The organism is Streptococcus pseudopneumoniae, from assembly GCF_001074975.1.
GTDB lineage: Bacteria > Bacillota > Bacilli > Lactobacillales > Streptococcaceae > Streptococcus > Streptococcus pseudopneumoniae_D.
The window spans coordinates 1-49,907 of record NZ_JUUO01000034.1; the positions used below are offsets into that span (position 1 = coordinate 1).

Sequence of the window (49,907 nt, forward strand, 5' to 3'; positions counted from 1 at the left end):
TAAAATCAGTACTATATGCCATAGCTTTATTATAACACGTATTTTATAAACTAAGCGACTATATCTGGTATTCAGGAATTCCTGCTACAGATAGTATAGAGCTCAAAAAGCAGTTACATAACTGCAACTGCTTTCTATTCTTGCATAGTGTAACCAACACCACGCACTGTTTTGATGTAGCTTTTTTGACCTTTTACATCAAGCTTGCTACGTAGATAACGGATATAGACATCCACGATATTGGTTTCTGTCGCACTTTCATACTTCCAGACACTTTCCAACAACTGCTCACGAGTCAGAACTTTCTTGCTTCCCATAAGAGTGGCCAAAAGATCATACTCACGGCGCGTCAGAGCAATCATCTCCTCGCCACGATAAACGGTATGATGTTCTACATCCATACGCAGATTGCGGTAAGACGTTGGAACCTTCATCTGACTACAGTGTTGATCGATAAAGTCCCGACCTCGGAAAATCGCTGAAATACGAGCTACCAGATTCTCAATAAGCACTGGCTTATAGATGTAAGAAACGGCAAAGCGTTGGATTGTCTCAATCTGATCTTGCAATTCTTCACGATGGTCCAAGACCATGATCACTGAGGCTGACTTAGTCCGACTCAGCTTGTCTGCAAAATCCTGGGCTGTCATATCCCCCAGATGAGCATTCAATAAAATCAAGTCATAGTCTGTCTGAAGAGCCATGGAGAGGGCTTTTCCCCCCTCCTCAACCTGATCAACTCGGTATTGCTCTTTTTGGAGTTCCAAACTTAAAAAATGAGCTAGATTTCGTTCTTTCTCAAGTAATAAAATCCGTTTCCCCATGGCAGACCTACTTATTTTTCGTCATACCAAGAGTAGTGGAAGGTTCCTTCTTTGTCTTTACGTTGGTAAGTGTGGGCACCAAAGTAGTCACGTTGCGCTTGGATCAAGTTAGCTGGAAGGTCAGCTGAACGGTAGCTATCAAAGTAAGTAATAGCTGCTGAGAAAGTTGGCACTGGCACACCAGCTTGAACGGCAAGAGCTACGATATCACGCACTGCTTGTTGGTACTTAGCAGTAACATCCAAGAAGTACTCATCCAAAAGAAGGTTGGCAAGGTCTGCATCACGGTTGTAGGCATCTGTAATCTTTTGCAAGAAACGAGAACGGATGATACAGCCATCGCGCCAGATAGAAGCGATGTCTGCAAATGGCAAGTTCCAGTTGTTTTCTTTAGAAGCTACACGCAATTGAGCAAAACCTTGTGCGTATGAAATGATTTTTGAGAAGTAAAGGGCTTGACGGATTTTTTCAATCAATTCAGCCTTGTCTCCTTCAAATTTGAAGGCAGCTGGTTTTGGAAGAACCTTGCTAGCATGCACACGTTCTTCTTTGTAAGTTGAAATGTAACGTGTAAATACTGACTCAGTAATCAGTGACAATGGTACACCAAGGTCAAGAGATGATTGGCTAGTCCATTTACCAGTTCCCTTATTACCTGCAGCATCAAGGATGTAGTCTACGATTGGTCCATCTTGACCTTCATCGTCTTTACGGCTCAAGATATCAGCTGTGATTTCGATCAAGTAGCTGTCCAATTCACCCTTGTTCCACTCAGTAAAGATTTCAGCCATATCTTCTGCAGAAAGGCCTAGCAAGTGTTGCATAAGATCATAGCTTTCTGCGATCAATTGCATATCACCATACTCAATACCGTTGTGAACCATTTTCACATAGTGACCAGCTCCATCAGGACCGATGTAAGTCACACATGGTTTGCCATCTTCTGGTGCTTTAGCTGAGATTTCTTCAAGAACATCCGCAACCAATTCGTAAGCTTCTTTTTGTCCACCAGGCATGATAGAAGGACCTTCAAGGGCACCTTTTTCACCACCAGAAACCCCAGTACCGATAAAGTTAATACCTGAGTTTGCCAATTCTTCATTACGACGGATGGTATCTTTGTAGAAAGTGTTTCCTCCGTCAATCAAGATATCACCCTTGTCAAGGTGTGGAAGAAGGGCTTGAATAGTAGCATCTGTACCAGGTCCAGCTTGAACCATCAGCATGATACGACGAGGTTTTTCGATTGAGTTTACAAAACTTTCAACGTCATAGCTTGGTACAAAGTTCTTTTCAGGATGGCAAGCAATCACATCTTCAGTTTTTTCTTTACTACGGTTGTAAATAGCAACTGTGTAACCACGAGATTCAATATTAAGGGCAAGGTTACGACCCATTACGGCCATACCTACGACACCAAAGTTAGCTTTTGTCATTTGACACTCCTCTTGTTTAATTTGTTTTATTTTATCATTTTTACTTTTGAAAAGAAAGAATTTTGTAACGACTACTTAGTAGTCCAAGTCATCCGCATGTCCAGAACCATTTCCAACAAAGTATCCTGTCTTACAGTTAAGGGTAAAGAGATAGGTTCCATCTGGCTTGTAGAGATTGTAATAACCATTACCATTAACGATATTGACACGTTCGAGGATGTATTGGTTACCAGTGATATAACCACGTGAACGTGAAGTCGCTAAAATTTGTTCCAAAACACCAGCCGCGAAATCCCAGGCAGAGTTATTGCTATCATCTACAGCTGATTGATTGAACGGTACACGACTTGAAGCTCTCTGGAGGTTAACTCCAGAACTTGATAAACCGCCATGGCTATCATCTCGCGTAGAAACTGAATTGTTTGATGAGGCGCTTGAAGACGGACTAGTGTTACTTGTAGTACTCTCTGTAGAAGAGTTTGTACTTGCTTGACTAGAGCTACTAGTTTGACCTGAGCTTGAGCTAGACGTACTAGTTTGCTGGCTCTTACCAAGGCTGATAGCCTTATCTAGCACTTTATCAATCTCCGTATTCCCAGTTTTGATATCCGTAAATTTAGCGTCCGATTTGGCTTTGGCATTGGTATCCAAAACACCATCAACAATAGCTGGTTTTTCAAATTGTGCATTGACATCTTGGATTGCCTTGATTTGCGTTGCTAGGCTATCATACTTAGATTTGGCAAGCGTATGTTCACGACTACCTTCCAGCTTATCAAGCAAGGTCTTGAGTTGACTCAGTTTATCAAACTGGCTATTCTTCAAAGCCGTTTTATTGCTGTCTGTGTAGAAGGCGTCATAAAGTGTATTAAAATCATCCACATCTGATTGATTGGCTGTAGCTGATTGAGCAGTTTGAATTTCCTGTGTTGAGCGAGTAACTTGACGGTAAACATAATAACCAGTTCCAAGGATAAGAACCGCTAGCGCTGCTAGGATCCCGTAAATCAACCATTTCTTCTTACTTTCTCCATCTTCACTATCCGTTACTCTAGAAAATGTTGGAACTTCTTCCTCTCCAAACAATTGTACTTCTTCAGTCTCAAATTCTTCGACAGGGGGAACTTCTGAATCGCGTGTGAATTCTAAATCATCGAACTGATTCAAGTCATCTTCCTGTACTGAGGACTCAACTTCTGTCTCCTCCCGAATCTCTTGGATAAGATCATCCAAACTCTGCGTTTCGACTAATTCCTCCTTTTTGTATTGGCGAGTCGCAAACTTATCCGCCTCAATTTCATCTTTGTGTTGCTTGACATACTTATCTAAAATGGAGTCCTCAGGCAAGACCCCTGCTTCTACTTCTTCATTTTTACGAATAGCTTGACCAACTGTTAACTCTTTTGCTTCATCAAAATCAAATCGCGGTTCTTGTCCTTCATTTTTATGACGATCCCGTCTTTTCTTAGTCATGAATTTACCTTCCTACTTTACTTCTTGGCGTTTGACACGCTGCCCAAAATATTGATACAAATCAACTTTTAAGGTTCCATTGTACAACTTACGTTTCTTGTCCGCCTGGCTACCGTACTTGGTCTCAAAGGCTTCATCACTAGTTAGAATAAATTTGCTCCACGTTTTCAGCGGTGCAAATACTTGCCCCATCTCAGCATAAAGCTTGGTAACCCCTGCATCATCTGATAAACGTTCTCCATAAGGCGGATTGGAGATAATCACACCATTGATTTTATCGGAACGCAAATCCTGCACGCGCATCTGCTTAAAAGTAATGTCTCCTGCAACACCAGCTGCCTGAGCATTGGCCTTAGCAATTTCCACCATACGTGCATCGATATCACAGCCCATAATATCCAGTTCAAGCTCACGGTCTACTTTTTTAGCCGCTTCTGTACGCACTTCCTGAATCAAGCGATCGCTGACCCAATTCCATTCCTCAAAAGCAAAGAAGCGACGAAGACCTGGAGCCATCTTTCGAGCAATCATGACCGCCTCGATACAGAAAGTCCCCGAACCACATGTCGGATCAATCAAAGGCTTGTCTGGATACCAGTTAGAAAGTTGTAAAATAGCTGCCGCCATATTTTCCTTGATAGGAGCGCCACCTTTTTCGGTACGATAACCACGTTTAAAGAGGCTAGATCCTGTCGTATCAATCATGACAGTTGCCACATCTTTGAGAATAGAGACCTCAATCTTAAACTCTGGGCCATTCTCCATCAGAGGAACACCTTCTGGGCGGGCGTAGTGTTTCTGCAATTTCTTGACAACAGCTTTCTTAGAAATAGCCTGTACACTGGGCTCATTGTGAAGTTTAGATTTAACACATTTTGCTTTTGAAATCGGGAACCGAGCTCCAAGTGGTAAATAATTTTCCCAATCTAAAGCGAAAACTCCCTGAAACAGCTCTTCAAAAGTCTTAGCTGGGAACGTTCCTACGATAATCTTGATACGATCTGCTGCCCGAAGCCACAGGTTGGTTTCGATAATAGCTCTCACGTCTCCTTGAAAACGAACACGTCCATTTTCAACCTGACAATCGTAGCCCAGCTCTCGCACTTCTCGTCCTACAACAGCTTCAAGCCCTGCTGCCACAGTTGCAATTAAATTAAATTCTTTTTTCATGTTACAGTCTTGCAAGACCTTTCTATATGTCCACTTTAAAAAATGAGGTTGAGAAAATTTCTCAGCCCCAACCTATATGCAATTTTCTATAAGCCATGTTTTGTTCCAGAAGTGACTAGGACCACTTCCTTCGATAATCATCTGTCTACCACTAACAGCTCTAGCTGATAGCAGTCAGAATACTACGTTCGTTTCCGCGTACTCCATGCCCCGACCAAAATTTGGGTTGCTAGCTTGAGGGGTTTACCGCGTTCCACTCTCTCTGTTTCCAGAAAGACTCCGTCACTGTGGCACTTTCAAGCCTACTCTGGCCTATCCAAGGACTTAGCCATTTCAACTGCCGTAACGATTTCTCGTCCCTAGGCTTATGGTTTCGCCTAGCACAAACACTACAGGCATCACAGCCTGTGCTAGCATGGACTTTCCTCATGAGAAGCAATTCTCCTCACGCGATTATCCAAAAATTGCATGTAACAAGACCTGAATTACAAATCAGTATTGTCTAAAATTTGTTTACCGAATACTTCTTTTTCAAGACGATTCAAGCGTTTCAAAATATCAAAATTCGTCATAGAAGATGAAGCAGCCACATCAATTGGATCTGGGTGACTAGGACTTGGAGCCGAACTCACTTGCGGTTTACGAGTTAATTCTTCCTTCAAATCCGCAATCTCCTGACGAAGTGACTTAACCAAGGCAGCATAGGTTTCATAGTCCTTGATGACATCGTCTAAAAACTCATCAACTTCTACCTTGCTATACCCACGAACTTCACGTCCAAACTCTTGTTCAAAAATATCTTTTGCTGAAAAAATAATACTTGTCATGTCTCTCTCCATTCTCGCTTGCTAGTATTATTATATAAAAAAAGGCAAACAAAAATCAAGGTCAAAGCTTCAATTTTCGGAAAAATTTTCAGCAAGTTCATTTAATTGATCAAATGTTAATCTCTTTATAAAATAGTCCTCTTGATTTTTCATCTTTTGGTAAAAATAAGCTAGTTTCGTTTCATTTTCTTCATCATAAAAAAGATAGGAACTAGTCGTGTTTTCCAGCAAAAACTGCTGGTAATCTCTTAACTGCCCCTTGTGCTCATAGCGAGGATAAGCATATTTGACAAAGTCTACCTGCTTAAAACGACTCAGTTTCATCTGATTGCCTTCATTCCAATTTTCCCCATGGGTTTCAAAAGCAAAAATGGTGGCCAACTGGAAACCGTACTCGGTTTTCATCTCCTGAGCAACCTCTAAAACCCAATATTCAAAACCCAAACTTCCTGTAAACACAAGCCAAGACACCCCATCTGCTGCCATAGCCTCTAAATCTTTACGTATTGCTTTTTTTATCAATTTAAGACGAGGATCCTTATCAGAAAACAAACCCAAATCAAAAGCAGAATAGCCCAAAACCAAAGCTGTAGCCATTTTTAACCCTTTCTGTGCAAATTTATGGTATAATAGAGTGATGTTATTGTACCAATAAGGAGAATTATGGTCAACTATCCACATAAACTTTCATCACAAAAAAGACAACCATCTCTTTCTCAACCCAAAAATTTCGCAAATCGAGGAATGTCTTTTGAAAAGATGATCAATGCTACCAACGACTACTATTTGTCTCAGGGCTTGGCTGTTATACACAAGAAACCAACCCCTATTCAAATCGTACGAGTGGACTATCCACAACGAAGTCGTGCCAAGATTGTTGAAGCCTATTTTCGACAAGCTTCAACGACGGACTATTCTGGCGTTTATAATGGATATTACATCGACTTTGAAGCCAAGGAAACAAAACAAAAACGTGCGATTCCGATGAAAAATTTTCATCCACATCAGATTCAGCATATGGAACAAGTCCTTGCCCAACAAGGAATCTGCTTTGTCCTTCTTCACTTTTCTTCTCAGCAAGAAACCTACTTATTGCCGGCATTCGATTTGATTCGCTTCTATCATCAAGATAAGGGACAAAAATCAATGCCACTTGGATATATTCGAGAATATGGATATGAAATCAAGGCTGGTGCCTTCCCTCAAATTCCTTATCTCAATGTTATCAAAGAACATTTATTAGGTGGTAAAACAAGATGAACAAACCAACTATCCTGCGAATAGCTAAGTATGTGAGTATCTGCTTCTTAACTTTATTTATCACAGCAGTTATGCTGGGAGGAGGCATATTTCTCTATTACGTCAGCAAAGCCCCAGCCCTATCTGAGAGCAAATTAGTCGCAACCACGTCTAGTAAGATTTTCGATAGTAAAAACGAACTGATTGCCGATCTGGGCTCTGAACGCCGAGTAAACGCTCAGGCCAACGAAATTCCTACTGATTTGGTCAAGGCTATCGTATCGATTGAAGACCATCGTTTTTTCGATCATCGCGGTGTCGATACCATCCGAATTATAGGGGCCTTTTTACGTAACTTACAAAACAACTCCCTCCAGGGAGGATCTACCCTTACCCAACAATTAATTAAGTTGACCTATTTCTCAACTTCCACTTCTGATCAGACCATTTCACGTAAAGCCCAGGAAGCTTGGTTGGCTGTTCAATTAGAGCAAAAAGCAACCAAGCAAGAAATCCTGACCTACTACATCAACAAAGTCTACATGTCTAACGGTAACTATGGAATGCAAACCGCAGCCGAAAATTACTATGGAAAAGACTTGAAGGATTTAAGCTTGCCACAGTTAGCACTCCTAGCCGGAATGCCTCAAGCACCAAACCAATATGATCCATATTCCCATCCAGAAGCTGCTCTAGAGCGTCGTAACTTGGTACTTTCAGAAATGAAGGGACAGAAGTATATCAGTGCAGAACAGTATGAAAAAGCAATTAATACTCCTATCACTGATGGTCTCCAGAGCTTGAAATCAGCCAATAGTTATCCAGCCTATATGGACAACTACCTCAAAGAAGTAATCGACCAAGTCGAACAAGAAACTGGCTATAACCTTCTAACTACTGGGATGGATGTCTACACAAATGTAGACCAAGAGGCTCAAAAACGTCTGTGGGATATCTACAACTCCGATCAATACGTCTCTTACCCTGACGATGATTTGCAAGTCGCATCTACGGTCGTGGATGTAACAAATGGTAAAGTCATTGCTCAGTTAGGTGCCCGTCACCAATCAAGTAATGTATCTTTCGGAATCAACCAAGCCGTTGAAACCAATCGTGACTGGGGTTCTAGTATGAAACCAATCACTGACTATGCTCCCGCTTTAGAATATGGAGTCTATGACTCTACTGCGTCTATTGTACATGATGTTCCTTATAACTATCCTGGCACTGATACTCCACTCTACAACTGGGATCATGGCTACTTTGGAAACATTACAATCCAGTATGCTCTTCAACAATCACGAAATGTCACAGCCGTTGAGACTTTGAATAAGGTCGGTCTAGATAGAGCTAAAACCTTCCTTAATGGTCTTGGTATCGACTATCCAAGCATGTATTATGCAAACGCCATTTCAAGTAACACAACTGAATCCAACAAACAGTACGGTGCAAGTAGTGAAAAAATGGCAGTTGCCTACGCAGCCTTTGCTAATGGTGGTATTTACCATAAACCAATGTATATCAATAAAATAGTCTTCAGTGATGGTAGTGAAAAAGAATTTTCTGATGCCGGTACACGAGCTATGAAAGAGACTACAGCCTATATGATGACCGAAATGATGAAAACAGTCTTAGTTTATGGTATCGGACGTGGTGCCTACCTACCATGGCTTCCACAAGCTGGTAAGACTGGTACTTCTAACTATACTGATGAAGAAATCGAAAAATATGTCAAAAACACTGGTTACGTAGCTCCAGATGAATCGTTTGTAGGATATACTCCTAAGTATTCTATGGCTGTATGGACTGGATACTCAAACCGTTTTACTCCAATAGTTGGAGATGGTTTCCTAGTTGCTGCCAAGGTTTATCGCTCAATGATATCGTATTTATCAGAAGATGAGCAACCTGAAGATTGGACGATGCCAGATGGCCTGTTCCGAAATGGCGAATTTATCTTCAAAAATAGTACAAAAAATACTTGGAATAATCAAACTACACAACAAAGTTCACAACAAACGCAAATAGTAGAGAATTCCTCTACAACAGCTGAAAGTACAACTACACAGGCAAGTTCGACGGTTGGACAACAACCCAATAATGCTCCAGCAACTGATCCTAACCAAGGACAAGCTGGTCAAGCTGGTCAACCGACACAACCAGTACAACCAACGCCACAAAATCCACAAGTTCAACAACCACAACAGTGAGATGAAAGAAAATCCTGAGAATAAAAACTCAGGATTTTTTCTACAAAAAAATTAGCTTCATAATCTTTGAAAGTGAAGAGAGGTTTCAACTCATTTTCAATAAACCAAAAGAAGTTAGCTTACAACTAACTTCTTTTTATCTTATTTCACATGTTTTGCGAGTTCTTCTTGCGCTTTTTTATTGGATTCTGCTTTTTCTTTCATCCATTTTTCTTGAGCTTTTTGGTATTCATCTGCAGTAACTGCCTTGTCTTGAATTTCAAGGTATTTATACAAGACTGGGTCACTTGTACCTTTATTTCCTGACAATGCAAATGGTATTGTAAATGGTACCATCTTAGACAAGATTGGACGACCAGTTTTAGAAGTTGTTGGGATGATCAAAGCACTGTCGGTCAACCAAGCTTGGGCAGCAGCATATTTTTCATAGCGTTTAGCAACGTCTATAGCCTCATCACCAGCCTCAGTAACCAATTTTTCGTAGTCATATAGACCTACTTTTTTAGCAGCTACATTATCTTCCCCTGAGTCAAATCCTAAATATGTTTTAGTACTTTCTCCTACAGAAGGTTTGATAATATCGAGATAAGTTGATGGATCGGCAAAGTCTGGACCCCAACCGACATTATCTGATAAATCCCAGTCTTCGCCAGCAGCATTTTCGGCAAATAGAGTTACATTAAGCAATTCATCTTTTTGCAATTGTTGGATATCAATAATGACATTATCAGTTCCTAAAGTTGCTTCCAAGGATTGTTTCATAGATTGGACGCGCTGAACTTTTGTAGTTGCTGTTTGGTCAACAGGCATATCTAGGTGAATTGGGAATTGTACTCCCTCAGCTTGTAGAGCTGATTTAGCTTTAGCAAATTCTGCCTTGGCTTTTTCTGGATTGTAAAGACCATCTTGTGAATCGGCCAGATTCACATCCTTCCATTCATCCCCATAGGTTACTAATTTTTCTTTGACTATATCGCCAAAGTTTTTCCCATCTGCTTGAACAAATGTTGGTGGCACAAAGAGATTACGCAAGATTTTGCTTGCTCCAGTTTCTCCATTCAACTGAGAGGCATAGGCTGTACGGTCAAATCCAAAGGCAATAGCCTGACGGAAATCCTTGTTTAAGAGAGCCTTTTTAGTTGAAGTCTTTTGTTCTTCGCTAGTCTTAGATGTGTGTTTATAAGATTGACGGTCAATATTTGTCCCTACTAGATAAGTCGTAGAGTCTTGTTGCGTATAGACGATATTGTCTTTCATACTCTTCTCAAGCTCTGCGAAACTTGCACTTGTTGGATAAAGACGAGCTGCTGTAAGGCTACCATCTTTAAAGTTTTCTGCTGGTTTGCTGGTATCTTGTCCATCCCAGAATGACAATTTGACCTTGTCAATATGCACATTGTCCTTATCCCAGTAGTTCGGATTTTTCGCAAATTCAACAGAGGATTTGGTTACAATGGATTTCAACAAATAAGGACCATTATACAAGAGACTACTTGGATCCGTAGCTTTGGCAAAATCATCCCCTTTTGAATTCAAAAACTCTTCATTGACTGGCGCAAGCACACCCATGGTTGTTTTGGAATTCCAAAAAGTTTCAGGTTTGTTCAAGGTGTATTGGATTGTTTGGTCGTCAAGGGCTTTAATCCCGACTTGAGCGAAGTCTGTGATTTCACCTTTGGCATAGGCATCCAGACCTTTGATTGAATCCTGTACCAAGTAAAGGGCTTCTGCTTTCTTATCTGTTGCATATTTAAGTCCTGTTACAAAGTCCTGAGCCTTAACAGGAGCGTACTCTTCTCCCTCAGATGTATACCACTTGGCATCTTTACGAATTTTATAGGTATAAGTCAAGCCATCCTTAGAGACTGACCAGTCTTCTGCCAATGAAGGAACAAGGTTCCCGTATTTATCATTTTCAAGCAATCCATCAATCACATTACTAGTAATCTCAGAAGTTGCTGCCTTACCAGTTGTCAAATAGTTGAGATTATCTGGATGTGTCTCGTAGGTAAATGCAAAGGTCTTGTCACCTTGAGCGCCTGAACCCCCAGAACAAGCAGCTAAAACACCAGCTGCTAATAAGGTTACTCCCGCAAGAGCCAATACTTTTCTTGTTTTCATAGTATTCTCCTTTGTTTTTTTATTCATTATAGACTCTTTTTCAAGTCCTGTCAATAGAATTTTCAGAATTTTTGAAAATTATTTTTTAAACAAAAACTTTGCAAAAATATGAATAATATCAAAAAATCCCTCAACTACATTACATAGTCAAGGAATTTTTTATACTATTTCTAAATAATAACTGGGAGTCAGTTTTACTTGTTTAATCTAACTCATTTCTCACACACTGCAAGGCTGCTCCAATTACTTGGTGCATATCGTAATAACGATAGTGTCCTAAACGACCACCAAAGATAACATTCCCTTGCTCATCGGCCAATTTTTTATACGATTTATACAAATGATTATTACGATCATTATTTACTGGATAATAAGGCTCATCACCTTTTTCCCATGTTTTAGAATGTTCTTTAGTAATGATAGTCTTTGATTGATTTCCAAACTCAAAATGTTTATGTTCAATAATACGTGTATATGGAGTTTCTGCATCCGTATAGTTCACAACTGCATTTCCTTGGTAATTCTCCATATCCAGGGTCTCATTTTCAAAACGAAGACTACGATACTCTAGTTCACCCAACTTATAGTCAAAGAATTCATCAATCATACCAGTAAAAACAATCTTAGGAAAATCTTTCAGGTATTGCTCTTTATTCGCAAAGAAATCAACGTTTGTTTCTACATCAATGTTTTCATGATCCAACATTTTTTCAACTATTTGAGTATATCCACCAATCGGAATACCTTGATAGGTATCGTTAAAATAGTTGTTATCGTAGGTCAGGCGTACTGGCAAACGGCGAATGATGAAGGCTGGAAGTTCCGTAGTTGGCTTGCCCCACTGTTTCTCTGTATAGTCTTTGATTAATTTTTCGTAGATGTCTGTACCTATAAGAGAGATCGCCTGTTCTTCCAAATTTTCAGGAGTTTTGCCATTTAAAACAGCACGTTGCTCATCAATCTTCGCTTGTGCTTCTGCTGGCGTTACAACTCCCCAGAGTTTATTGAAAGTATTCATATTAAAAGGAAGGTTATAAATCTCTCCCTTATAGTTTGCAACAGGAGAATTTGTGTAACGGTTAAACTCTGCAAACTGGTTTACATAATCCCAAATCTCCTTATCAGAAGTATGGAAGATATGAGCACCATACTGATGAACTTGAATTCCTTCCTCTTCACGAGTATAGATATTACCCGCGATATGATTTCGTTTTTCAATGACTTTTACTTTTTTTCCTTTTAAGGCTGCTTCATGGGCAAAGACTGCACCAAAGAGACCAGCACCGACAACAAGATAATCGTACATCTTATGCTCCTTTGGAGTTTATCTGCCTCTTTTATTAGACTAGAAAATCATTCTACTACTTATCTCACTTCTTGTTTGTAAAATTCTTTCAAGGCATCTTGCCAAGTTGGAATGACAAATCCAGTAGCTTTAGCTTTAGTCAGGCTCATCGTTGAGTTTAGCGGACGTTTAGCTTTTGCTGGAAATTGACTGGAATCTACTGGCTTGATTTCCACATCTGTATCTTTCAAAATTTCAACTGCAAAATCATACCAAGTTGTGTCTTCTGTAGCATCATTTGACAAATGATAATAACCAAATTCCTTACGGTTTTCAGCTAGGTAGGTCATGAATTCAGCCAAGGTACGAGTCCAAGTCGGACGACCGTGCTGATCATTTACAACTGTTAAAGTCTTATGAGTTTTTGCAAGATTTTGCATGGTAAAAACGAAGTTTTTGCCATAATTTCCAAATACCCATGCAGTACGGATAATATAGAAATTAGACACATACTTCTCAACTAATTCTTCTCCCATACGCTTAGTACGACCATATTCTGTCTGTGGATCTGGTCGGTCATCAACTTCCCACTCTTGTCCAACTGGTTTCTTACCGTCAAAGACATAGTCAGTAGAAATATAAACTAAAGTCGCACCATGCTTTTCAGATGCTTTTGCGACATTTTCTGTCCCCGTCACATTGATGGCAAAATCCAATTCTTTCCCTTCATCCTCTGCTGCATCAACAGCGGTGTAGGCTGCACAGTGATAGACTAAAGTTGGTTTCACCTCTTCAAAAACCTTCTCAACCATTTCTGCATTGGTAATGTCCATCTCAGCCACATCTACTGCCACATATTCTTCATTACGTTCATCCAATAAATAACGAAGTTCAGTTCCTAATTGGCCTTTTGCTCCTGTAATTAAAATCATCTATAGCCCTTTCTAATATGTAACTCTTTCCAATATAGCAATAAAAAGCAGTTATTTCCTGCTTTTTATAATGTAATAATCTCCTGAGTCTTAGCATAATTGGCTTCAACAGCTTCTTTCTCTGCTTTCCACCATTCTTGATTATCTGCATACCACTTGATTGTTTCCTTGAGTCCAGCTTCAAAGTTAGTAAATTCTGGTCTCCAACCTAATTCATCACGGAGTTTACTGGCATCAATCGCATAACGAAGGTCATGTCCTGCACGGTCAGTCACATGATCATAGGCATCCGCAGCTTGTCCCATTTCCTTAAGGATAAGTTCCAAAACTTCCTTGTTGTTCTTCTCGCCATCAGCCCCAATCAAGTAGGTTTCACCGATTTGACCTTTTGTTAAGATTGTCCAAACACCTGAAGAATGGTCATTGGTATGAATCCAATCACGAACGTTCTTACCTTCACCATAAAGTTTTGGCTTAATTCCACTTAGGATATTGGTAATCTGACGTGGGATAAATTTTTCGATGTGTTGATAAGGACCATAGTTATTTGAACAGTTAGAAATCGTTGCTTTGACTCCAAAAGAACGCACCCAGGCTTTGACAATCAAGTCTGAGGCAGCCTTGGTTGATGAGTACGGAGAACTTGGGTTGTATTTTGTTTCAGCAGTAAATTTCTCACCTGGTCCTTCACCATGACCTGGCAAATCTTCGCGTAGAGGGAGATCCCCATAAACTTCATCTGTCGATACATGGTGGAAACGAATATCGTATTTACGTGCAGCTTCCAAAAGAGTATAGGTTCCGATAAAGTTAGTATGAATAAATGGCGATGGATCATTGAGTGAATTATCATTGTGACTCTCAGCAGCATAGTGAACGATAGCATCTGCTTGAGCTGCCAACTTGTCTACCAACTCTGCATCCGCAATGTCCCCAACAACTAACTCAACACGATCACCTAAAATTTCCTCAATATTAGCGCGGTTCCCAGCATAAGTCAATTTGTCTAATACTGTCACATGAACATCTGGAAAATTCTTGTAAACATAGTGGACAAAGTTGGAACCGATAAAACCAGCTCCACCTGTCACGATAATTTTTTTGTATTCAGTCATATTCTTTCCTTTTTACAAATCTTCTTTTTTCAAAGGTTTTACATCCTTAAGTAGTGGATGATTTTTATCTGCATCTGAAACCTCTGCTTCTGCAAGATTTTCCCATTCAATGCCAAGGCTTGGATCAGCATAGTTCACAAAGGCATACTTGGGTTTGAGTTCAAGAGCCCAGTAGTCATTGACCAAATAACTATAAGAAACTGTATCTGATAGGACTTGGAAACCATTGGCCACACCTCTAGGAACAAAGATTCCCTTACTTGCATCAATTACTGTTTGATAGGTATTTCCAAAGTTTTCGCCCTCGCGTAGATCAACCCAAGAACCCAGAACTTTCCCACCATCTGCTACAGAGAGGTACTTATCCCAAGGTTCTGCGTGGAGGCCACGGAGAACATTTTTACGTGAGAAGGATACATTGTTTTGCAATTTTCCTTCTGCAAAGAAAGACTCTGGAAATCCAAGTGGGAGCATTTTTTCCTTTTGGAAATTTTCTTTAAACCAGCCACGATTATCACCATGAACAGGGATATCAAACTCCAACATACCTGGAATTGCATCAACCTTGCGTGCTGCAAGCGTCTTTCCGAAAAAATTATCTGTCATCTATGCTTCTCCAATCAAACGGAGCAGATACTGCCCGTATTCATTTTTCTTAAGTGGTTGGGCTAAGGCCAATACATCTTCGCGACTGATATAGCCCATACGGTAAGCAATTTCTTCTAAGTTTGCTACCTGAACATTTTGCATCCGTTGGACTGTTTCGATGTACTGTGAAGCCTCTAGTAAACTTTCATGAGTGCCAGTATCCAACCAAGCAAAGCCACGTCCCATAACCTCAACCGATAAATCTCCACGATCTAGGTAAGCCTTGTTGACATCTGTAATTTCCAATTCACCACGCGGGCTTGGTTTTATATTTTTGGCAATCTCTACTACATCATTATCGTAGAAATAGAGGCCTGTAACTGCATAATTTGAACGAGGATGTTCTGGCTTTTCTTCGATAGAAATGGCGTTCATGTCTTTGTCAAACTCAACAACACCAAAGCGTTCTGGATCCTTCACGTGATAGCCAAAGACAGTCGCTCCTGAATCCTTGTTTGCTGCCTTTTGTAACATCTTAGAAAGACCAGGACCGTGATAGATATTGTCACCTAAGATCAGAGCAACGCTATCATCACCAATAAATTCTTCACCAATAATAAAGGCTTGTGCCAAACCATCTGGACTTGGTTGCTCTGCATAAGACAATTGAATCCCAAACTCAGAGCCATCTTGAAGAAGCTCTTTGAATCGATGCAAATCCTGTGGAGTGGAAATAATCAAAATATCCCTAATCCCAGCCAACATCAATGTTGAAAGTGGGTAGTAAATCATCGGTTTATCATAAACCGGCATCAGTTGTTTTGATGCAGCCCGAGTTAACGGATATAAACGTGTCCCCGAACCACCTGCTAGAATAATACCTTTCATAATGGGTTACCTTTCTTTGTTGTTGAACAATCATTAAATTGTTAAAAATGCATGTCTTAGTAACCAAACTCATCCGTTACTACACTAAGTGCACGTTCAATAACAACATGCATGTCGTAGTATTTATAGTCAGCTAGGCGCCCACAGAAGATAACTTTGTCATTTTTGGCTGCTTCTTCTTGATACTTAGCAAATATAGCATTGTTCTTTTCATCGTTGATCGGATAATATGGTTCATCTCCACGTTCCCAGTCAGCTGGATACTCACGAGTAATAACCGTCTTCGGTTGTGTACCATATTCAAAGTGCTTATGCTCAATGATACGAGTGTAAGGAATTTCACGCTCTGTGTAATTGACCACTGCATTTCCTTGGTGGTTTTCCTCATCCAAAACTTCATGTTCAAATTGGAGACTACGATACTCCAATTCCCCATGCTTATAGTCAAAGTATTGGTCGATCATTCCAGTGAAAACAACTTTTTCAGCTGATGCTTCGAGTTCTTCACGGTTAGCAAAGAAATCAACCCCAAGCTCTACTTCTACATCGCCCAACATGTTTTCAATGATGACATTATAGCCACCGATTGGAATACCTTGGTAACGGTCGTTAAAGTAGTTGTTATCAAAGGTCAAACGAACTGGAAGACGCTTGATAATAAACGGTGGAAGATCTGTTGCAGAACGTCCCCATTGTTTTTCTGTATAGCCCTTGATCAATTTTTCATAGATATCTGGACCAATCAACTTGATGGCTTGTTCTTCAAGGTTTTTAGGCTCAACATCTTTCATATCAGCCGTTTGCTCGGCAATCTTGTCCTTGACTTCTTGAGGAGTCTTTGTTCCCCACATAGCGTAGAAGGTATTCATGTTAAAGGGAAGATTGTAAAGGCTCCCCTTGTAGTTAGCCACCGGTGAGTTGATATAGTTATTGAATTCAGCGAATTGGTTAACATAGTCCCACACTTTTTTGTTGGAAGTATGGAAAATGTGGGCACCATACTTGTGGACATTGATGCCTTCAACATTTTCACAGTAGATATTACCACCAATGTGATCTCGCTTGTCAATCACTTTTACTTTTTTGCCACGTTTTGTGGCTTCGTGTGCGAAGATTGCTCCAGACAAACCTGCACCAACGATAAGATAATCGTACATAGTTAACTCCTATTAATAATTTATAATTTAACGATTCGACTTAAATAAGGAATTTTCAACAATATTCCAACTACAATGAAACTAATGCTTAACGTGAAGATGACAAAAAGCAAATGTGCTCCTGCAAAACTGAATCCTACTAGTTTCTCCCACATCTTCATAATATATGTATGTATAATAAAAACTCCTATTGTTTGATTAGAAAGCTTGATAATCCATCTGTTCTTATCTGTATTTAAATCAAACGTGAGTACAGTCAAAAAAGTTCCTAAACTTACAGCTTTTACAAGAATACTATCATAAAAATATTCAGCAAAAAGATTATGATGAATATCCTTCGCTATCGCAAACAAGATTAACGGTGAAGTAAATAGTAAAACTACGGTGATTACTTTCATCCAACTCTTAAAACATTTTTTTAAAATATCCAAATTAAATTGAGCGATAAAACCACCTAAAATATAATAGAAAAACCAAGTCCATAATCTAAACGTTTGTATAATATAAAACTGCACCGGCAATTTGACAAAATAATTTGTCAGCTCAAACATCAAACCAATAATTACTAGGAGAGTTAAAATAAGTAAATATCTATTTTTTGAATTTAGAAACTTTTTCAAAATAGGTAAACACAAGTAAATAATTATTAGAGCACCAAAAAACCAAAATTGGAAAAAATATCCTTTTTGTATCAAAGAGTCTAAAATTATTCTTATAGGATTTTTAGAAAAATCTCTCTTATATATCCAAATTATTAAAGACCAAATTGATGCTGTTATAAAAATCCAGTTTACCTTCTGCAGGATGTATGAATAGCTAATCTTATTCCTGCCCAATAGTAAATAGCCATTTACCATAAAAAATAGAGGAATTGAATAGGTACCTAAGTAATATAAATATGTTAAATAATTCCAAGATTCAGTTTCTTTAAATCCTGATATTGTAGTATGGAGTAATACAACTCCTATACAAGCCATAATTTTAAGGAAATCTAAGTTTATATTCCGTATTTTCTTCATTTCGATCGTTCTCCTATTATTTGTTTTATTTCACCCATATTTACTACTTTAAGACATATTACTGCGATAAAATAAATCAATCCTCCAAGCACCGCATAGACTAAAACATTTAGAGTTGGTGAAAAATGTAAAACTGTTTTTGAAGCTAGCAAAATGCCATACATGATAGCTGATGCTAGAACAATTTTTATCATAGATCCGATAATAGGAACTTCTTTTATGTACCTGCGGGTAAAGTATAATTGTATCGCCCATACTAACGCCTCTGTCAAAACAGAAACAATGGCTGCTCCGATATATCCAAATTTAGGAAGAAAAAGTAAGTTCAAACCTACACTGATAATTGCAGGAGCTGTTGTTGAAATCATGAATTCTTTATTTTGATTATGAGGTATCAGGATCTGAATTCCCATGATATTGGTCCAACCGATAAAGAACATACGGAATATCATAATGGCGATTGCATAACGTGCATCCTGAAAATCTTGACCAAGGAAAAATTGAACAAAATCATCATTCACAATCAGAATCCCCGCTATTATTGGAAAAATCACCAAATTATAGATAAGGAAGGACATCTCATGCATTTTATTGACTGCTTTATGGTCACCTGTTGCTAACAAATGCGCAACACGTGGTAACATTACACTTCCCAAGGAAGTTACCAAGGTCAGAAGAATATTTACCAACTTTAGAGCCTGGTCATAAATTCCTACATCTCTTGTAGAAGATAATGCTCCAAGCATGGTACGATTAAGTGTAACATACAAAGAAATTGCTATCTGAGGAAGGAATAATAATATGATGGGTTTCAAATGATGTCTAGCATATTCTATATCAAAATGCGGTCTACCGATAAACTCCCGAGCAGGTAACCACATACTTAGTTGCCCAAAAAGTTCAAATATGGTTAGCAAAAAAACATAGAGATATAGGTCATTTGCAGATTTGATAAAGAGGAAGATTGAAATGACTCCAACGAGCTTGACCGTGATATTTCGAACAGTAATCTTTCGAAAATCCTCCAACCCTTGAAAGAGCCAGGAAATGTCTAAACCTTTTGAAACTAAACTCAAGCCTAGAATGTAGGCTACTGGATTTTGCATAAAGGGAAGAGTCAGACAAAGAAGAGCATACAAGGACATAGAAAGAACTGTTGCACCTAATTGCAGAGAGTAGATTCCCCAAAAGTTTTTTTCAATTTCCTTGCGATGCTCTGAAATGACCTTGGTTCCATAGTTAGCAACTCCTAGCGTCGCCAAAAGGATAAAATAGATGACAATGGAATTGAAATAGCCGTAGGTTCCTAGGTCATCTGAACTAAAAACCCGTGTCACATAGGGAGTAGTGATAATCGGCAAGATAATCACCAGAAACTGGTAGGAGAGATTGTAGGCGTAATTTTTTAACACTTTCATAAGGATGTAACTCGTCTTAATCTTTCTTTTTAACTGGACTTAACTCATTTTATTCAATTTTGTTATCTGGATTCATAATAAACAATCTACTGATGAATAAAATTAATGGAGAGTAACGAAGAACCAACATTTGAGGATCAAACATTCCATGGATAATCATAATCCCTAAACAGGCAAGTACGATATCTTTTCGAATGGACACAAAATAACGCATCACTTTTGTCAATGCAAACAACATAAATGCACTGACAATCAAGCCATCAATAACCAATAATTGAACAAAAGAGCTATCAATATAATTATAATTACTAGCGAAATTCCCAAATATATCTAACGTAGAAAAAGAAATTCGTTGCCCAAACAAATGAACTCCAAAATTTTGAAAACCTTCTACACTAAGCCGTAGTCGATTGTGAGTGAATTCATCTACGAAGTGGAAGAGATTCCCAGATGAATAAAAACAAAAATACAAGATAATTGCTAAAGCTACAATAAAACCGTAATGCACAAGTTCCCTTGACCAGAAATTTCCAATGATAAACTTTTTTTTAAAGATTTTAATACTAAACAAAGCATAGGTTAGTATCAAAATACTTAAGTAAAATGGACTGGATGTCGAAGTTTGTTGGTACATGTAAATTGTAGCCAAAAATAAGGCCAGCAATTCCATGTAAGAAATCTTCTTCCCTCTAAACATAAGATAACTACATACCGCAAAGAACATACGTTGAGAAGCAAAGGAAACATAATTAAATCCAAGACTATAACGATAACCACTATCCGCACTCATAAACATATTGGTAATAATACCTTTTTGACTGGCATAAATTGTCAAACAAAGCACCAGGAATGTCGCCACAGAAAAAGTTTCTAATAATTTTCTAAAATCAATATCTCTAGCAGAAAAAACAAGAAATAGCACATTTATATTTAATATTCCATCACGATTTTTTGAAACTATAGACATCACTATAAAAAATACTACTACTATTAATAATTGTTTCCAATGAAATTTAAAATAATGTAGAGTTTTCGAAAAGTTTATCAACTCCTTTATTAATAGCAATAAAATAGTACAATAAAGTAGTATGCGATAAAATGATAGAAAACCGTCTAATCGAACAAAATAAGTGGTTGTGACTAATGAAGCAACAACAACCCACACAAATAGGGTAAATAAATAGATTTTTTCTGAAATAAAGCGATTGTTTTTCACAAGTACTTTCCATTCCTTTCGACTATTGTATTAGAGAAAACCAAAATAATTCAAACGTAAGATAAATAGTAATAAGGTCAGTCATATATGTTGATTCTGTAAAAATTTCGAAATATTACACGAATCAATCTTTCCTAAATCTCTCATACCCCTTAATTTTATCCATTATCCGATTGTAAATCAAACACAATTTGTATTGTTTCAACCTCAACAACTTTCTAAATACAACATAACGATTTCCAATGGAATAATCTAGCCTGCTACTATTAAAAGCCTTTGAAAATTTATTATCTTCTATTGTGGTTTTCATCAATTTTGACGCTTTATTTAAAGAGTAGGTTCCATTTAACCAAAGTGGTCCAAAGTAACGATCAATAAAAATAGTCATTGCATTTATTATGAACTTATCCTCTAGTAATTGTTTATCAGAATTATCAGGATAGATAGATAATATTTTTCTTACCTGATTCACAAATTCTACTTGACCAGCTAGATTTTTTTCGTTATAGAACATTAAACTATGCGTACCTGTTACAGTATAAAATTTTTCTGAGCTAAGTAGTACATTATCTGCATACGTAATAAAGTTAAAATTAAACAGAACATCTTCACTTACAGACAATTCTGTATTGAATCTTATCCTATTTTTATTAACTATCTCTGTCCTAAAGAACTTTCCTGCTACTCCAGGTTCAATGCCGAATTCTCCAATTCGTAACGAATTTTTAAAAACATCGATTTTTTTTTCAAAAGAAATTCTTGGTATATATAAATTGCTGGCCAAAGATTTAACATCTGTGAACAAGATATCAAAATTATTTTCTATACTTGAAAAAACATCTAAAAAGTTCTCTTCAAAAAGATCATCACTATCAACAAAACTGATAAATGTGCCTGATACCATATCCAATGCTGTGTTTCTAGCTTGACTTACACCACCATGGTTATTTCGTATCACAATTAAATTATCAAAAACAGATTTATATTCTTCCAATATAGCGACAGTATTGTCAGTTGAACCATCATCAACACAGATTATTTCCACAGAACTACTGTGTCGACCAATTGAAGCAATCAAGCTATCCATAGTTTTGGCCAAGTATTCTGAAGAGTTAAAAGTTGGCATAATAAAGCTCAACAATGATTTAGACATTTTCGCTCCTTATTAATAATTAGGTTCTACTCTTTTCCCCATACGTTGAAACACTCCATCCCAAAAACCTTTCCAAATAATTGGGAAGTTCTGTTTTAAATGTCGATGGCGAATAGCAAGCACAAGATGATGAGCAATTAGTATCAGTGGGCTTAATTGACGGACTTTCCAATTTTTTCCATAACGCTTATCAAAAATGATGTTATTTCTAATTTTATAGTAATTCCGCCAATTATATGGCTCTTCCTTTTTTACAATAGAAGGATCAACCTTTACAGCAAGTTGTCTATGTAACTGTGCCTTTGTAACAAACATAATTTCTGAATATTTTTGTAGACGTTGTGCAAAATCTGAATCATCATATTCAATAAAAAAACCACTATCAGGTATACCAACTTTACGAAGTAACGACATTTCAACAACTGGACCTTCGAATGGCATATCAACAACTTTTATAGCATCATCATTAAACGGACCATAAGTTACTGTCTTCCTCATTTCTGTCCAAAACTTATGATAATCATCGAAATCGAAGTTAGTAATTGCTCTATCGTCAAAATTTTCATCGGTACGATTCGGTATACCTACTTGAACACTTTGTAAAGCCATTTGTTCCAAAATCTTTTCTAAACAATCCGGCTCAGGATATACATCATCGTCCATAATCCATACGTAATCATAATCCAGTTTAGATATTAATTTAATACCATTTGCAAATCCCCCAGCACCTCCGAGATTTTCCTGATTATGATAATAGTAAAAACATCTTCCGTCCCTCTCTGTTTCATAAAGATGATTTTTTGCTATTTCATCACATTTCGCATCTATGTACCCTAAATCAATAAGCATTTCCTCAGTATTATCCATAGAATTATTGTTGAAGATTAATACTCCTGAAACTTCTTTTTGTTGATTTATTATACCTTCTAAAGCCTTTTGAAGATATTTTGAGCGATTGTAGGTTACTACAAGGGCACAAACTGATTTCATACTTAACTCCTTATCAATCTATAATTCAAATGAACTTTTCTCAGGAAACAGTTGATCCATCTCCTTTACAAAGTCCACTATCACTTTTTCTTCGTCTTGAATATTAAATCCATCATTGATACACATAATTTGATATTTACCAGAATTCAATAAATTCCAAAAATCTGGGTTTGCATTGTCTAAAGAAAAAAGACCTCCCAACTTAGGATTTCCAACTGCGTATTGCCCACTAGCAATTTGCCAATACTTAAAGAGCCAGACATTAGTATCAGAGGGATTTCTGAATCGGCTAGCTGAAGTTTTTTCTAAGATATCTTTTTCCTTCTCCCACACTAATTCCATAGTTGATTTTAATAGAGGATAAGGTAAGTGACTTTCCCAAAAACCACAGATAAATTTACTATTTTTATATAGTAAAGACTTAACAATATTTTTCAAACCTTGCTTAGGATCAAAAAAATATCCATTTTTTAAAATTTCATTTCGAGTAAAGTGGCTAGTAATAATTTCCATATCATTTATCTGAAAATTCCCTGTTCCATATCTCTCAGGAATAATCGGAGATAGAGCAGTATTATATCTAGGCAATCCTTCCTCTGAGAAGAAATCATCAGGTGATACGGGGGCAGTTAGATACATATCATCATTAAAAAAAACAAAATGCTCTGACAAACCTGTTATCCTATGAATGTTACTTTCAATTGGGTTAGCAGAAAAAACTGGTAAATAATCCTGACAAATAATATCTTTATGATCTACTATTACCAATTTTTCATTACTAATATTCAACCAATCTGGTCTTTGATTGTCTGTTACAAGGTAAACTTTATTTACCCAAGGTGCAAATTTTTCTACCCCTCTAAACCAGTACTTAAAAGTTCCCCACTCACGGTAGGCCTTGACTGAATTCATACTTTTTTTAGAAGTATCCACAGTCTCGGAATATTTAGCCTTCTTTTCTCGCCAAATCGGATCACTTCCATCAACCCAAGTAACTACAAAATCTATTGGAAAATTCATATTACTTCCTTAATATTATTTACTTATATTTTTTATACAACTCCGAGAAGTTCTTAATGTAACTATCTAAAGAAAACAATTCTCTTTGTCTTTCTACTGATGCTTGGCCAAATTGGTTTCTTTTCTCTGGATCCTCCACCAATTCTTGAATGACTTTTGATAGTTCTGCAGGCTGATTCGGTATAGCAAGAATTCCGTTTTTTCCTTCCTTTACCATCTCACAGACACCTCCATGACGATATGCCACTACAGGTTTGCCACAGGCCATAGCTTCTAAGACTACGGTTGGTAATGGATCTGGATTGGTACTTGGCAAGACAAAGATATCAAACATATTATAGATCTCTGTCGTCTGGCTATAATAGTCAATTCTCTTAATTTGTCCAGCTACTGGTGACTCTGAAATGGCTTTTTCCAATTCATTCACGCGCCACTCTTCACCCTCAAATGCACTACCTGCCAAAAAGGCAACTGCTTTTGGATTAGCCTTCAAGATTGGAGTCACCGATTCTAAAAAGTCACCTTGACCTTTCCAGGCATTAACTCGACCGATCATACCGATGACAAGCGCATCTTGTGCGATACCAAACTGATCACGGACGGCGTTGGCATCCATCCCATGGTAGACAGCATTGTCAACACCATTATAAATGACTTTAACTTGGTCATCTTTGACATAACGAGACTGCTTGACATGATTAGCGACGGCATTTGAAACCGTCACAATCGTATCTGCATAGCGCCCCATTAAAAAGTTGATAAAATCTGAAATTGCTTTTAGTTTGACAATAATTTCATGAACATGCCAAATCAAAGGAAGTTTCAACTTACGTTTGAGATAAATTCCCTCAAGTACTGCAGTAGTATTGTTGTGAATGAGAGTAATTCCATTTTCCTTAGCATATTTAGCAATTTGCTTTGAATAACGATTATATGAACCAAAATACTCAAGAATTCCCTTAGGATTAAAATATTTACGGCGCAAGATTGGATAATCAATAACTTTAACTTTAGCACCAACCTTTTCCAATGCACCTACTAAAATACCATCATTGGGTAAAATAACATGTGCTTCAAATTCGTCTTTATTCAAACCTTTAATAAGCTCCAACAAAACCTTGTCAGCGCCATACATTTCGGCACCAGCGTGGAGATATAAAATTTTCTGCATTTCTAACCTTTAAATAATTTTTCGTAGTCTGTAACAATCTTTTCCCAAGTGAAAGCATCCGCAATTCTTTGGCTAGATTGTTTATCCAAATCAGCAAGGGCTGACTGGTCAAGTTTTTCCACTTCTTCAATCACACCTGCCAACTCATCTTTTTTCCAATAAATGGCACTATCCTCACCAACTTCTCGGTTAAAGCCAACATCTAGCAACAAATTCAGTTTAGTTGATGCCAGAGCTTCTAAAAGCGAAGGATTGGTTCCACCAACTTCATGCCCGTGGAAGTAGGCAAAGGCATTTTCTCGAATATACTTAAGAAGCTCTTGGTCATAGACTGTACCTACAAATTTTACTCGTGGATCTTTATCAAAACCAGTTTTTGCCAACAACTGATTATAAAACTTATTCTGTTCTACATTTGTAATTAAGACAAAGTCCTTCTTAGAGTTAGACGCCAAAAAGCCACGAATCATAGATTCATAGTTGTTTTCTGGTACAAATCGCCCGACAACCAGATAATACTCATTTTCAGAAACATTCTTCTCTTTGAACCAAGAACGTACTTTTTCGTCACTACTCTTTAATGTAGAGCGTGTTGTATCTGTACCATAAGCGATATAGGTTGTTTTAGGTTGATACTGCTTATAATCTTCTTGGATATACTTTTCAATATTCTTACTATCACACACTAATAAATCTGCGTGTTTGACCATTAGACCTTCAGAAATTTTCCAGTAGCGACGAACTGGAGCACTCCACTTAGCTCGCAACCACTCATGACCATCCGGATTAACCAGAAGAGTTCCGCCTATCGCCTGGATTTTTTTCTTAATTCTATGGATGAACGGACCAATTCGACAAGCTAAAATATAGAAGATTGGATCTTCATCCTTATTTTCTTTGGCAATTTCAATAGCTCTGTTAATTGCAGCAATGTCATAGGCTATGGCTCGCGCTGGACCAATATTAGGTACATCGACGTTATAACAGATAGCACCGTTATGCTCAAAGGCATCCTCAGTAATCCCTGACTTTGCAGAGTTTTCACGCATACAAGCTACATAATATTGGATGTCCTTGTCTTGTTGAAAGGCTGTTAATTTTTCAACAAAGGTTTCAAATCCCCCATACTTAGCAGGAATCCCTTTCGACCCTACAATATAGACAGTTTTTTTCATGTTACTCCTAATTTATAGACAGAGATCACAAACAAACTCACTTTGCTCCATCTCTCATCAACACAACTTTAACAGTTTTAAGCAAAATTTCAATATCTTTCCAGATTGTCCAATCATCAATATAGGCTACATCTAGTTTTACGACATCATCGAAATTGGTAATTTTACTGCGACCACTAATTTGCCACAAACCTGTAATACCAGGTTTGAAGCTTAGACGACGTTTTTGCTCAGGTGTATACTTTTCATATTCATCTACCGTTGGTGGACGAGTGCCGACTAGACTCATATCTCCGATAAACACGTTCCAAAATTGTGGCAATTCATCCAAACTTGTCTTTCGGATAAGGTGCCCAATCTTAGTAATCCGAGGATCGTTATCCATCTTAAACATTCCACCTTGCATCGTATTCTTCTCCATCAACTGTTCCTTGATGGCTTCTGCATCAATACGCATTGAGCGGAATTTATAGAAGGTGAAGTGACGACCGTTTTTCCCAATACGAGTCTGAGAAAAGATTGCAGGCCCCCCATCTTTACGAATCATAGGAACTAAAACTATACTAACAATACCACAAATGATTAGACCAACAATGGCTCCACAAATATCAATGATACGCTTAGTGATGACATGACTCGGCTTGTAGAAATTCGTAGAGAAGGTCACTACATTCAAGCCTGCCATTTCGTGAATCTGTTTATTGCGACCTAGGTTTTTATCGAAAACATTAAGGTTAACTGTTACATCAATACCCATTGTTTCAAACTGAGAAATAATAGATCCAATATCATAGTCCTCACTAGGAAGATTGACAAAGACTTCATCAACTACTTCATGCGTAGCGTAGGAAATCAACTCTTCTTTTGGTACAACAAGGACCTTTTCATGAGTAAATTCTGGCTTATCTAAAACACTAACAGCAACCAGCTTCCCTTGGACATCATTTGCGGTCAATAAACGATCCAGCACTTTTTCAGTACGGGATGTCGCCGTAATCAATAGAATCTTGCTACTACCTTTTAAGTTGTGGTTAAAGTGTACCCAGTAACGTTTGACAACAAAACTGAGTAGATAATTTAAAACTCCATACAAGGAAAGTAAGTAAATCATCCCTCGTCTAGAAATCACAAAATTTTCCTTTAAGAAGAAACTTGAAAAACTAATCAGCAAGGCGTAAAAGATAATATATTTAATCGTTTCTACTAATTCAACATACTGACCTCGTTTGAAAAAATCCTTACCGTAACCACTGATATAGAAGGCTACAAAGTGAAGAAAAAATAGGACGAATACTGTATTTAAAACAATATCAGTTTCTGAAATTGCAATCAGTATATAAGCTAATAAACTAACAAGTATACTCTGCAAGACGGCCAGAGTTATATTGTAGAAACTCCTTCCTTCCATACTGGTCTCCCTAACTTCATTTTATTTTTTTCCATAGGAACCATAGGCCCCGTAAGAACCATATCTTTCACGTTGAATATCAAATTTATTGAGCACGACCCCTAAAAATGGTTTCCCTGTTTGTTCTAACTGGTTTTTCGCTTTTTGTACTTCTCTTCGTTTTGCAACTCCTGCTTCTACAACTAAAATGGATGCATCGCATTTTTGCACAATAATAGCTGCATCGATTACAACTCCAATTGGTGCCGTATCAACGATAATATAGTCAAAATATTTGCGTAATGTTTCAATCATAATTCCAAAGTTGTCACTTTGAATAAGAGCTGTTGGATTAGGGGAAGCCACTCCTGACTCGATGACAAACAAATTATCAACATTTGTCTCACAAAGCCCCTGTGACAAATCCTGAGTTCCAGCTAGATAGTCTGTCAGGCCTGTAATTCTTTCTCTTGACTTAAAGACTCCAGACATAACTGAGTTCCGGATATCTGCATCAATCAAAAGAGTCTTATATCCTGCACGTGCAAAAGCCCAAGCAATATTAGTAGAAGTTGTAGATTTTCCTTCACTAGGATCAACTGAGGTGACCGCAATAACTTTCAAGTTATTACCACTCAATTGTACATTTGTTCGTAAAGCATTATAATACTCTTCTGCTTTTTTTACAGAGTTAAGTTTCTGTTGTGATAATTCTAACTTTGCCATCTCTTCTCCCTTACTTTACTTTATCCAGATTTGGAATGACTCCAAGGAGTGAAATCTCCATAACATCTTCTATATCTTCTGGACGCTTTACTCGGTCATCAAATAGTTCAATCAATAGCACTACTACAATCACTAGACCTGCTCCAAGACCTACTCCAATCACAGTATTACGACGAATATTCGGTGATGATGGAGCAATTGCTGGACGTGCCTCTTCAAGAGTTGTTACATCTGAAACTCTGGTAACTGTAATAATTTTTTGGGCTGCAACTTCTCGTAAAGCATTTGCAATACGACTAGCCTCATCAGGTTTATAATCACTGACTGAAATAGATACGATACGCGTATCTGCAGGAACTGTTACCTGAACCTTTTTAGCTAACGCTTTTGCATCGATAGTCAAGCCAAGATCAGTGACTACCTTCTCTAGAACATCTTGAGAGAGAATGATTTCACGATAGTCCTTAACCAAATATGTACCAGCTTGTAAATCCTGATTTGTCAAGCCTGGTTTGTCACTTTGGTTTCGATTGACCACATAAATTCGCGTCGTACTTCTATACATTGGTTTTATAATAAAACTACTGTATGCAAATGAAGCTCCTCCAATCACAATTGCTGCAAGAATGATTACTAATTTCTTTACCCATAATGCCTTTAGCAACTGAACAACGTTCACTTCAATAATATCTTTTTCTTTCATACTTCCTCCTAAATTAATTGATCCATTATAATTTTTCTGGGATTTTCTACAAAAAGTTCTTTCGCTTTTTTCGCTCCATATTTCTTAGCAATGATATCGTATGCCTGTTCCATATATGGAGGTCTGCTGTCTAAATTGTGCATGTCACTTGCAATTACATGAACTAAATCACGTTCCAAAAAATACCGAGCTCTCTTTTTCATGAATTTATATTTTTCACCAAAGAACTTAGGTTTTAAAACATGATAACTATTTATCTGAGTATAGCACCCCATATCAATCAGTTCACGAACACGTTTTTCATTATTCTCTAAAGCATCATAACGTTCAATATGAGCAATTACTGGCGTGATTCCCAACATCAAAATATTGCTCAATCCCGTATGAATCTCACGATAGGGAGTATGCATGCTAAACTCAATCAAAGCATAACGACTATCATTAAGGGTAGGAATTGCTTTTTTTTCTAGCTTTTCTAGAACATCCAGAGTATAGTATATCTCTGCTCCATAAGCAATGACTAAATCATCTGCTATTTCTTTTGCAATTTCGCGAACCTTAATAAAATTTGTTGCAATTTTTTCTTCTGGAGTTTCAAACATCCCTTTTCGACGATGCGAAGTTGAAACAATGGTTCGAACTCCTTGATTATAAGCTTCCTTTAACAGTGCTTTACTTTCTTCTATTGACTTTGGCCCATCATCTACATCAAAAACGATATGCGAATGAATATCAATCATTTTATTTTCCTTCCATCACATCATTGATTGCAGCCTTGACCGACTCTAAACTGCTGTCACTTATCTCCATCATGTAGAGATTACTCTCAGGCATGGCATAAGATGGTAAATCCATACGCCCGGTTCCTTTAAGATCTTGCGAATTAATCTTATAAGTTCCACCACTCTCAAGTTGGGCATTAACCAAGTTCATCATGGTTTCAAGTGGCATATTGGTTTGCACGGAATCTTGTAGCCCCTTTATAATACTGTCATAATTTTTTAAAGCTTCTGTCGAAGTTAGCTTTTGTAGAATAGCTACAATGACCTTTTGCTGGTTACGCCCACGATCCCGGTCTCCATCTGCCAAGGAATAGCGTTCACGTACAAATCCAAGAGCTTGTTCAGAATCTAAATGAACATTGCCTACTGGGAAATGGAACTTCCCATGTAGGGAAGTGAAATCCTGATCATTATGGACATCAACTCCACCAAGGAGATCAATCAATTTCAAGAAAGAAGTGAAATTCAAACGAGCATAATAGTTCAAGTCAATACCGTAAAGATTTTCCAGTGTATGAATCGAAGCATCTACACCATAAATCCCTGCATGGGTCAACTTATCTTTTTGGTTGTTGCCTCCATCTGCAATTGGAACATAGGAATCACGAGGTGTCGTTGTCAAGAGAATCTTTTTAGTTTCGCGATTAACTGTCATAATGATATTGACATCCGAACGAGAAACCGAACTGATAGGACCGTAAGTATCAATTCCACTGATATAAACGTTGAAACTGTCTCCCTTGACATTTTTGGGAGTCTCAACCTCTTTAGTCATTTTTTTAGTGTAAATTTTCTTGATTGTAGAAGCATAATCTGGATACTCTGCCTCAATAATATTCTCAAACACACTATTTAAGACAATAGCTTTAGCTTCTCCAGAAATCAAACTTTTATAAGTTGACAAATAAGAAGTACTTTTATCAACCGTCAAATCCTTATTTTGACTCGACTTAATATCAGCGATTAACTTTTGAATATTCTCATTATCCGTACCTGTTGGCCCCATAATACTAGATAATTGGGCAACATTATTGATATCGCTATCCTTTAAAACTACAACACTGAGGGAATACTCTGAATAATTTGAAGTCGCATTAATATGACTGGTAAATCCTACAAATTGTTGCAGAGTAAATAATGAAACGGAACTCACTAACACAGCAAGCATCAAAAAGAAAATCGTGAACTTTTCGGCTTTTTTATAAATTATTAATATTGTGGCAATCACAGCCACCATCAAAGCAAAAACTGCGACCACTATATTAACGTGCCTGAAAGCAAGTATATTGTACTTAAAGATTAAGAACAATAAAAACACACTCAACAATGAATAAACAAGCAACAAGATTATGTTAAGATTCTGTTTTGTTTTCTGCGAGCATGATTTTTTAAAACGTCTACTCATGATTATCACCTATACATTTAATAGTCCCATTATATCACTTTTTTACGATAAATTCCACATTTACCGAGTTTATAAACATCCTTTGATATAGATTATTTAAACCTCATCAGCACTGATACTATTCAAAAATCTCTTCAAAGTATAACAATACCTCCGTATCATAGTTATATGTTACTGTGGACAATCTCAAAACACTGTTTTGAGGTTGCAGATAGAGCTGACGTGGGTTTGAATTGATTTTCGAAGAGTATTACAATTCAACATAACTAGACAACTACTAGCCCATACAGCAAAAAACAGCCCTATTAAGACGGCTTTATAAAAACCATCCAATAGAACTGCTCCTCATTATTTAACATGCTTTTCTGCTTCTTTTTGAGCTTTTTCAATTGCTTTTTTGCTTTCTTGCTCCCATTTGGTCTTGGCTTCTTCATACTGTTTAGTCGTAACTGTATCTTTTTGCAGTTTCATGTACTTGTAGTTATTTCCATCACCCTTGATACCAACCAATGAATAGCCTCTTGTAAATGGTGTCACTTTAGTTACAGAAGCTGTACCACCATTTGACATAGCTGACATAAGGAGAGAGTTATCGATCATCCAAGCTTGAGCTTCAGCATACTTTTCATAACGCTTCGCTACATCTTTGTTTTCACTATCCGCTTCCTTAAGCATTTTAGTGTAAGTATCCAAACCTAGGCTAGCAATTTTTGCTTTATCTTCCTTGGCATCTAGACCAAAAATCTTGAGGTAGAATCCATCCTCTGCATTGAAAGGATTGAGATAAGTTGATGGATCCTGATAGTCACCTACCCAACCATCAAAGCTCAAATCATAGTCACGATCAGCTGGTGTTGGTGCCAAGAAGGCTACGTTATTAAAATCATCTGTTGACAGTTGCTGAACATCAATGACAATATTATCAGCACCCAAAACTGATTCAAGAGTCTGTTTAACAGAGTTCATACCTGTCACAGCATTTTTATTCGTCTGATCAACTGCCGCATCCAAATGAATAGGGAAGGTCACACCTTGACCTGCCAATTCTTTTTTAGCTTCCGCAAATTTTGCTTGGGCTTTTTCTTTATTGAAATAGGCATCCTGAGCATCTGCCAAGTTAATACCTGACCATTCTGTTCCGTAGTTGACCAATTTAGAAGCGACTACTTCTCCGAAGGTCTTGTCTCCAACTTGGACAAATGTAGGAGGCACTAGGGTGTTACGAAGGGTCTTGCTAGCCGCTTCTTCCCCATTTGACTGGGCAGAGTAGGCTGTGCGGTCCAAGGCGAAGTTCACTGCTTGACGGAAGTTTTTGTTCAAGACAGCTGTCTCAGTTGACTTCTTCTGCTCATCTGTCGTTTTAGCAGTGTGATTGTAAGCCTTACGGTTGACGTTAAAATTAAAATACCAAGAAGTCTTGTCCTGCAAACTGTAAATGATATTATTCTTATATTTTTCCTTTGTCTTAGCAAAGTTTGAACTATTTGGATAAACACCTGCGATTGAATAAGCTCCGCTTTCAAAGTTACGGATGGTCAATTCTTGGTCTGAGCCGTCAAAATAAGCCAATTTCACGCGCTCAATCGATACTTTGTCATGATCATAGTAATGCGGATTTTTCACATACTCGATCGATGATTTTGATGTGAAGTCTTTTAACAAATAAGGTCCGCTGTAAAGAATACTATCTGGAGATAAAGTACCAAAATCTTTCCCTTTTGAATTTAGAAACTCTTCGTTTACTGGGAAAAGAATACTATTCGTTGTTTTTGAATTCCAGTAAGGCTCTGGGCGCGCCAAAGTATACTCAACCGTCTGGTCGTCAATGGCTTTCACTCCAACCTTAGAAAAGTCAGAATCCACTCCTGTAATATAATCATTCAATCCCTTGATCGAGTTTTGAATCAAGTCAATAGCCTGTGATTTATTATCCACTGCGTACTTGATACCTGTCACAAAATCTTGTGCCTTAACTGGGGCGTACTCTTCACCGTCAGCTGTGAACCATTTGGCATCTTTTCTCAGTTTATAGGTATAAGTCAGACCGTCGCTTGAAACAGACCAGTCTTCTGCCAAAGACGGAACTAGGTTCCCATGATTATCATTTTCAAGCAAACCATCAACTAGGTTGGTGATAATCGATGTATTATCAGCGTAGTAGTCTAATAAATAGTTAAATGTAGTTGGATTTCCACTAAAGGTTGATGAGTAAGTTTTTGTATCTGAACCTGATTGACCGCAAGCAGCTAAAAGCAAAGCAGCCGCAAAAGTCAGGCATGCACTAAGGACACGCTTTTTTGTATTCATCTTCTTTCTCCTTTATGTTAGTTTTTATAACATAGATTTATTTTACCAAAATAATGGAAATTTGTAAAGTTAATTGAATTTCTAGAATGGAAGTTTATAAACTCTAGACATTAAAAAAACAAAGGTTTTCTGCCTTTCATACAGTATCCCCTTGTTTTTATACGATTTATTGATTAAAAATTATTTGTAAAAACAAGCCTAGACTCATTTTACGTGTTTTTCTAAATCCTTTTGATACTGAGCATTAGATTCTAGTTTTTCCTTTTGCCACTTTTTGAGGGCTGCCTCATACTCTTTAGTTGTAACAATATCATTTTGAAGTTCCATTCCTTTAAAAATAAATGGATCCCCTTTGATACCAACTTGTGAATAAGCTTTAGTAAATGGCACAGTACGACTTACCATAGGAGAACCTCCTGAAGACGCCACTGGAATAAGGAGAGAACTATCTGTTACCCAAGCTTGAGCCTTAGCATATTTCTCATAACGTTTGTCAAGATTAGTGGTCTCAGAGGAAGCTTCATCCAAAAGCTTCTTGTATTCATCTAAGCCAATTTTCGCCATAACTTCTGGATCCTTGCCCTTTGTTATACCTAGATGTTTCAAGGCAGAACCCTTCTTAGCATCTAAAATATTGAGATAGGTTGCTGGATCTTGGTAATCTGGTCCCCAACCTGTTCCGTTTAAATCATAGTCTTTTTGCGTTGGCACTTTTGCTTGAGAAGTAATACTTTCCTTCTCATTGTCTGTCATTTGAAGAACATCTACAATGACATTCTCCGTTCCAAGCGTTTCTTCAATTGATTGTTTTAGCGAATTGGTTTGTTGAACCGCAACTACATCTGTCTGTTCTACTGGCACATCCAAATGAATCGGGAAACTTACTCCCTTAGCTTGTAATTCTGACTTCGCTTTTTCAAATGCAGATTTAGCCTTTGTAGGATTGTAAATTGTATCCTTACCATCTGTGAGAGTCACATCTTTCCACTGTTCTCCATATTTCAGTAGTTCATCCTGAGCCAACTGCCCGAAGGTCTTCCCTGCTACTTGAACGTAATTATCTGGTACAAGACTATTACGAATAATCTTATCCGCACCTTCTTCACCGTTTAATTGAGCTGTATAGGCGTGGCGATTGAAGGCAAAATTAATTGCTTGACGGAAACTTTTATTCAGCATGGCTTCTTTTGTAGAAAGCTTTTGTCCTTCATCTGTCTTGGCTGTTTTATTATATGATTGACGATTTACGTTAAAAGTAAAGTAATAACTAGTTGCTTCCTGAGGGCTATAAATAATCTGATCTCCATATTTCTCTTTGGTAGAAGCAAAACTTGAACTATTTGGAAAAAGTCTCGCTGTATTATATGCTCCTGTAGCGAAACTACGGATAAGGGATTCTTGATCTGATCCGTCATAGAATGTTAATTTTACATTATCAATCTTGACATTTTCCTTATCCCAATAGTTAGGATTTTTTTCATATTCAATCACAGATTTAGAAATCAAAGATTTCAAAAAATATGGACCATTGTAAAGAATACTTGATGGGGTTGGCGCTCCGTAATCCTTGCCTGTTGCATTCAAAAATTCTTCATTTACAGGAAGCATGGTTGCTGTCGTTACTTTAGAGTTCCAAAAACTTTCTGGTTTATTAAGGGTATATTCTACCGTATAATCATCAAGAGCTTTAACACCTACAGTTGAAAAATCATTGGTCTCACCACTAACATAAGCTTCCAAACCTTTGATTGATTTTTCAATCAAAGAAAGACCATCTGACTTACCATCTGCTGCATGTTTCAGACCGGTGACAAAATCCTGTGCCTTAACTTCTGCATACTCCTCTCCTTCAGAAGTATACCATTTCACACCCTTACGAAGTTGGTAAGTGTAAGTCAAACCATCGGCTGAAACAGTCCAATCCTCTGCTAAAGACGGAACAAGATTCCCATACTTATCATTCTCTAAAAGACCATCAACAACATTACCAATCACGTCAGAGGTAGAACTTTTACTCGTAACGCTATAATCCAAGGAAGACGGATCCACTGCATAAACATAAGAAAAGCTCCTCGGGGCATCTGCTTTCTTATCACTTTTACCGCAAGCTGCCAAAAGAAGGGCTGCACTCAAGGTCACTCCCGCTCCTAAGAGCCACTTTTTCGATTTCATAGGCAATCTCCTTTAAGATAGGTTTTTCACCATTATAACCTATTTTTCTATAAATGCAAGAGCCTTTGAGTGATTTGTTAGAAAATTCTAACAAATATTTTTAAAAGAGTTTTCTAAAAAACTTTTAGCAAAAAACCTCGAACTCTATAAGCTTGAGGTTCCCACTTTTTAGTCAGTCAATTCCACACAGAAAGCATCCCATGGAGCCAAGCTTTGTTTTTCAAAAACTTCTTGAGCTAGGGTGTTTTCAATCAAGACAGATTTAACTTTTCCTTCTACTGTTAAGTCTTGTTTTTCATTGGACAAGTTAGCCACAACTAGAAAACGATAGTCCCCATCTTTACGGATATAGGCAAATACCTTTTCAGCCGTATCAAGCAATTTAAAATCAGCTCGAATCAGCCAGCTATTCTCCTTACGGATTTGAACTAGCTTCTGATAGGTATAGAAAATAGAATCAGGATTTGCCAGCGCTTCTTGAACGTTGATTGCTTGATAGTTTGGATTCACTGCCAACCAAGGTTGAGCAGTTGAGAAACCAGCGTTTTTGCTCTCATCCCATTGCATAGGGGTACGGGCATTGTCACGACCAATGACACGGATACTGTCCATGATTTCTTCCATCGGAACGCCTTTTTCAAGAGCCTCACGCGCATAGTTAAGAGATTCAATATCTTCTACTTGATTCAGTGTTTCAAACGGATAATTTGTCATCCCAATTTCCTCACCTTGGTAGATATAAGGAGTCCCTCTCATGAGATGAAGCAAGATGGCAAAGGCTTTGGCAGATTTTTCACGGTATTCTTGGTCATTTCCCCAGATTGAGACAATACGAGGGAGGTCATGATTGTTCCAGAAAAGGGAATTCCAACCGCCCTCAACTCCTAACTCTGTCTGCCATTTGTTGAAGATTTCTTTTAACTTAGGGATATTCAGCTCTTTTTGATAGTGCCATTTAGGTTGCCCTTCCTGATACTGAAGACCGATGTGTTCGAACTGGAAGACCATAGACAACTCTTGCCCTTTTGGATCCGAGTAGAGCTTAGCAATTTCTGGCGTTGCTCCCCATGTTTCCCCTACTGTCAAGAGATTCTTATCTCCAAAGGTCGCCTGATTCATCTCCTTGAGATAAGGGTGGAGCATAGGACCATTATTGACTACTTTCTCGTCAGGAATTTTCCCAATCATGTCAATGACATCCATACGGAAACCACCAATGCCTTTATCAATCCAGAAGTTCATCATCTCATAAATTTTCTGGCGAAGTTTTTCATTCTCCCAGTTGAGATCGGGCTGTTTCTTGCTGAAAAAGTGGAGATAGTACTGACCTGACTTTTCATCGTACTCCCAAGCAGACCCACTAAAGATAGACTCCAAATCGTTGGGCTCATCGCGCCAGATATAGTAGTCTCGCTCAGGGCTATCAGGATTTTCACAGGCCTCGACAAACCAAGCATGCTCATCTGAGGTATGATTGACCACTAAGTCCATGATGATACGAATATCACGCTTCTTAGCTTCCGCGATCAGTTGGTCCATATCCTCCATAGTCCCGAAAATAGCTGCAATCGCTTGATAATCAGCAATATCATAGCCATTATCATCCATAGGGCTGTCATAAACTGGAGAAAGCCAAATCGCTGTAATTCCTAACTTGGCTAGATAGTCTAACTTACTGGTAATTCCTGGCAAATCCCCAATTCCATCTCCGTTGCTATCCATAAAGCTCTTAGGATAAACTTGATAGACTACGGCATTGTGCCACCATTTTTCTTGCATCTTCTTACCTCATTATTTTAATAATCTGTAGTCTATGATAGCGCTTTTTAAAATTTTATGCAAGCGTTTGCCTAATCTTTTTGATTCCTTTTTTAACTCCATAGTTTCCTAACTTCCAATTTTTTATTATAATAGAGGTCAGAGGTAAAAAAATGAAAAAACAAGCTTTTAGTTCTGAACAATATTTGAATCTACAGCGCGACCACATTTTGGAGCGCATTAACCAATTTGACGGCAAGCTCTACTTAGAGTTTGGTGGCAAAATGTTAGAAGATTTCCACGCTGCTCGTGTCCTTCCTGGTTATGAGCCTGACAATAAAATCAAGCTCTTACAAGAATTGAAAGAGCAGGTTGAGGTTGTGATTGCTATTAATGCTAGCAATATCGAGCATTCCAAAGCACGTGGTGACTTGGGCATTTCTTATGACCAAGAAGTTCTTCGTTTGATTGACAAATTCAATGAATTGGGAATTTTTGTTGGCTCTGTTGTCATCACACAGTATGCTGGTCAACCAGCTGCAGATGCCTTCCGCAACCAGTTAGAGAAAAACGGAATTGATTCTTATCTTCATTATCCAATCAAAGGGTATCCGACAGATATGGACCACATCATTTCTCCAGAAGGTATGGGGAAAAATGACTACATCAAAACTAGTCGCAACTTGATTGTCGTAACTGCTCCTGGACCTGGTTCTGGAAAATTGGCAACCTGTATGTCCAATATGTACCACGACCAAATCAACGGTATCAAGTCTGGTTACGCTAAATTTGAAACTTTCCCAGTTTGGAATCTACCCCTTCATCATCCTGTCAACTTGGCCTACGAGGCTGCCACAGCTGACCTTGATGATGTCAACATGATTGACCCCTTCCATCTCCAAACCTATGGAGAAACCACAGTCAACTACAACCGTGATATCGAGATTTTCCCTGTTCTGAAACGTATGCTGGAACGTATCCTAGGTAAATCTCCTTATGCATCTCCAACTGACATGGGTGTCAACATGGTTGGCTTTGCAATCACTGATAACGACGCTGCCATTGAAGCATCTAAACAGGAAATTATCCGTCGCTACTATCAAACTGTTCTTGATTTCAAGGCTGAAAAAGTCGGTGAAACTGCCGTTAAGAAAATTGAGCTTCTCATGAATGACCTAGGTATCACACCCGCTGATAGAAAGGTTGCTGTTGCCGCACGTCAAAAAGCAGAAGAAACAGGCGGACCTGCTCTCGCTCTTGAATTACCGTCTGGTGAAATCGTTACTGGTAAGAACTCAGAACTCTTTGGTCCAACAGCCGCTGCTCTTATCAACGCTATCAAGAAATCAGCTGATATTGCTAAAGAAGTAAAACTAATCGAACCTGAAGTTGTTAAGCCAATCCAAGGTCTTAAAATCGATCATCTCGGTAGCCGCAATCCACGCCTTCATTCAAATGAAATCCTGATTGCACTAGCTATCACAGCTACAGAAAATCCTGATGCTGCTCGCGCTATGGAAGAGCTTGGCAACCTCAAAGGAAGCGAAGCCCACTCAACCATCATCTTGACAGATGAAGACAAGAATGTCCTTCGTAAATTGGGTATCAACGTAACCTTTGACCCTTACTATCAATACGACCGCTTGTATCGTAAGTAACGATTCGAACCTCTCCATCCTCGGAGAGGTTTTCTCTCTGTTTCAATAGCAGCCTTTATGGTATAATGAAAGAAGAAAACTGAAAGGATTTACCATGTCAAAAGAAGTTATTGTTGAAAGTTTTGAACTTGACCACACCATTGTCAAAGCACCGTATGTCCGTTTAATTGGGGAAGAAACAGGTCCTAAGGGAGATATCATTTCTAACTTTGATATTCGCTTGGTTCAACCAAACGAAGACTCAATCCCTACTGCAGGCCTTCACACAATCGAGCACCTCTTGGCTAAGCTGATTCGTACTCGCATTGATGGAATGATTGATTGCTCACCATTTGGATGTCGTACAGGATTCCACATGATTATGTGGGGGCGCCACACCAGTGCTGAAATCGCGGCCGTTATCAAGGATTCGCTCAAGGAAATCGCTGAAACTACTACTTGGGAAGACGTCCCTGGAACAACTATCGAATCTTGCGGTAACTATAAGGACCACAGCCTCTTTTCTGCTAAAGAATGGGCAAAACTCATCTTGGAACAAGGAATTTCAGATGATGCATTTGAACGTCATGTGATTTAAACACAAAAAAGGAACCAGTTTTTTTAGCTGGCTCCTTCTTTTTTATTCTCAAAATTCTGTCTTAGGCTTTTTCACGAATGACCAAAACACTATCTTCCATATCAGCTTCTAGGTGTTTAGCATCAAGATGGTCCAAATGGAAATCTGTCACCTTATCACGGATTTGTTGTTCAACCACACGACGGAGTGGACGAACACCCATGACTTCATCGTAACCTTCTTCGGTCATGTATTCTTTGGCCGCATCGCTCACTGCCAAGTCGATATCTTTCTTAGCAAGCGTCTTATTGACATCCACTAACATCAAATCAACAATCTTAGAAAGATCTTCTTTGCTCAAGTGTGAGAACTCAATCACAGCGTTAAAGCGATTCAAGAATTCTGGACGGAAGTAAGGTTTCAAACGATCCATGAGTTCTGGTTTTTCCGCATCTTCTGTCAAGTTGGCTTCGTAGCCAAAACCAGCGTTTGAAGTTGCGATAATCACTGTATTCTTGAAGTTTACGGTATTACCTTGACCATCTGTCAAACGACCATCATCTAAGACTTGAAGGAGAAGCGTGATGACTTGAGAATCTGCCTTTTCAATTTCATCAAGAAGTACGATTGAGTAAGGATTGCGACGTACACGTTCAGTCAAGGTATTGTTGTTGTCATCGTAACCTACATAACCTGCAGTTGTACCAATTAATTTAGAAACAGCTGTACGATCACTATATTCTGACATATCCAAACGAATAATGGCATCTTTAGTACCGAACATATCAAGAGCCAATTGTTTAGCTAACTCTGTTTTACCAACACCAGTAGGCCCTACAAAGAGGAAGCTACCGATTGGGCGGTTACCTTCATCAAAACCTGCACGATTACGACGGATAGCACGTGCTACTGCTTCTACAGCCTTGTCTTGACCGATAACCTTGGTTTGCAGACGGTGACCCATATCTTTCAAGCGTTCAATATCAGTTGCCCCCATTTGTGAAACAGGAATACCAGTCATCCGTTCTACAGATTCAGCCACGTCGTTGATTGTCGCGGTGACTTTATGGTCTTCTGTATGATTTTCAACTTGTTTCTCCAATTCTGCAATACGTGTTTTAGCATTAAGTGCTGTTTCATAATCTTGAGCCTCAACTGCCTTTTCCTGTTTTTCTTTTTCAGCTTTAATTTCGCGTTCAACAGCATGAACATCTGTAACTGGATGTTGGGCTGCCAAGTGAGCAGCTGTCACATCGACAAGGTCGATAGCCTTATCTGGCAAGCTACGTTGTGGAATATATTGAACAGAATAATCCACTGCTGCTTTCAAGACTTCATCTGGCAAGATGACATTGTGGTGTTGTTGATAGAGATCACGAATTCCTTGAAGGATTTTAAAGGTATCCTCTGCTGAAGGAGCATTGACCTTGACTTCGTTGAAACGACGAGCAAGAGCTGCATTCTTCAAAATAGTGTTACGGTATTCGTCTTGAGTCGTTGCCCCAATCACGGTCAATTCTCCACGAGATAGAGCTGGCTTGAGAATATCTGCAAGCCCTTTAGATCCACTGTCTCCACCAGTGCTACCAGCACCGAGAATTTGGTGAATTTCATCAAAGAAGAGGATAATATTCCCTGCTTCTTTTACTTCATTTACTAGGTTCTGAACATTTTCTTCAAAGCTACCACGGTATTGAGTACCAGCCTCAAGACCTGAAATATCAATGGAAATAATTTCCTTATTCTTGATGGCAGCTGGGACATCGCCATTCACAATAGCTTGTGCTAGACCTTCGACAACTGCTGTCTTACCAACACCTGCGTCTCCGACCAAAACAGGATTATTCTTAGTACGGCGTGAAAGAATTTCAGATGTTTCTTGAATTTCCTTGTTTCGTCCGATAACAGGATCCAACTTGCCCTCACGCGCTTCTGCTGTCAAGTTTCGACCTAGTTTAGCAAGGACACCATCTTGTTTCATACCTGAAGCCTGTTGTGGCATTTGTCCATCAGCTTCTGCACTGCCTGGTAATTGACCAGTTGCACGATAGTGAGCAAATTCCTCTGGTGTCACTTCGCGTCCATTAATCAAGTAACGGCGATTTTCAGAACTGTATCCTCGCATACCACCCATCAATTGGTTAAATAAATCATCCATGTTGTTAAAATTATTAAAGTTGTTGTTCATATTCTTTACCTCTATTTATTTACTTAGTTATTATTATTGATATTGACTATCTTTGACCTTTGTTTTAAAAAATTTAGACTGGCTAAATCGCTACTCTACGTATGATTTCTGGTTTTTCTTTTTCAAGCAGGAGTAGACTATCTTTACTTCTGAAAATTTCTAGATTAAACATAGACCAACCTCTTTCTATTTCACTTTAAATAAGCGTTCTAGTAAGGCTTTCATTTACCTTACGTTCATAATATACTACATTAGTCAGAAAAGGTCAAGAGTTTTGACTTTAACTGACTAATATTTTTTACATTCTTCGAAAATCTCTTCAAACCACATCAGCTTCATCTTATCTACAACCTCAAAACAGTGTTTTGAGCAGCCTAAAGCTAGCTTCCTAGTTTGCTCTTGATTTTCATTGAGCATAAATGTTCTAGTAAGGCTTTTATTTACCTTACGTTCATAATATACTACATTAGTCAGAAAAGGTCAAGAGATTTGACTTTGACTGACCAATATTTTTTAAACAGCAAAAACACCCTGAAACATCAGGGTGCCATTCTTATCTCAAATACAAAATTGCTAGGGTCAGGAGACTTGCTAGAAGCCCAACTCCCCAAAAGAAGAAGTCAACCTTCCACTCGCTCCAAGGATTTCCTTTACCAGAAAATCCTCCAAGCTCAAAATGGTGATGTACAGGCGTCATACGGAAAATACGTTTGCCACCAGTCATTTTGAAATAACTGACTTGCATCATGACCGAAGTTGTTTCAAAGACATACACAATTCCGATAATCAAGAGAGTCCATTCTTGGTGGAGGGCCATAGAGATAGCTGCCAACATTCCACCTAGGGCCAAACTTCCCACATCTCCCATAAAGACCTTGGCAGGCTTATGGTTAAAGACGAAGAAACCGAGCAAACCACCAATCATGGCAAGAATCACTAGAAGAATATCCATCTGACCTTGCACATAGGCAATAACTCCATAGGCAGACAAGCTAATCACAACGGAAATACTAGCTAGACCGTCAATACCGTCTGTCAAGTTGACTGCATTTGAAAAACCGACTAGCCAGAAAAGAGCGAAGAAAATATAGAAAAATCCCAAATGAACTGGATAACCAAATACAGACAGGATATCGCCCCCACGCTCATAGAAAAGATAGAAGATAACTCCACCTAGAAGCTGAAGAGCCAATTTCTGCTTGGGATTCAGCCCCTCATTGATTTTACGGAAGACCTTGAGGAAGTCATCTAAAAATCCGATTAAACCATAAAGAACCAAGATAAATAAAATCATACCTACATTATTGCTGAATTGGCTACTAAATAGGGCAAAAAAGAAAGCAACCAAAACAGAAGTAATTAAGAAAACCAAACCTCCCATTGTAGGAGTCCCAGCTTTTGCCTGATGCTGTTTGACATCCTCATGCATCTGCTGGCCTGTAATTTGCGCCTTTCTATAAAATTGGATAAAGGCTGGAATTCCTACCAAAGTTAGTAAAAATGTCACGATTCCAGCACTGATGGAAATAAACATATTAGTCTCCTAAAGTTAATTTAATTTTTTTAATGTTTTTGATAGCTGTATTAGTCCGAACATCCTGCTTCTGAACAACGGAACCTGAACCTTCAAATTCCAGTTCAATATCCAACCATTTAGCAAAGGTCTCGGCAGTCTCTTTTTTCCAGCCATACATGTCTGGAATTTCTTCTACCTTATCCGATAAAAGGAGAACTTGTTGGTTTGGTGCAAGATTGGTCCCTTCTTCTACAGAAGTCTCTTTAATCTTTGTTCCAGTACCTACAACGATTGGTTGCACAATATTTCGGCGTAAGGCTTCCGCCAACTCACCAGGTGAAATATCCTTGATGCTAGGCATTGCATAAGAAGATTCTGTCGTAACTTTATCTAAATTTTTGGCTGGAGATTGAAGATTGAGAGATTCTTTCATAGCTGAAGCCCGCTCCAAGATTGGGGTGGCAAATTCTCCCAACTGGATACCTGAAAAATGCTCAGGCTGTTGAACCGTTACATACAAGATAAAATCAGGATTTTCAGCAGGATTCATAGTCACAACTGAGAAAATATAATTGGTAGAACCAACCAAGTATCCTCCATTTTTCTCATCAGCGATTTGAGCCGTACCGGATTTAACTGCTACATTTTGTCCAGGAACTGTTATAATTGGCTTTCCTGTGTAGTGATTATACATAGTTCCATATAGAGGGTCCGTCCCAACTAAGATCATGTGATTTCGAGTTGTGCTTGCTGCCTCTTTGGAAACAGGATTTCCTACTATTTCTTTTTGTGACTTACGTACAGACTGATTGTTAGTATCATAAATAGCACTTATAAATTTTGGCTCCAGCATAACTCCATCATTAGCAATAGCTGTAAAGGCACGAAGCATTTGTGTTTGTGTCACTGAAATTCCTTGCCCAAATGAGCTTTGAGCAATACTAACAATATTATCAGCTGGAAGTTGACCAGCGTATTCATCTGTCAAGCCAAAGCGAGTTGGAACCCCAAATTTAAAGCGTTTTAGATAATCCAACCAAGTAGCATCTCCCATTTTTTGTTCAAGTAGACTCGTTCCAACATTACTGGAGTGAGCGAAACCTTGTGAGAAAGTCATCATCCCACCAGTAGTCAAACCAGCATTAACATCCCAATCTCGAGTCGTCGCATCCGCTATTTTGAATTCACTGCTATTGAAGTATTCTCCACTTGGGAAGGTATTATTATCAATAGAAGAAGCTAACGTCATGACCTTAAAGGCTGATCCTGGTTCATAGTTACTTTGATAAAGAATATCACGCCAAACAAAGTCCTCAGTGATTCCTTCTTTAGTATCTGCATTAAAGGTAGGTCGTTGGGTGGTAGCGAGGATTTCACCGGTCTTTGCACTGACCAAGGTCGCGGTCATATATTTACCCTTGACTTTTTCTTGGAAGGCATCCATTTGACTTTCCATGAAAGATTGTAAAGGACTAGATAGGGTCGTATAGACATCTTTCCCGTTTACAGTCTGTCGGGTAACTTGCTCCGTACCTGGAACAATATTTCCTAAGCGGTCTTTTTCATAGGTTATAATACCGTCTGTCCCAGCAAGAATGGTATTTAAAGAACTCTCCAAACCAGAAGTCCCTAACAAACTCTTACTACCATCCTCATTTTCATGAAGTTGGGCTAAGCCAATAAAGCTAGAAGCAAATTGTCCATTTGGATAGCTTCTATTTGGACTAGTCGTAAAATTAATACCCTCAACCTTAGCAGATTCTAAGTCCTGTTTAATGGACATCATATTAGCATAGGTAATCCCATTCCCTTTTGCTCCAAAAGAAACTTGAGTCAGATTCGGTTGAGACAATTGTTCTTTCACATAAGCCTCGTCCATATCCAGATACTTATGGAAAACCTCTGCTACCTTATTAAACTGGGCATCTTCTACATAAAGAATTTTACCCGTTGCTGATTTGTATTTTTTATCAATGACAGCATAGACATTATAGGAGGTTGCATCTTCTGCAATCGGAGTTCCATTACGATCATAAATGGTTCCCCTCTTAGCAGGGACTGTTCGTGTTGTTTGATGAACCTTATAAGCTTCTTTGACCAGGTCAACACCAAACTTCTTTCCCGTACCAATAATCACCGCAAAGTTAACCAAAAAAACAGCAAAGAGAATGACAGCTAAGAGACTAAGGCTTTTTCCAACTCGTCTGCGGTTTTCTAGAGGAGTTCTGCGATTCTTAATGGCAAAGTGTACTATTTTTTCTTTCCATGTTTTCATATATTACTCCGCCGATCGAATATTTTCATTATTCAATTGCAAGTCTTGTGAATTTGCAATTCCGGTCAAACGTTCTGATCGGATTAATTCGTTAACTTCTTGTTTGGCATCATCTAGCTCTGTCTTTTTTTCTTCAATTTGTGCATTGACTCTTGTCAAATCACTCTGGACCTGAAATAGTTTTGTCTGCATATAGACTACACTAATTGCTAAGACAAGGGCTGTGATGGCAATTGAAAGGTAAAAGGCCTTTTCAACACGTGAAAATTTTTTTATACGAGCTTGTAGCAATTGGCTCGTTGTTCCTCTGTTTTCTGCCATTATTTCCTCTTACTTGTGAATTTTTCTTGCCACTCGAAGCTTGGCTGAGTGGGAACGATTATTGGCTTCCAATTCTTCCTTGCTTGGTAAAATCGGTTTCCGAGATACCAATTCCATTTTGGGCTTGAGATCGTCTGGGATGAAAGGCAAACCTTTAGGAACTTCAACTGTGGAAGCTTCCTTAAATAACTGTTTGGTCAAGCGGTCCTCCAGCGAATGGAAGGTAATCACTGATATTCTGCCATCTAGAGCCAGCATATCCATAGCCTGCTGGATTGATTCATCTGCAGCACCCAGTTCATCATTGACCTCTATACGGATAGCTTGGAAAATCTGCTTGGCAGGATGGCCCTTCTTCTTGAGCTCCTTGGCAGGTTTAGCCGACTTGATAATCTCTGCCAACTCAGTCGTAGTCTCGATTGGCTTGACTTCCCGAGCCTGTTCAATCTTACGCGCAATCTGTTTAGAGAATTTATCCTCGCCATACTTGAAGAAAATACGAACCAAGTCATGATAGTCATAGTGATTCACCACTTCATAGGCTGTCAGACTAGCATCCTGATTCATGCGCATATCCAGTGGCGCGTCCTTTTTATAAGAAAAACCACGCTCACGCTGGTCCAGCTGAGGACTAGACACTCCCAAGTCATAACAAATTCCATCAATTTCCTGAACACCAGCTTCGCGCAAACGTGCCTGTAAATGACGGAAGTTATCCTTGATAAAGGTCACCATTCCCTTCTCAATGTAAGGTGCCAAGCGTTTTTGAGCATTGTCAATGGCATTCTGGTCCTGGTCAAAAGCATAGAGATGGCCTTTTTCACTTAATTTACTTAATAAATATTCGCTATGGCCCGCTCCACCCAATGTAGCATCAACGTAGATACCATCAGGCTTTACGTCGAGCATATCAATCGTTTCGTGGAGTAAGACCGTTACATGATGAAATTCTTTTGTCATATCTTATCTATTTTACCACAAATCCGACTAGCTTGCACTAGTCAGACAAATAGGTCAAAAACAAGTAAGATTTCTTTAAGAAATATGTCAAATATGCTTGACATTAACTCCATAGAAGAATATAATGTAGTCAAATATATACGACACAAATCAGAAAGGAGAACAGATGAACCGTGTGAAAGAATTTCGCAAGGAACTGGGTATTTCCCAGCTCGAGCTAGCCAAGGATATCGGTGTCTCGAGACAAACCATCAATATGATTGAAAACGACAAGTACAATCCAACCCTGGAACTCTGTCTCAATCTCGCTCGTAGCCTCCAAACTGACCTCAACAGTCTCTTTTGGGAGGATAATTTTTAAAAAAGGAGCAAACTCATGAAAAAAGAAACCTTCACTGAAAAACTCATCAAACGCACATACGGTATTTCTGATCCACTTGACGAATACAAACGACGCGAGGCTGATCGTATCGGCAATCAAGTCTTTATCTTCCTCTTTTATCTGATGATTTTCGGCAATCTTATTCCGCTCGTTCTGGCCTATAAATATCCTCAACTAGTGGCTCTAGTCTATCCTCCTCTAATTTTAGTGATTGCCCTCATCGTTGCTGGATATCTCACCTACCAAATGCAAAAAACAGGGATTACAACTATTGAACCAGATATGCTAAGTAAGAAAGAAAGTAAGCAACTACATTACCCAGGTCTGAAAGCTGGAATAGTCTATGGATTAATGAGTTTTTTTACAACCCCTCTTCTCCATATACTGCTAGGTGAGAGTCAGGACTATCTTCAGTCACTTCTTGCTTTTAAAAATATTTTTTCAAGCACCCTCCAGTCTGTCTTTTTCGGAGTGGTTATACAGATTCTCATCTCCCGTCGCATTGCAAAAGCCAAGAAAGATCAGGATAATGATTAGGAGGAAACTCATGAAAAAAGAAAAGAAACAGTTACGTCATCATGGTCTGAAAGCAGGTTCGATTTATGGAACAGTGATATTTTTTATAATTCCACTCATTGATACCCTAACAAGTGAAAATCCAAATTTTATCACTTCTCTTCTAAATACAAAACATATTTTTAAAACTATACTGGGAGCTTTCTTTTTCGGAGTGATGATACATATTGTCGACTCACTTCGTATTGCAAGAGCTAAAAAAGACCAGGATTAGGAGGTACCTATGAAATCACTAGTAACTTTACTTACCTATCATCTTTTGTTTGCTTCACTGCTCATCTTCATCATCGTTTCAGGGAACTTGCCAATCTACGATATAGTCCTCCTTCCAGTCTTTGTCCCAGCACTCAACAAAGGATTGACTTATCTAAAGATCGACTCCCAAAAAACGCGCATACTCAACTTAGCACTGTGCTTTATGATTCTATCTTTACCACAACTAATGGTCATCTCAAGCAATTGGAAATATTATTTACTGTTCACTATCGCTATCCTTTCTTCTATCACTTATCTTTATTATCTCTATCAATTCGTAAAAGAAAGTCAGTAAAACCACTCATTTAGGAGGTTACTAGCATGAAAAAAGAAGACTTCACCACTCGCCTACTTCGAAATCTCTTTCACATACAAGGCCCTTTTGATGAATGCCGACAAGAGATTATCTACAAGGCTTGTGCCCGTTCTATGGTTCAAATCGTTTATTCTTCCTTCTTTCTCTTCTTGTTTTATCTATTATTTGGACGCTTCATAGAGGTCGTTCGCTATGCCATGCCCTACGTTTACTCTGGACTCATTTTTTTCATTACTTTAAAAACTCAAAGAGTCGTCAAAGAACTCCATCTGGAAAAAGATGACAAGTCAGAAATCATCCTCAAAACCTACAGCAAAGCCCAAATCAAATTTCGAAGCTGGGTTGTGTTTATCGGCCTTCAGATTGGCCTCTTTACCCTACTCATCTTTCATAAAGTCTTCGTTCAGCAGATGTCCCTTCCAGATTTTGTGAAGTTGCTCATGCAATTTGATAAAAGTGGTCCTTTCCTAATGTACGGCCTGATTATCGGTAGCATTTTTGGAACTCTGACCTACGGATTTCTATCACTTCAGGAGGAGAAAACTCCAAAAAATACCAAACAGAAGGAGAAAAGCAATCAATGACTTCACTTTACGATTTTTCAGTCTTGAACCAAGACAATCAAGAAACTCCACTAGATGCCTATCGTGGGAAGATTCTCTTGGTTGTCAACACTGCTACTGGATGTGGTTTAACGCCCCAGTACCAAGGTCTCCAAGAACTCTATGATCGCTATCAAGAACAAGGTTTTGAGATTTTAGACTTCCCTTGCAATCAGTTTATGGGACAAGCCCCCGGCAGCGCAGAGGAAATCAACGCCTTCTGTAGCCTACACTATCAAACCACTTTCCCACGTTTTGCCAAGATCAAGGTCAACGGTAAGGAGGCAGATCCCCTCTATGTTTGGTTGAAAGACCAGAAATCTGGCCCACTAGGAAAACGAATCGAATGGAATTTCGCTAAATTTCTCATCGATCGTGATGGGCAAGTCTTTGAACGCTTCTCTTCAAAAACAGACCCACAACAAATTGAAGAAGCGATACAAAAACTACTATAATTCACAATCTCACTATGATTAGGTTTCCTTTAGCCTGATGAATAGTGAGATTTTTAATTAATACTCTTCGAAAATCTCTTCAAGCCTCGTCAACGTCGCCTTGCCATAGATATAGTCACTGACTTCGTCAGTCTTATCTACAACCTCAAAACAGTGTTTTGAGCAACCTGCGGCTAGTTT

At 38.4% G+C, this 49,907-nt stretch carries 44 protein-coding genes and 1 other RNA gene; 10 read left to right on the forward strand and 35 right to left on the reverse strand.

Annotated elements, in window-relative coordinates; all coding sequences use genetic code 11:
• Nucleotides 1–134 precede the first annotated feature (134 nt).
• The 7 genes from ADI86_RS01640 to ADI86_RS01670 all read right to left on the reverse strand — a co-directional run bounded on the left by ADI86_RS01640 (nt 135) and on the right by ADI86_RS01670 (nt 6,327).
• Nucleotides 135–824, reverse strand: coding sequence for a response regulator transcription factor (locus ADI86_RS01640; RefSeq protein ID WP_049531505.1), 690 nt, complete (start codon nt 822–824; stop codon nt 135–137).
• Between the two features lie 11 nt (nt 825–835).
• Nucleotides 836–2,260 carry an NADP-dependent phosphogluconate dehydrogenase gene (gndA, locus tag ADI86_RS01645; RefSeq protein WP_049531506.1) on the reverse strand — a complete coding sequence of 475 codons (1,425 nt, stop codon included), beginning with the start codon at nt 2,258–2,260 and terminating at the stop codon, nt 836–838.
• Between the two features lie 75 nt (nt 2,261–2,335).
• Nucleotides 2,336–3,733 carry a cell division site-positioning protein MapZ gene (gene mapZ, locus ADI86_RS01650; protein ID WP_049531507.1) on the reverse strand — a complete coding sequence of 466 codons (1,398 nt, stop codon included), beginning with the start codon at nt 3,731–3,733 and terminating at the stop codon, nt 2,336–2,338.
• Nucleotides 3,734–3,745: 12 nt separating this feature from the next.
• Nucleotides 3,746–4,903, reverse strand: a complete 1,158-nt coding sequence (locus ADI86_RS01655; protein ID WP_049531508.1) for a THUMP domain-containing class I SAM-dependent RNA methyltransferase — start codon at nt 4,901–4,903, stop codon at nt 3,746–3,748.
• Nucleotides 4,904–4,987: 84 nt separating this feature from the next.
• Nucleotides 4,988–5,368, reverse strand: an RNA gene (gene rnpB / locus ADI86_RS10715) — RNase P RNA component class B.
• 20 nt (nt 5,369–5,388) lie between these two features.
• Nucleotides 5,389–5,730, reverse strand: a complete 342-nt coding sequence (gpsB, locus tag ADI86_RS01665; RefSeq protein ID WP_000200644.1) for a cell division regulator GpsB — start codon at nt 5,728–5,730, stop codon at nt 5,389–5,391.
• Between the two features lie 69 nt (nt 5,731–5,799).
• Entirely contained in the window at nt 5,800–6,327 is a 528-nt protein-coding gene (locus ADI86_RS01670) for a DUF1273 domain-containing protein (RefSeq protein WP_000179549.1), read from the reverse strand.
• Between the two features lie 66 nt (nt 6,328–6,393).
• On the opposite strand from ADI86_RS01670, the gene recU reads away from it, so the two are divergent.
• Complete coding sequence (gene recU, locus ADI86_RS01675; RefSeq protein ID WP_000248774.1) at nt 6,394–6,990, forward strand: Holliday junction resolvase RecU; 597 nt, start codon at nt 6,394–6,396, stop codon at nt 6,988–6,990.
• On the forward strand, nt 6,987–9,179 hold the full coding sequence (gene pbp1a, locus ADI86_RS01680; RefSeq protein WP_049531509.1) for a penicillin-binding protein PBP1A: 2,193 nt from the start codon (nt 6,987–6,989) through the stop codon (nt 9,177–9,179). Before recU ends, pbp1a begins: the two co-directional genes overlap by 4 nt.
• Nucleotides 9,180–9,320: 141 nt before the next feature.
• On the opposite strand, the gene ADI86_RS01685 is transcribed toward pbp1a, so the two are convergent.
• The 23 genes from ADI86_RS01685 to ADI86_RS01795 all read right to left on the reverse strand — a co-directional run bounded on the left by ADI86_RS01685 (nt 9,321) and on the right by ADI86_RS01795 (nt 37,688).
• Entirely contained in the window at nt 9,321–11,300 is a 1,980-nt protein-coding gene (locus tag ADI86_RS01685; protein ID WP_049531510.1) for a peptide ABC transporter substrate-binding protein, read from the reverse strand.
• A 202-nt stretch (nt 11,301–11,502) separates the two neighbouring features.
• The gene (gene glf / locus ADI86_RS01690; RefSeq protein WP_049531511.1) at nt 11,503–12,606 is read right to left on the reverse strand and encodes a UDP-galactopyranose mutase; all 1,104 of its coding nucleotides are present in this window, start codon (nt 12,604–12,606) and stop codon (nt 11,503–11,505) included.
• Between the two features lie 59 nt (nt 12,607–12,665).
• Nucleotides 12,666–13,517 carry a dTDP-4-dehydrorhamnose reductase gene (rfbD, locus tag ADI86_RS01695; protein ID WP_049531512.1) on the reverse strand — a complete coding sequence of 284 codons (852 nt, stop codon included), beginning with the start codon at nt 13,515–13,517 and terminating at the stop codon, nt 12,666–12,668.
• A gap of 65 nt (nt 13,518–13,582) precedes the next feature.
• Entirely contained in the window at nt 13,583–14,632 is a 1,050-nt protein-coding gene (gene rfbB / locus ADI86_RS01700) for a dTDP-glucose 4,6-dehydratase (RefSeq protein ID WP_049531513.1), read from the reverse strand.
• Nucleotides 14,633–14,644: 12 nt separating this feature from the next.
• Nucleotides 14,645–15,238 (reverse strand): dTDP-4-dehydrorhamnose 3,5-epimerase family protein, encoded by a 594-nt coding sequence (locus tag ADI86_RS01705; RefSeq protein WP_049531514.1) that lies wholly within the window; start codon nt 15,236–15,238, stop codon nt 14,645–14,647.
• Nucleotides 15,239–16,108, reverse strand: a complete 870-nt coding sequence (gene rfbA, locus ADI86_RS01710) for a glucose-1-phosphate thymidylyltransferase RfbA (RefSeq protein ID WP_049531515.1) — start codon at nt 16,106–16,108, stop codon at nt 15,239–15,241.
• A 56-nt stretch (nt 16,109–16,164) separates the two neighbouring features.
• Nucleotides 16,165–17,265: a UDP-galactopyranose mutase gene (gene glf / locus ADI86_RS01715; RefSeq protein ID WP_049531516.1), complete on the reverse strand. Its 1,101-nt coding sequence runs from the start codon at nt 17,263–17,265 to the stop codon at nt 16,165–16,167.
• 20 nt (nt 17,266–17,285) lie between these two features.
• Complete coding sequence (locus ADI86_RS01720) at nt 17,286–18,284, reverse strand: acyltransferase (protein ID WP_049531517.1); 999 nt, start codon at nt 18,282–18,284, stop codon at nt 17,286–17,288.
• Nucleotides 18,281–19,702: a flippase gene (locus ADI86_RS01725; RefSeq protein ID WP_049531518.1), complete on the reverse strand. Its 1,422-nt coding sequence runs from the start codon at nt 19,700–19,702 to the stop codon at nt 18,281–18,283. The genes ADI86_RS01720 and ADI86_RS01725 overlap by 4 nt, the downstream gene beginning before the upstream one ends.
• 49 nt (nt 19,703–19,751) lie before the next feature.
• A complete protein-coding gene (locus ADI86_RS01730) occupies nt 19,752–20,918 on the reverse strand; it encodes a hypothetical protein (RefSeq protein WP_049531519.1) in 1,167 nt (388 codons plus the stop codon).
• Nucleotides 20,919–21,042: 124 nt separating this feature from the next.
• Nucleotides 21,043–22,071 carry a glycosyltransferase family 2 protein gene (locus ADI86_RS01735; protein ID WP_049531520.1) on the reverse strand — a complete coding sequence of 343 codons (1,029 nt, stop codon included), beginning with the start codon at nt 22,069–22,071 and terminating at the stop codon, nt 21,043–21,045.
• A gap of 12 nt (nt 22,072–22,083) precedes the next feature.
• Complete coding sequence (locus tag ADI86_RS01740; RefSeq protein ID WP_049531521.1) at nt 22,084–23,061, reverse strand: glycosyltransferase family 2 protein; 978 nt, start codon at nt 23,059–23,061, stop codon at nt 22,084–22,086.
• 18 nt (nt 23,062–23,079) lie between these two features.
• Nucleotides 23,080–24,081, reverse strand: coding sequence for a Stealth CR1 domain-containing protein (locus tag ADI86_RS01745; protein ID WP_049531522.1), 1,002 nt, complete (start codon nt 24,079–24,081; stop codon nt 23,080–23,082).
• Between the two features lie 19 nt (nt 24,082–24,100).
• The gene (locus ADI86_RS01750; protein ID WP_049531523.1) at nt 24,101–25,252 is read right to left on the reverse strand and encodes a glycosyltransferase family 4 protein; all 1,152 of its coding nucleotides are present in this window, start codon (nt 25,250–25,252) and stop codon (nt 24,101–24,103) included.
• 2 nt (nt 25,253–25,254) lie between these two features.
• Entirely contained in the window at nt 25,255–26,427 is a 1,173-nt protein-coding gene (cps2T, locus tag ADI86_RS01755) for a beta 1-4 rhamnosyltransferase Cps2T (protein ID WP_049531524.1), read from the reverse strand.
• A 37-nt stretch (nt 26,428–26,464) separates the two neighbouring features.
• Nucleotides 26,465–27,835, reverse strand: coding sequence for a sugar transferase (locus ADI86_RS01760; protein ID WP_049531525.1), 1,371 nt, complete (start codon nt 27,833–27,835; stop codon nt 26,465–26,467).
• A gap of 21 nt (nt 27,836–27,856) precedes the next feature.
• On the reverse strand, nt 27,857–28,540 hold the full coding sequence (locus ADI86_RS01765) for a tyrosine-protein kinase (RefSeq protein WP_049531526.1): 684 nt from the start codon (nt 28,538–28,540) through the stop codon (nt 27,857–27,859).
• A 10-nt stretch (nt 28,541–28,550) separates the two neighbouring features.
• Nucleotides 28,551–29,243 (reverse strand): Wzz/FepE/Etk N-terminal domain-containing protein, encoded by a 693-nt coding sequence (locus ADI86_RS01770; protein WP_049531527.1) that lies wholly within the window; start codon nt 29,241–29,243, stop codon nt 28,551–28,553.
• Between the two features lie 8 nt (nt 29,244–29,251).
• Nucleotides 29,252–29,983, reverse strand: coding sequence for a capsular polysaccharide biosynthesis protein Cps4B (gene cps4B / locus ADI86_RS01775; RefSeq protein WP_049531528.1), 732 nt, complete (start codon nt 29,981–29,983; stop codon nt 29,252–29,254).
• 1 nt (nt 29,984) lies between these two features.
• Entirely contained in the window at nt 29,985–31,430 is a 1,446-nt protein-coding gene (locus ADI86_RS01780) for an LCP family protein (RefSeq protein ID WP_049531529.1), read from the reverse strand.
• A 348-nt stretch (nt 31,431–31,778) separates the two neighbouring features.
• Nucleotides 31,779–33,737 (reverse strand): peptide ABC transporter substrate-binding protein, encoded by a 1,959-nt coding sequence (locus tag ADI86_RS01785; RefSeq protein WP_049531530.1) that lies wholly within the window; start codon nt 33,735–33,737, stop codon nt 31,779–31,781.
• Nucleotides 33,738–33,941: 204 nt separating this feature from the next.
• Nucleotides 33,942–35,909, reverse strand: coding sequence for a peptide ABC transporter substrate-binding protein (locus tag ADI86_RS01790; RefSeq protein ID WP_049531531.1), 1,968 nt, complete (start codon nt 35,907–35,909; stop codon nt 33,942–33,944).
• A gap of 168 nt (nt 35,910–36,077) precedes the next feature.
• Complete coding sequence (locus tag ADI86_RS01795) at nt 36,078–37,688, reverse strand: glycoside hydrolase family 13 protein (protein ID WP_049531532.1); 1,611 nt, start codon at nt 37,686–37,688, stop codon at nt 36,078–36,080.
• 152 nt (nt 37,689–37,840) lie between these two features.
• On the opposite strand from ADI86_RS01795, the gene ADI86_RS01800 reads away from it, so the two are divergent.
• A complete protein-coding gene (locus ADI86_RS01800) occupies nt 37,841–39,325 on the forward strand; it encodes a DUF1846 domain-containing protein (RefSeq protein ID WP_049531533.1) in 1,485 nt (494 codons plus the stop codon).
• 94 nt (nt 39,326–39,419) lie between these two features.
• On the forward strand, nt 39,420–39,902 hold the full coding sequence (locus ADI86_RS01805) for an S-ribosylhomocysteine lyase (protein ID WP_000032544.1): 483 nt from the start codon (nt 39,420–39,422) through the stop codon (nt 39,900–39,902).
• 61 nt (nt 39,903–39,963) lie between these two features.
• Here ADI86_RS01805 and ADI86_RS01810 read toward each other — a convergent pair whose 3' ends face one another.
• The 5 genes from ADI86_RS01810 to rsmH all read right to left on the reverse strand — a co-directional run bounded on the left by ADI86_RS01810 (nt 39,964) and on the right by rsmH (nt 47,141).
• Nucleotides 39,964–42,069, reverse strand: coding sequence for an ATP-dependent Clp protease ATP-binding subunit (locus ADI86_RS01810; protein ID WP_049531534.1), 2,106 nt, complete (start codon nt 42,067–42,069; stop codon nt 39,964–39,966).
• Nucleotides 42,070–42,622: 553 nt separating this feature from the next.
• Nucleotides 42,623–43,603, reverse strand: a complete 981-nt coding sequence (gene mraY / locus ADI86_RS01820; protein WP_049531535.1) for a phospho-N-acetylmuramoyl-pentapeptide-transferase — start codon at nt 43,601–43,603, stop codon at nt 42,623–42,625.
• Nucleotide 43,604: 1 nt separating this feature from the next.
• Nucleotides 43,605–45,860, reverse strand: coding sequence for a penicillin-binding protein PBP2X (gene pbp2X / locus ADI86_RS01825; RefSeq protein WP_049531536.1), 2,256 nt, complete (start codon nt 45,858–45,860; stop codon nt 43,605–43,607).
• Nucleotides 45,861–45,863: 3 nt separating this feature from the next.
• Entirely contained in the window at nt 45,864–46,181 is a 318-nt protein-coding gene (ftsL, locus tag ADI86_RS01830; RefSeq protein WP_045614557.1) for a cell division protein FtsL, read from the reverse strand.
• Nucleotides 46,182–46,190: 9 nt separating this feature from the next.
• Nucleotides 46,191–47,141, reverse strand: coding sequence for a 16S rRNA (cytosine(1402)-N(4))-methyltransferase RsmH (gene rsmH / locus ADI86_RS01835; protein WP_049531537.1), 951 nt, complete (start codon nt 47,139–47,141; stop codon nt 46,191–46,193).
• A gap of 166 nt (nt 47,142–47,307) precedes the next feature.
• On the opposite strand from rsmH, the gene ADI86_RS01840 reads away from it, so the two are divergent.
• From ADI86_RS01840 to ADI86_RS01865, 6 genes are read left to right on the forward strand one after another with little or no spacing between them, the layout of a single operon-like run.
• Nucleotides 47,308–47,502 (forward strand): helix-turn-helix transcriptional regulator, encoded by a 195-nt coding sequence (locus ADI86_RS01840; RefSeq protein ID WP_001082471.1) that lies wholly within the window; start codon nt 47,308–47,310, stop codon nt 47,500–47,502.
• A 15-nt stretch (nt 47,503–47,517) separates the two neighbouring features.
• Nucleotides 47,518–48,060 (forward strand): DUF3278 domain-containing protein, encoded by a 543-nt coding sequence (locus tag ADI86_RS01845; RefSeq protein WP_049531538.1) that lies wholly within the window; start codon nt 47,518–47,520, stop codon nt 48,058–48,060.
• Nucleotides 48,061–48,070: 10 nt separating this feature from the next.
• Nucleotides 48,071–48,313, forward strand: coding sequence for a hypothetical protein (locus ADI86_RS01850; RefSeq protein ID WP_049531539.1), 243 nt, complete (start codon nt 48,071–48,073; stop codon nt 48,311–48,313).
• Between the two features lie 9 nt (nt 48,314–48,322).
• Nucleotides 48,323–48,649: a hypothetical protein gene (locus ADI86_RS01855; RefSeq protein WP_049531540.1), complete on the forward strand. Its 327-nt coding sequence runs from the start codon at nt 48,323–48,325 to the stop codon at nt 48,647–48,649.
• Between the two features lie 26 nt (nt 48,650–48,675).
• Nucleotides 48,676–49,254 carry a DUF3278 domain-containing protein gene (locus tag ADI86_RS01860; RefSeq protein ID WP_049531541.1) on the forward strand — a complete coding sequence of 193 codons (579 nt, stop codon included), beginning with the start codon at nt 48,676–48,678 and terminating at the stop codon, nt 49,252–49,254.
• Nucleotides 49,251–49,727 carry a glutathione peroxidase gene (locus ADI86_RS01865; RefSeq protein ID WP_049531542.1) on the forward strand — a complete coding sequence of 159 codons (477 nt, stop codon included), beginning with the start codon at nt 49,251–49,253 and terminating at the stop codon, nt 49,725–49,727. Before ADI86_RS01860 ends, ADI86_RS01865 begins: the two co-directional genes overlap by 4 nt.
• Nucleotides 49,728–49,907: the final 180 nt, after the last annotated feature.

Coding starts and splice junctions, on each gene's coding strand:
- ADI86_RS01640 (WP_049531505.1), bottom strand. CDS start 824: ATGGGGAAACGGATTTTATTACTTGAGAAAGAACGAAATCTAGCTCAT.
- gndA (WP_049531506.1), bottom strand. CDS start 2,260: ATGACAAAAGCTAACTTTGGTGTCGTAGGTATGGCCGTAATGGGTCGT.
- mapZ (WP_049531507.1), bottom strand. CDS start 3,733: ATGACTAAGAAAAGACGGGATCGTCATAAAAATGAAGGACAAGAACCG.
- ADI86_RS01655 (WP_049531508.1), bottom strand. CDS start 4,903: ATGAAAAAAGAATTTAATTTAATTGCAACTGTGGCAGCAGGGCTTGAA.
- gpsB (WP_000200644.1), bottom strand. CDS start 5,730: ATGACAAGTATTATTTTTTCAGCAAAAGATATTTTTGAACAAGAGTTT.
- ADI86_RS01670 (WP_000179549.1), bottom strand. CDS start 6,327: ATGGCTACAGCTTTGGTTTTGGGCTATTCTGCTTTTGATTTGGGTTTG.
- recU (WP_000248774.1), top strand. CDS start 6,394: ATGGTCAACTATCCACATAAACTTTCATCACAAAAAAGACAACCATCT.
- pbp1a (WP_049531509.1), top strand. CDS start 6,987: ATGAACAAACCAACTATCCTGCGAATAGCTAAGTATGTGAGTATCTGC.
- ADI86_RS01685 (WP_049531510.1), bottom strand. CDS start 11,300: ATGAAAACAAGAAAAGTATTGGCTCTTGCGGGAGTAACCTTATTAGCA.
- glf (WP_049531511.1), bottom strand. CDS start 12,606: ATGTACGATTATCTTGTTGTCGGTGCTGGTCTCTTTGGTGCAGTCTTT.
- rfbD (WP_049531512.1), bottom strand. CDS start 13,517: ATGATTTTAATTACAGGAGCAAAAGGCCAATTAGGAACTGAACTTCGT.
- rfbB (WP_049531513.1), bottom strand. CDS start 14,632: ATGACTGAATACAAAAAAATTATCGTGACAGGTGGAGCTGGTTTTATC.
- ADI86_RS01705 (WP_049531514.1), bottom strand. CDS start 15,238: ATGACAGATAATTTTTTCGGAAAGACGCTTGCAGCACGCAAGGTTGAT.
- rfbA (WP_049531515.1), bottom strand. CDS start 16,108: ATGAAAGGTATTATTCTAGCAGGTGGTTCGGGGACACGTTTATATCCG.
- glf (WP_049531516.1), bottom strand. CDS start 17,265: ATGTACGATTATCTTATCGTTGGTGCAGGTTTGTCTGGAGCAATCTTC.
- ADI86_RS01720 (WP_049531517.1), bottom strand. CDS start 18,284: ATGAAGAAAATACGGAATATAAACTTAGATTTCCTTAAAATTATGGCT.
- ADI86_RS01725 (WP_049531518.1), bottom strand. CDS start 19,702: ATGAAAGTGTTAAAAAATTACGCCTACAATCTCTCCTACCAGTTTCTG.
- ADI86_RS01735 (WP_049531520.1), bottom strand. CDS start 22,071: ATGTCTAAATCATTGTTGAGCTTTATTATGCCAACTTTTAACTCTTCA.
- ADI86_RS01740 (WP_049531521.1), bottom strand. CDS start 23,061: ATGAAATCAGTTTGTGCCCTTGTAGTAACCTACAATCGCTCAAAATAT.
- ADI86_RS01745 (WP_049531522.1), bottom strand. CDS start 24,081: ATGAATTTTCCAATAGATTTTGTAGTTACTTGGGTTGATGGAAGTGAT.
- ADI86_RS01750 (WP_049531523.1), bottom strand. CDS start 25,252: ATGCAGAAAATTTTATATCTCCACGCTGGTGCCGAAATGTATGGCGCT.
- cps2T (WP_049531524.1), bottom strand. CDS start 26,427: ATGAAAAAAACTGTCTATATTGTAGGGTCGAAAGGGATTCCTGCTAAG.
- ADI86_RS01760 (WP_049531525.1), bottom strand. CDS start 27,835: ATGGAAGGAAGGAGTTTCTACAATATAACTCTGGCCGTCTTGCAGAGT.
- ADI86_RS01765 (WP_049531526.1), bottom strand. CDS start 28,540: ATGGCAAAGTTAGAATTATCACAACAGAAACTTAACTCTGTAAAAAAA.
- ADI86_RS01770 (WP_049531527.1), bottom strand. CDS start 29,243: ATGAAAGAAAAAGATATTATTGAAGTGAACGTTGTTCAGTTGCTAAAG.
- cps4B (WP_049531528.1), bottom strand. CDS start 29,983: ATGATTGATATTCATTCGCATATCGTTTTTGATGTAGATGATGGGCCA.
- ADI86_RS01780 (WP_049531529.1), bottom strand. CDS start 31,430: ATGAGTAGACGTTTTAAAAAATCATGCTCGCAGAAAACAAAACAGAAT.
- ADI86_RS01785 (WP_049531530.1), bottom strand. CDS start 33,737: ATGAATACAAAAAAGCGTGTCCTTAGTGCATGCCTGACTTTTGCGGCT.
- ADI86_RS01790 (WP_049531531.1), bottom strand. CDS start 35,909: ATGAAATCGAAAAAGTGGCTCTTAGGAGCGGGAGTGACCTTGAGTGCA.
- ADI86_RS01795 (WP_049531532.1), bottom strand. CDS start 37,688: ATGCAAGAAAAATGGTGGCACAATGCCGTAGTCTATCAAGTTTATCCT.
- ADI86_RS01800 (WP_049531533.1), top strand. CDS start 37,841: ATGAAAAAACAAGCTTTTAGTTCTGAACAATATTTGAATCTACAGCGC.
- ADI86_RS01805 (WP_000032544.1), top strand. CDS start 39,420: ATGTCAAAAGAAGTTATTGTTGAAAGTTTTGAACTTGACCACACCATT.
- ADI86_RS01810 (WP_049531534.1), bottom strand. CDS start 42,069: ATGAACAACAACTTTAATAATTTTAACAACATGGATGATTTATTTAAC.
- mraY (WP_049531535.1), bottom strand. CDS start 43,603: ATGTTTATTTCCATCAGTGCTGGAATCGTGACATTTTTACTAACTTTG.
- pbp2X (WP_049531536.1), bottom strand. CDS start 45,860: ATGAAAACATGGAAAGAAAAAATAGTACACTTTGCCATTAAGAATCGC.
- ftsL (WP_045614557.1), bottom strand. CDS start 46,181: ATGGCAGAAAACAGAGGAACAACGAGCCAATTGCTACAAGCTCGTATA.
- rsmH (WP_049531537.1), bottom strand. CDS start 47,141: ATGACAAAAGAATTTCATCATGTAACGGTCTTACTCCACGAAACGATT.
- ADI86_RS01840 (WP_001082471.1), top strand. CDS start 47,308: ATGAACCGTGTGAAAGAATTTCGCAAGGAACTGGGTATTTCCCAGCTC.
- ADI86_RS01845 (WP_049531538.1), top strand. CDS start 47,518: ATGAAAAAAGAAACCTTCACTGAAAAACTCATCAAACGCACATACGGT.
- ADI86_RS01850 (WP_049531539.1), top strand. CDS start 48,071: ATGAAAAAAGAAAAGAAACAGTTACGTCATCATGGTCTGAAAGCAGGT.
- ADI86_RS01855 (WP_049531540.1), top strand. CDS start 48,323: ATGAAATCACTAGTAACTTTACTTACCTATCATCTTTTGTTTGCTTCA.
- ADI86_RS01860 (WP_049531541.1), top strand. CDS start 48,676: ATGAAAAAAGAAGACTTCACCACTCGCCTACTTCGAAATCTCTTTCAC.
- ADI86_RS01865 (WP_049531542.1), top strand. CDS start 49,251: ATGACTTCACTTTACGATTTTTCAGTCTTGAACCAAGACAATCAAGAA.